The sequence below is a fragment of the Candidatus Woesearchaeota archaeon genome (assembly GCA_016187565.1).
Taxonomy (GTDB): domain Archaea; phylum Nanobdellota; class Nanobdellia; order Woesearchaeales; family JACPJR01; genus JACPJR01.
In genome coordinates, this window is record JACPJR010000028.1 from 1 (window position 1) to 44,351 (window position 44,351).

The 44,351-nt window shown below is 41.4% G+C and carries 23 protein-coding genes and 1 tRNA gene; 18 read left to right on the plus strand and 6 right to left on the minus strand.

The window, feature by feature from the left end:
- Positions 1-223 precede the first annotated feature (223 nt).
- The 6 genes from HYW21_07400 to HYW21_07425 all read left to right on the plus strand — a co-directional run bounded on the left by HYW21_07400 (position 224) and on the right by HYW21_07425 (position 6,130).
- Positions 224-1,210: a ribose-phosphate pyrophosphokinase gene (locus HYW21_07400; GenBank protein MBI2549148.1), complete on the plus strand. Its 987-nt coding sequence runs from the start codon at positions 224-226 to the stop codon at positions 1,208-1,210.
- Positions 1,210-1,611 (plus strand): prefoldin subunit alpha, encoded by a 402-nt coding sequence (pfdA, locus tag HYW21_07405; GenBank protein ID MBI2549149.1) that lies wholly within the window; start codon positions 1,210-1,212, stop codon positions 1,609-1,611. The genes HYW21_07400 and pfdA overlap by 1 nt, the downstream gene beginning before the upstream one ends.
- A gap of 22 nt (positions 1,612-1,633) precedes the next feature.
- On the plus strand, positions 1,634-2,740 hold the full coding sequence (ftsY, locus tag HYW21_07410; GenBank protein MBI2549150.1) for a signal recognition particle-docking protein FtsY: 1,107 nt from the start codon (positions 1,634-1,636) through the stop codon (positions 2,738-2,740).
- A 118-nt stretch (positions 2,741-2,858) separates the two neighbouring features.
- Positions 2,859-5,276: a hypothetical protein gene (locus tag HYW21_07415; protein ID MBI2549151.1), complete on the plus strand. Its 2,418-nt coding sequence runs from the start codon at positions 2,859-2,861 to the stop codon at positions 5,274-5,276.
- A 186-nt stretch (positions 5,277-5,462) separates the two neighbouring features.
- On the plus strand, positions 5,463-5,750 hold the full coding sequence (gene albA / locus HYW21_07420) for a DNA-binding protein Alba (protein MBI2549152.1): 288 nt from the start codon (positions 5,463-5,465) through the stop codon (positions 5,748-5,750).
- 5 nt (positions 5,751-5,755) lie between these two features.
- Positions 5,756-6,130 carry a hypothetical protein gene (locus HYW21_07425; GenBank protein MBI2549153.1) on the plus strand — a complete coding sequence of 125 codons (375 nt, stop codon included), beginning with the start codon at positions 5,756-5,758 and terminating at the stop codon, positions 6,128-6,130.
- An 84-nt stretch (positions 6,131-6,214) separates the two neighbouring features.
- Here HYW21_07425 and HYW21_07430 read toward each other — a convergent pair whose 3' ends face one another.
- Together HYW21_07430 and HYW21_07435 are read right to left on the minus strand one after the other, a co-directional pair.
- On the minus strand, positions 6,215-7,243 hold the full coding sequence (locus HYW21_07430) for a hypothetical protein (protein MBI2549154.1): 1,029 nt from the start codon (positions 7,241-7,243) through the stop codon (positions 6,215-6,217).
- A complete protein-coding gene (locus HYW21_07435; protein MBI2549155.1) occupies positions 7,236-8,531 on the minus strand; it encodes a B12-binding domain-containing radical SAM protein in 1,296 nt (431 codons plus the stop codon). The genes HYW21_07430 and HYW21_07435 overlap by 8 nt, the downstream gene beginning before the upstream one ends.
- A 67-nt stretch (positions 8,532-8,598) precedes the next feature.
- Here HYW21_07435 and HYW21_07440 point away from each other — a divergent pair, with 67 nt between their 5' ends.
- The 3 genes from HYW21_07440 to HYW21_07450 all read left to right on the plus strand — a co-directional run bounded on the left by HYW21_07440 (position 8,599) and on the right by HYW21_07450 (position 11,030).
- Positions 8,599-9,345, plus strand: a complete 747-nt coding sequence (locus HYW21_07440; protein MBI2549156.1) for a TrmB family transcriptional regulator — start codon at positions 8,599-8,601, stop codon at positions 9,343-9,345.
- Positions 9,346-9,426: 81 nt separating this feature from the next.
- Positions 9,427-9,539, plus strand: a tRNA-Arg gene (locus HYW21_07445).
- 174 nt (positions 9,540-9,713) lie between these two features.
- Positions 9,714-11,030, plus strand: coding sequence for a DNA helicase UvrD (locus HYW21_07450; GenBank protein MBI2549157.1), 1,317 nt, complete (start codon positions 9,714-9,716; stop codon positions 11,028-11,030).
- Between the two features lie 35 nt (positions 11,031-11,065).
- Here the strand turns inward: HYW21_07450 and HYW21_07455 are convergent, their stop codons facing one another.
- Both HYW21_07455 and HYW21_07460 read right to left on the minus strand, forming a co-directional pair.
- Positions 11,066-11,539, minus strand: coding sequence for a cupredoxin domain-containing protein (locus tag HYW21_07455; GenBank protein ID MBI2549158.1), 474 nt, complete (start codon positions 11,537-11,539; stop codon positions 11,066-11,068).
- Positions 11,540-11,566: 27 nt separating this feature from the next.
- On the minus strand, positions 11,567-12,859 hold the full coding sequence (locus HYW21_07460; GenBank protein ID MBI2549159.1) for a hypothetical protein: 1,293 nt from the start codon (positions 12,857-12,859) through the stop codon (positions 11,567-11,569).
- Positions 12,860-13,065: 206 nt separating this feature from the next.
- On the opposite strand from HYW21_07460, the gene HYW21_07465 reads away from it, so the two are divergent.
- From HYW21_07465 to HYW21_07500, 8 genes are all read left to right on the plus strand, one after another.
- The gene (locus HYW21_07465; protein MBI2549160.1) at positions 13,066-15,690 is read left to right on the plus strand and encodes an ATP-dependent helicase; all 2,625 of its coding nucleotides are present in this window, start codon (positions 13,066-13,068) and stop codon (positions 15,688-15,690) included.
- Between the two features lie 308 nt (positions 15,691-15,998).
- Positions 15,999-16,484, plus strand: a complete 486-nt coding sequence (locus HYW21_07470) for a hypothetical protein (GenBank protein ID MBI2549161.1) — start codon at positions 15,999-16,001, stop codon at positions 16,482-16,484.
- 67 nt (positions 16,485-16,551) lie between these two features.
- Positions 16,552-16,770 (plus strand): hypothetical protein, encoded by a 219-nt coding sequence (locus HYW21_07475; protein ID MBI2549162.1) that lies wholly within the window; start codon positions 16,552-16,554, stop codon positions 16,768-16,770.
- Positions 16,754-17,137: a PIN domain-containing protein gene (locus tag HYW21_07480; protein ID MBI2549163.1), complete on the plus strand. Its 384-nt coding sequence runs from the start codon at positions 16,754-16,756 to the stop codon at positions 17,135-17,137. The genes HYW21_07475 and HYW21_07480 overlap by 17 nt, the downstream gene beginning before the upstream one ends.
- Positions 17,138-17,189: 52 nt before the next feature.
- Positions 17,190-18,080, plus strand: coding sequence for a radical SAM protein (locus HYW21_07485; GenBank protein MBI2549164.1), 891 nt, complete (start codon positions 17,190-17,192; stop codon positions 18,078-18,080).
- A gap of 134 nt (positions 18,081-18,214) precedes the next feature.
- Positions 18,215-18,943 (plus strand): hypothetical protein, encoded by a 729-nt coding sequence (locus HYW21_07490; GenBank protein MBI2549165.1) that lies wholly within the window; start codon positions 18,215-18,217, stop codon positions 18,941-18,943.
- A 56-nt stretch (positions 18,944-18,999) separates the two neighbouring features.
- Positions 19,000-19,764, plus strand: a complete 765-nt coding sequence (locus HYW21_07495; GenBank protein MBI2549166.1) for a hypothetical protein — start codon at positions 19,000-19,002, stop codon at positions 19,762-19,764.
- A gap of 112 nt (positions 19,765-19,876) precedes the next feature.
- Positions 19,877-20,647 (plus strand): metallophosphoesterase, encoded by a 771-nt coding sequence (locus HYW21_07500; protein MBI2549167.1) that lies wholly within the window; start codon positions 19,877-19,879, stop codon positions 20,645-20,647.
- Between the two features lie 77 nt (positions 20,648-20,724).
- On the opposite strand, the gene HYW21_07505 is transcribed toward HYW21_07500, so the two are convergent.
- Positions 20,725-22,245, minus strand: a complete 1,521-nt coding sequence (locus HYW21_07505) for a hypothetical protein (GenBank protein MBI2549168.1) — start codon at positions 22,243-22,245, stop codon at positions 20,725-20,727.
- A 252-nt stretch (positions 22,246-22,497) separates the two neighbouring features.
- Here HYW21_07505 and HYW21_07510 point away from each other — a divergent pair, with 252 nt between their 5' ends.
- Positions 22,498-23,910, plus strand: coding sequence for an RtcB family protein (locus tag HYW21_07510; GenBank protein MBI2549169.1), 1,413 nt, complete (start codon positions 22,498-22,500; stop codon positions 23,908-23,910).
- A gap of 27 nt (positions 23,911-23,937) precedes the next feature.
- On the opposite strand, the gene HYW21_07515 is transcribed toward HYW21_07510, so the two are convergent.
- The coding region (locus HYW21_07515) for a VCBS repeat-containing protein (protein ID MBI2549170.1) at positions 23,938-44,351 on the minus strand (20,414 nt) is incomplete at its 5' end.

The window sequence follows — 44,351 nt, forward strand, 5'->3', positions numbered from 1 at the left end:
ATAGAAGTAGCACTTCTACCGCTTCTGTATTGCTGTACTACCCACTTTCTTTTTTTTCATTCAATTTTTCCATTTAAATCACCAAAAGTGCAGAAATCTCGGCTTATTATTAAAGTGTAAACTAATAATCAAATTAAACAAATATTTTCGTAAGAAGAAAGCTTTTTATAACAGCGAGGTTTTACCCAGAAAAGGTGATCATGTGACAGAAAAAACTGACTGTATGCTCTTCTGCGGCTGTGCAAACCCCGCATTGGCACAGGAGATCTCCTCATATCTTGGTGTCCCTCTGGGGAAGATAGAGATATCTCATTTTCAGGATGGTGAAGTCTATGTCAGGATTCTTGAACCGGTTCGGAAAAAGCAAGTCTTTGTTATTCAACCTACCTGTCGACCAGTGAATGAAAACCTGATGGAACTTCTTTTAATCATCGACGCATTGAAGCGAGCATCAGCAGGAGAGATCATTGCAGTTGTCCCTTACTTTGGGTATGCACGACAGGATAGAACTGCCCTTGCTCGCGAGCCCATCTCAGCAAAAGTAGTTGCTAATATGATTCAAACAGCTGGTGCTGATCGGGTAGTAACTATTGATCTCCACTCAGATCAGATTCAGGGGTTCTTTGATATTCCTTCAGATCACTTTACCGCAATACCAACGATTGCGATCTACCTCCTCGGTAAGCAGATGAAAAAAGGAATTGTTGTTGCCGCTGATACTGGTGGAGTAAAGAGAGCACGCCGTTTAGCGCAAACCATACAGTTTCCTCTCGCGATTATTGATAAGCGACGACCAAAGCCAAATGAGGCTGAAATCTGCAATGTTATTGGGGATGTTAAAGGAAAAACAGCCATCCTCTTTGATGATATGATTGATACCGGAGGCACGATTGTGGCTGGCTGTCATGCGCTCTCTGAGAGTGGTGCAAAGGACGTATATATCTGTGCAACCCACGCATTACTCTCGGGAGATGCGATCAATAAACTCCAGAAAGCAAAGGCAAAAGAGATCATTGTCACGAATACTATCCCTGTTCCTAAGGAAAAGCAACTGCCGAACATGAAGTTTCTTTCGATGGGCGTTCTTTTAGGAGAAGGAATCAGACGCATTACCGCTGGAGAATCAGTAAGTGTACTCTTTGATGCCATGGTGCGAGATTACTTGCGGCAGGCTAAGGGAACACGATTAGATCAGTTTAAGGAGGTATAATGGAAGCAGAACATCAGGAAAAGCATCTCCTGTATCAATTTCTCGAAGAGCAAGTGAAACAGATAAAAGAACAAATAGAGAAAGTAGATGAACAACTTGGAGAGGTTACTGAAATGAAGAATGCCCTTCAAGAATTTGCAGTGCTTCAACCGGGTTCATCACTCCTTGTTCCGCTTGCAAATGGTATCTTTTGTCAAGCAGTATTACAAAAAACAGATGCATTAACCATCAATGTGGGTAGTGATGTTTGTGTTGAGAAAGATTTGGCAACAACACAAGAACTGGTTCAAAAACAGCAGGAACAACTAAAGGAATATCGTGCAAAGCTTATCAAACAACTCGAGCTCATCCTGCATCATACTGAGCAACTCAAAGATGAGTTAGCTTCGCTCCATGAGTAAATACCTTTGGGAGTAATGTACCATGTTTGGATTTCTCAAAAAGAAACTAGGACAAGCATTAGCAACCTTTTCGCGTAAAGTAGATGACGCTACTTCTGAGACTCCATCATTACCTATACCACAAGAGGAACAAGAAAGCCTGGTTGAGAAAAAAAAAGAAGAGATTAGCATTGAAAAAGTGCCTCAATCGTCTGAAAAACAGGCTGAAGAAAAACGCGAGAAAATAAGCGAGCAGGAGAAGCCAAAACAGACGATCTTTCAGAAATTAAAAGAAACCGTAACGAAAACAGCCATCTCTGCATCCCAATTTGATGAACTCTTTTGGGAGTTAGAGCTTGTCCTGCTTGAGAATAACGTGGCTGTTGAGGTCATCGAGAAGATTAAAGAGGATCTCAAAAAAGAATTAGTTGATCAGAAAGTGCTCAGAGGAAAAACCGCAGAGGTCATCCGGAATACCCTTATCCATTCAGTAGAGGAGCTCTTTCAAGGAGAAACAATCAACCTCATTGAACGTATCAATGCAAAGAAAGAAGGGCCATACATCATGGTGTTTGTTGGCATTAATGGTTCGGGAAAAACAACAACCATTGCAAAGATTGCTGCCTTGTGTCAGGCCAATACATTAACCCCAGTTATTGCTGCAGCTGATACCTTTCGTGCTGCGGCTATCCAACAGCTTGAAGAACACGGAAGAAGATTAGGCGTTAAGGTTGTTAAGCACGATTATGGTGCAGATCCCGCAGCTGTTGCCTTTGATGCCATAGCCATGGCAAAGAGCAAGAAAGTGGATGTCGTGCTTATTGATACTGCCGGAAGGATTCACGCAAACATTAATCTCATGGATGAGATGAAAAAAATCATCAGAGTGACCAAGCCTGATCTCAAGATCTTTGTTGGTGAAAGTATAACCGGAAATGACTGCATTGATCAAGTACGAGAGTTTAATGATGCCATTACTATTGATGGCATTATCCTTGCAAAGGCAGATGTTGATGAAAAGGGCGGAACTGCACTCTCTGTTTCTTATGTTACCGGAAAGCCCATTGTTTTTCTCGGAACCGGTCAAGGATACGCTGATCTTAAGGTATTTGATAAGCATGCAATCATAGCCCAGTTAGGGTTGGCTTAGGGCATCGAGAATCATAATAGGTTTCGTGGCGATATAGATACTCTAGAACCAAAAACTTTATAAATGAATGATAACTACTGGGTAATAACACTTTTAAAAACTAGCTAGGTGGGGTTTCATGAAAGAAATGATAAGACCTATAAAACAGAGTGCTCGTGTACTTCTCTTAATAAGTTGTTTACTTCTATTCTCGGTAATGGTTATGGCTGTTCTTCAGCTTGATAGCTATACCAACACGCTTGCCGGTGATCAAGGAACAACGGTTTCAGGAAATTTCACCTTAAGCAACCCTAATGGCCCATTAAATTATACTACTATTACCTATGCAAGTACTGATTTGGTAGGTTCTCTTCGCACCCTTCCGAGCAGCATTGTTACCTTTAATCCTCAGAATCTCGATCTCATAGCAGTTAATGAAACAAGGGATGTTCTTTTCTTCGTTGCCATCCCTCAACATACCTTTGCTGACGTCTACCGAGCAACGATCAATGGGTCATCTCCTACAGAACCATTACGAAACATCTCCTTTGTCTATAATCTAACAGTTAATTCTGAACCTGGCCTTGACGTTGTTGTTCCTACCAGTCAGCTACTCCAAGGAGAACATCTCAGCCTTCGCATAATCCTAAACAACACCGGAAACACTGATCATGGTGATGTTACTTATAATCTGACAAACTTTACCAGAGCTGGAGAAATATTACCGGTAACTGGAGCCATGCAAGGATCAGTAGATATCCCATATGATGATGAAGAGACATTGATCTTAGGACTTGATGCATTACAGAACCAGACTACTGGAGTCTATACATCCACATTACAAGTTGCATATGTAGGTGGTACTCTTACACAAGAGATAAGCGTTACCGTGGTGACTTCAACAGAATCTATTGTCCTGCAGAAATATCCCACCAATCTTACCTTTATCCGGGGTCTGGTGAATACAGAAACCATGACACTCACATTTATCAATAATGGAACCGTTGATGTTCCTGTAATGAACGTCAGTGTAACCGACCTTGGCAAGGGAAATGATAAGATTGTTGTGTCTCCACGTACCTTTACCATCCAAAATCTTGATGCCGGTGAAAACCAGAGCAAAGTCATTAGTTTAACACTCCAAAGTGGCGTTGAAACAGGGACCTTTACCGGAAACATAACCTATACCACTGATACCAACACCTACCAGGACAGTCTGAATGCAACAGTTCGGAATCCAGTCGGAAGCGTAAGCTTCTCCTCACTTGACTTTGGAGAGGTTGATCGTGGAGAAAATGTCACTAAGACGGTTACCATTACCAACACCGGCGATCTGGATATGAGCAATCTCATCATGAGCAGCACGGCAGGAGGTAGCTATAAGGTAAATGTTGCTCCTACGACCATACCAAGTCTTCCAAAAGGTGCACAGGCTGACGTTAGTGTCAATCTCACGATTCCAACGAATGAAGACTCAGGCCAGCATACGATTGGCAAATTCAAGGTAACCTCGGATCAAGTTAATGCTTCTAGTGATATGAGCATAAATCCTATCAGCCGTCTTAAGATTAAGCGTGTTGATGTTGATGTTGAGGGCAATACAGAAAACAGTCTTGATGAGGGGGATGTCATTGATGAAGTCCTTCCTGAAGATACGGTACGTATTGAAGTAACCATTGAGAATGATTACAGCACAAGAGATGAAGAAGATTTTGATATTGATAATATTGAAGTAGAGCTCGTTGCTGAGAACATGGACGATGGGGATGACGATTACGAAAAAAACTTTGATGATATTAGCCTTGATGCAAAGGAAAAAGAAGGCGTTACCTTTAGCTTCGATGTTCCTAATGAAATTGATGATGGGGAACATGACGTTACCATTACGGTTACAGGTACTGATGACCGTGGTGCCGAGCATCAAGACACGTTAAGATTTACGCTTAATGTAGAGCGTGAAGATCATCAGATCATTATCAGGAGTGCTGAGCTCAGTGATGATGTTTTAAGTTGTGAAAGAACAGCAGAGTTATCAGTCCACATACAGAATGTAGGTACTAACGATGAGGATGAGGTTGTTGTTGAGATAAGCAATAATCTCTTAGGTATTCGCATGACTGATTATCTTGAGGATGAATTAATTAGCGATATTGATGATGAAGACAGTGAATATGAGAACACTTATACTATCGCCGTTGATGATGATGTTGCTGTTGGACAATACCACCTTCTAGTAGAAGTCTTCTATGACGAAGAGGAATACAGCGATTCAGAAGTCGTGTCTTTTACCGTAGCATCGTGCAGCGGAGAAGAAGAGAAAGAGCCAGAAGAACCTGAGGAACCAGTAAAACATAATGAGACGCAAATAGATGTCGTCTATCAGCCACGACAACCAATAACTCCGCCATCCGGTGTTACCGTTGCCGAGCCAACAACCACATTTATAACTGAATCATTCTTTGAGAGCAGTGCATACTATGCATTCCTCATTGTGATGAACACTGTTCTCCTTATTGTTGTTATTGTTCTCCTTGTTCGGGTAACAACAAGAAAGTAAATTTCTTTTTATTTTTAATTTCGTATTCTTTGGCAAAGCCCATAATAACATTTATATAGAAAAGAGTATTATGAAGGTTTAGGGGACGGTAAACAAGTAAGCAGAGATGTTGAGAAGTATAAACCACTGCTGGGAGTAATTCTTTCAACGAGCATTCGTGGTAACCACAACACGGAGGTCAGCAACATGGCAATGGACAACTCAATATTTATTGGTGGAAAACCCTTTATGAATTATGTTACCGGCGTCGTCATGCAATTCACCACCAAAAATGCAGATGAAGTGTTTATCAAGGCAAGGGGAAAGTTTATTTCACGCGCCGTTGATGTTGCTGAGGTTGCTGTCAAACGATTTCTCGAAGGCCAGATCGAGGTGAAAGAGATTAAGATTGATTCAGAAGGTTTCAAGAACAAAGAAGGAAGAGACGTCAGAGTATCAACCATTGAGATTACTCTGAAACGGAAGGGGGGTTAAGCAAGATGGAGAGAAACATAGTACTCTACACGAGGAGAGAAGGAATTGTAAATAAGGTACGTGAGAGGCTCGCTGGCACAGACATCGCTGTAATAGTGGACACCACCGATCGAGGAAGATTTAGAGACCCTAGTTTTGTTGATCACCGCGGAAGAGCGTTTGTTGGTTATGAACCGCTGATTGCATATCTTGATGCAGTTCGTCAAGGACAAGATGATCCTGATATTGAGAATCCTCTCGGACAAGTTCTTGCGGCAATCAAAGCACTACCCCAAAGAAGTGCAGCTTTAGATGATCCCTATCTGGTCGGAGATTTCTTTAGGAGTGAAGTTGTTGATGCTAGGCCGTACCTGCCTGATCTACACACTCGTCTCAACTGAAGCAATTATTTCATTATCAAAAATGAGCTTGGAGTGGAGGGGGACAAAGTCCATCTAACCACTAATGCAAAAATTAAAATTATTCTATTTGTATGCATCCAGATTTTCTAAGAGACAGCAATAGATACCATCTGAACCAAACCCAAGAAGAGCAATATATTTTGTTGTACTCTTTATTGTTCGATCTCTTATTGCACTATCTAGTGCTGCAAAAATAGAAGCTGCACCAAGATTTCCATTTTGACTAAGATTATTATAGACCTGATTAATATCAATACCAAGAGCTGAGCATGCTTGACAAATTTTTACCCAGTTAGCTTGATGAGGAATAATCAGATCAATCTGTTCTATTGAGTCCAAACAATCGTTAACCTTAACTAAACCCTCTAAACCATCACGTATTGCTTTTGGTATAAAGTCTCCTATTTTTTTTGCGGCATGTTCAATAACAAAATCACCAGATGACGATTGCACTAATGAAGCGACATCCCAGTATTCTGAAATTCCTTGACTATAAAAATTTAATATTCTTAAACCAAGAGGAGCTTGTGCGGTGCTATCCTGCATTTTCACCATTAAGCATGAACTTCCATCACCAAATATTACTGACTCTATTTTTTCTGGATCAGTGTATCTAGAATTATCTGCTGAAACAATAATTGAAATCAAGTCCTCATAACCTCCAGATATCCTTTTTTTGGCATTTTCTAACAATTTAATAGATCTGGCGCATGGCCCAACGTGATCCTCATAATTATATTCGTTTTCATTATGACCGTTTTCGCGAAATTGATGTTGCAGTCTTTGAGCCATGTCATAAAGATGTCCTTGTTTAAGACCTGGAACAATATTTGATAAATACCATATTTCTCCTATTTTTCTTTCTGACTCTGGTAATCGAGATAAAGCATTACTCATTGCTTCACAAGCCATGGTAAAAGTGTCCTCACTTTTTGTTGCAATGCACCTTTTTTCAATTCCGAGATTTCTCTTTGGAAAGTCAGTTCCATAACGTTGTAGAAATGGTGATTTTAAAAAAAAATCTTCATTACTCAATCTTTGAGGTAAATAAGACCCGGTTGCTATTATGCCCACAAATCTATGATTACTCATGTTTCAACCTCTCTGAGTGACGGTGTAAAGATTGAGAAAGTTGATTCATTTCACTTACCAAATCTTCTAATTCCCATGAAGTAATATCTGATTGCGATGGCATTAAATGAGTCATGTGCCTGAAATCATAATTATTCCAGTTATAGTTGAATATTCTTCCTTCTCTCAAAAGTTTTTTTTGTATGGGAGTTCCTGGAAATGGAGTTAATAAAGAAACTTGATAATAATCCAGACCTAATTCAGTTGCTCTTCTCGGAATACTCTCAATATATTCTCGGGTATCTGTATCATTGCCAGCAATAAATAAACCGGTAACATTAAATCCATAGGATTTTAAGATTGCAACTTTATTTTTTATTTGGGCAGGTGATATTCCTTTTCTTCTTTCTTTAAGTTGTGGTGTTTCCAAGGCTTCAATACCAATAAGAAATGTTTTGAAACCTACTTGTTTACACATTTCCAATAGTTTAGGATTATCAGCAATATTAAGTCGTGCTTGTGTTGTAATCTGTACGTCTTCTGTTAAATTCTTGGATAATAGGTATCTTAATACTTCTTCTTCTTCTTCTTGACCTGTACCGCCAAAATTATCATCAACAAGAAAAACATTCATTTGACCTTGTTCGTCTCTTCGGAAATAACCATCATCAAAGTCAATACGCATGCGTTTAAATTCTTCAGCTATTCTTTCCTCTGATTTTATTCTTGTTGTAGTGTGACCCGCAGCCTGTATAGCACAGAAATCACAGCGAGCATAGCTACATCCTCTTGACATCAGTATTGGATATCTTGAAAAAGGAAATTTTTTTAGATCTTTTACTAGACTATAATCCACAAACGGCAATCCATCAAGATCTGCAGTCGTTCCATAAATGATTCTCTCTAAATACGCATGGTTTTTAATCCCTTCCAAGATAGATTCTAATGCCTTTTCTCCTTCGCCAACTACAACATGATCAGCACCATTTTCTAATGCTTCACCAGGATTAAAACTCACATGCCATCCGCCCATGATGATTTTTTTATCTGGAAATCTCCTTTTTACCTCGATTGAAATTTGATACATCCTTCTTACATTGGGTGTGTGTGAACTCAGTGCAAGAACATCATACTTTTCAATATCTTCTAAAGTCAGGGATCGTATTGATTCTATATGCAAAGTAGCATCATAACCAACTTTCTTAGCAACTGCTCCTAAATAAGGAATTGCTAAGCCAGGAATAACATTTTCAAATTCATGACTACTTGGTTTTACTTCAACTAGACCAATTTTAGGTTGATATGCCATTTACATCGCTATTATTTAGTAGCAAATAACAAACTCTTAAATATATGTAACAACTACCGGTGGTTGTATGATGCAGCAAGAATTAATGGATGTTGGGCTAACAGAATACGAATCAAAGGTTTATGAAACCTTAGTAGTAGAAGGAGATCTCACCGGAGGTAAGATTAGCAGACTGAGTGGAGTTCCTCAAGGGAAGGTATATACTGTCTTAAACTCCTTAATAGAAAAGGGGTTTGTGTCGGTAACACCAATAAAGCCGAAGATTTTCAGAGCGAAAGATTCAAGTAACGCCATATCATCATTTTTAAACCAAAAAATAAAGGAATTAACGCTCCTTAAAGAGGAGATACCCCGAAAATTAAGAAATGTAAATATCTCTCAACAGAAAGAACTATCAGAACAAATTCATGTTCTTGGTTCTAAACAGTCTACGTATTCGACCATTGCTGAACTAACCATGTGTGCTAAAAAAGAGATCAAACATGTATTTACCTTTGAAACAAAAGTAGAGTCGTTAATCTACCTCGATCTGTTAAAGGCTGCCATCAAAAATGGAGTTCAGGTGAAAATTATCGCTGCTAAATCAGATAATGAAAGCAGGAAAATGATTAAGAGGTACGCAAAAGAAGGGATACAGGTAAAACACCTTCCGTTGGAAGAGATACGGTTTTTTATCAAAGACTCGGATGAATGTTTGATTAACTTCCTTGACCCAAATGATAAAAGAAAAAGACTAGCGCTCTATTTTTCACATAGTGGATTCTCTAAACATATGTCTCACTATTTTGATGAATTGTGGAGAAGAGCAACATAAGCAGTTTTGTACCTTTTTTGTCTTTTACAGCAATCCTTTTGCCAATATTTATAAAGCACTAACTTCTACCCCCTAATCTGAGGGCCTGTAGCATAACCTGGACAGGGCTAATCAGCTTGGCATTTATGCCACCACACCAGTGAGTGCGGCCGGCTTCGGACCGGCTGATCGGGGTTCAAATCCTCGCAGGCTCGCTTTTTTTACACTAAAAATCTCCTAACTCAATCTTCTCAAGTTATAACGCGTGGCGGGCGAATTATAAATAAAGCACTTCATTAAACACCTTGCTTTACATTTACATTATCACAAGTTTTATATTCCATTCTTCTTTAACGTAACTAAATAGGTAACTAAGTAAGGTGGATTTCATGAACATCATTGCTGACCTTCATATCCATGGACGATATTCTCGTGCCTGCTCGACGCAGTTAAGCATCAAAAACCTTGAGAAGTATGCACGGATTAAAGGAATCAATCTCTTAGGAACAGGAGATTTTACCCATCCTGAATGGTACAAAGAGCTGCAACAAGAACTACAGGAAGACGGAACAGGAATTCTCAGGACAACAGAAGGCTTTGCATTTATGCTGACAACCGAGATTTCTTTGATCTACACCCAAGCAGGAAGAGGAAGAAGAATTCATCTCGTTGTGTGGGCACCTTCCTTTGCTGTTGTTGACCAGATTACTAAAGAACTAAAAAAATATGGAAGAGTTGATTATGATGGACGACCCATCTTTAAGATTCCCTGTCCTCGGTTTGTGGAAATGTTTAAAGCAATTGATGATGCTATTGAGATCATCCCCGCACATATCTGGACGCCGTGGTTCAGCCTCTTTGGCGCAAATTCTGGTTTTGACTCGGTAAAGGAATGCTTTGATAATCAAGAAAAACATATCTTCGGACTTGAAACAGGATTGAGCAGCGATCCTGCGATGAATTGGCAACTGAGTCAATTAGATCGTTACAGTTTAGTGAGCTTTTCAGATTCACATGCACACTGGCCATGGCGCTTAGGGAGAGAGGCAACGGTCTTTAATGTCAATAAATTAACGTACAAGGCAATCATCAATGCACTGCGAACAAAAGAAGGCTTAGAGGAAACGATTGAAGTTGATCCAAATTTTGGAAAATATCACTTGACTGGACATCGATCATGTAAGATTGTTCTTGAGCCAGAAGAAGCTTTCCGTTATAAAAATATCTGCCCTGTCTGCCGAAAGCTGTTAACCGTAGGTGTACTTCAGCGTGTGAATGAACTTGCTGACCGTCCTTACGGATTTAAACCAAAAGGTGCAATACCATTCCGTTCTTTAATCCCCTTATCTGAACTTATTGCTGCTGCACTCGGGAAAGCAGTTGCAACGAAAACTGTTTGGCAGGAGTATTACAAGCTGGTAAGCAAAGAAACAAGCGAATTTGATATCTTACTTTTTTTCTCAGCTGAAGAACTCCTTAAGAAAACCTCAAAAGAGTTGGTTGATCTCATCAGCAAAAACAGGCGTGGAGAAATTCCGATTAAGCCGGGCTATGACGGGCTCTATGGTATCCCCCAAATAAAAGAAAAGATAAATACTCAAGAGAAGGTATCTGAAGAAAAAGAAAGAGACAAAAATAACGATCCCTCAATGAGAAAAAAATCCTTACGTAGTGTGCAGACCGGGTTGAACAAATTTTATTCGTAGTCTGCTTGGACACAATCACCTCACTCAACTAGCCTCTACTCAACGATCAGATAGCCGATGAAAGGAGTAGAGCGTTCATCAAAGAAAAATACGCCATTTCTCTCTGCGCTAAAGGTAATTTCCTCTACTTGGTTGGGAGCAAGATAAAGCTCTACATCCTCGGGTTCAAGGACAAAGAGCGTTGCATTATCACGCAAGTTATGGACGATAAAGGTAACGTCAGTACCTCGGTCAACTATAATTGTTTCAGGGGTAATTCTTCCCTGGAGAAACCGAATAAGGAAGGTGTTTGTTTCATCCTTGTCTCCATTGACGATGCTTTTTTCAGAAGAAGAAAACATATAGGTTTGGTAGACAATCTGCTCTTGTAGTTTTTCTTGCTGCTGTCCTTGCTGTATCTCTTCCTGCTCAGTAGAGAAGACCGGCTTAAGGTCAGAAAGGACACTCTCGCCATACAACATAAGAAGAAGAAGAAAAGCACCGATGAATAATAATTTAACGGTTGTCATGGTTGTCAAAGAAAATAAAAACGCCACTTACGTGAATTGTGGCGGTCTGTTCTTGTTGCGTACGGTAATAGTCACTTCTTGACTAACCTCTGCCTTTCCATCTGAGGCTGTTACGGTAACCGTGTACGTACCTGCATCATCATAGGTTGTGGTATAGGTGTCTTCAGTCATCCACCCACTATAACTAAGCTCAACATCATCGCCGTCCTCATCGCTAACCGTAGGATCTAAGACAACAGTATCGCCTTCGTCAACCGTAAGGTCAGCAAGAGACTCGAAGACCGGAGGATGATTTAATGCCTCAACCATAACAACGAGCTCTTCGGTATCATCAAGGTCACCATCTGAAGCAGTAACAAGAAGGGTATATTCTCCTGCATCGCCAACTTCAGTCTGCCACTCTCCTGTTTCGTCAAGCGGATCAGTATAGGTAACGATTACATTATCCCCATCTGGATCAGTAAAGCGGGGAACGACTTTGATCATGTCTCCTTCCTTCACTCTTACGGTTGTAAAGGAACTCAACTCAGGAGCCCGATTAATGTTTTTCACCGTGATAGCAACTGGTTTCTTGACCTCTGCCTTTCCGTCTGAGGCTGTTACGGTAACCGTGTACGTACCTGCATCATCATAGGTTGTGGTATAGGTGTCTTTAGTCATCCACCCACTATAACTAAGCTCAACATCATCGCCGTCTTCATCGCTAACCGTAGGATCTAAGACAACGGTATCGCCTTCGTCAACCGTAACATCTTGGAGTCCACTAATGACTGGTGCTTTATTGACACTATTGACGACAACCAACAAATTTTGCGTTGTTTCAAGCTCACCATCTGATGCAGTGATCGTGACTAAGTACTCACCAGCATCTCCAATGTTGGTTTGCCATTTTCCATTGGTATCAAGAGGTTTGCTGTAAGTATAAACAAGCGTATCACCATCAGGATCAATAGCCTCGAGGTTTGATAGATCAACAAGTTCTCCTTCATTGACAATTCGTTTTGGTGTTAAGGAAGGGGTTTTTGTTTGACTCGGTGAGGTTGGTTGTGGAAGAACCTCGGTTTTGTTTTCTTCCTCGTTCATCGTAGGTTCAGGGACGTCAGGAGTTTCTTCTCCATCCGCTGGAGGAGTGGTATTGGAACCAGAGAGTAATTCTTCAAGCTCTTTTATTTCTTGGTCTACATTACCCTGATTTCCTTGGTCATATAAAGAAACATTCGTAATGTTTTCTCCACTAATAGGCTCACGCTGACAACCAGCGATAGCAACTATGAGAATTCCTAAGAGTAAAACACTTATCGTGCGTGTTATAAATTTCATCAGATCACCTCATCCGTCTTTTTTGTTTATTTTGTTTAAATTCCCCAGTCACAATTAGGTGTTGCCATTTTCGAATGGACACATCTATTTAAACTTTTCGGTGAGAACAACGAGAGAAAAACACCATTCTCTAGTAGCAGCACTTCAAAACTCCACGGATAAAACACAATAGAGAACTATTTAAGGCTGCAGGTATTACCCCTCTGATGGCTCCAAAACCAGAAGAAGATAGCTCTGCTATTGCTTTCCAAACCCAGAAGTACGGTGATGAGGAAATCTATCATATACTTAATCCCTTAGTAAAACAGTGGTTTGAAAAGAAATTCACCAGCTTTGCTCTGCCTCAGCAGTACGGGATTATACCCATTCACTCGCGCAAAAATATTCTGGTTTCAGCTCCAACCGGTAGTGGAAAGACATTAACCGCCTTTCTTGCTATTTTGAATGAGTTAGTGGACTCAGCGCAGAAAGGAATTCTAACGAATAAAGTGTACTGTGTGTACTGTTCTCCGTTAAAGGCCTTGAACTACGATATCCAGGTGAACCTTATCGAGCCACTCAAGGAAATGGAAGCCATCTATGGGGACTCGTTAGGCGTAAGAGTTGGGGTAAGAACAGGAGATACGAGCCTTAAAGAACGGGCTGCCATGGCCAAAAAACCACCACACATCTTAATTACCACACCTGAGTCACTAGCTATTCTGCTGACATCAAGAAAATTTAGTCTCTATCTCCATGATGTTGCTTGGTGTATTATTGATGAAGTACATGCATTAGCAGAGAACAAACGAGGTGTCCATCTTTCGCTGAGTCTCGAAATGCTCCAGCAACTGAGTAGTCATATGACCCGCATCGGTTTAAGTGCAACTGTCCATCCTTTGGAGGAGATTGCAAAATGTGTTGTTGGACTTGCAGATCCTGAACAAAAGATCTACCGACCATGCAATATCATTGATGTCCAATTTCTGAAAAAACTTGAAATGAAAGTTATTGCGCCAACCAAGAGCTTAATTGATGTGGAGCATTGGACTTTGCATAACAAGATGTATGAGATCATGGATGCGTTGATTCAACAACATAAAACAACCCTCATTTTTACGAATACTCGTTCAGCAACAGAACGAGTTGTTCATCACCTGAAAGAGAAATTTCCCCAACAATATACGGAAAATATCGGTGCTCATCATGGAAGCTTGTCTGCCGAGCATCGGAGAAGAATAGAGCAACATCTCCGTGAAGGAAAATTAAAGGTTGTGGTATCCAGTACGTCACTTGAACTGGGCATTGATATTGGTTCTATTGATCTGGTCATCCTCCTAGGAAGCCCGAAAACTGTTGCACGAGCGCTTCAACGCATCGGAAGAAGTGGGCATAGACTGCATGACCTTACCAAGGGAAGGATAATCGTCCTTGACCGTGATGACCTGGTTGAATGTAGTGTCTTGCTTAAATCAGCAATAGAACGAAAAATTGATACTATCCATATTCCTGCGAACTGTCTTGATGTGCTTGCCCAACAGATATATGGTATTGTCATCACGCAATGGATTAAGCACGAGGATCTCTATCTTTTAATCAAACGATCATACCATTATCGCAATCTTTCTCGTGAAGATTTTCAGGACGTCATTGATTATCTTGCAGGGAAGTATGTCTCTCTTGAACAGCGACATATCTATGCCAAGATATTTGTTGACGAAGAAACAAGGATGATCAGAAAACGGGGAAAACTTGCCAGAATGCTGTATATGACCAATGTAGGAACCATTCCTGATGAAATAGCAGTTACGGTTAAGGTTGGAGAACAGGTTGTTGGAAGCATCGAAGAGGCATTTCTTGAACGTCTGCATCGTGGAGATATCTTTGTGCTTGGTGGTGATACCTACCAATTTTTGTTTGCCCGTGGTATGGTCGCTCAGGTCGCAACATCAGCAGGCAGGCCTCCTACGGTTCCTTCCTGGTTCTCTGAAATGCTACCCCTTTCCTTTGACCTTGCCATGGATATCGGAAGGTTCAGAAGATTAATGGATGAGCATTTTCGAAAAAAGGAATCATCAACAGAAATACTGGAATTCATCAAAGACTATCTCTATGCTGAAGGAAATGCTGCTGAAGCCATCTATGAGTACTTCTTGGACCAATTTCAATACGCCATTCTCCCTCATGACAAACGTCTGGTCATTGAACAATATAAGGATGAGCAACAAAAAACCTATGTTGTTTTCCACGCATTATGGGGCAGACGCGTTAATGACTGCTTAAGTCGGGCAATTGCCTATATTCTCTCACGGCTCCATCACTTTGATGTTGAAGTAGGTATTAGTGATAATGGATTCTACCTTACTGCAAAAAAACCGCTCAAGATAAAAGAAGCCCTTAAGATCTTACGATCATCAAAACTGGACATGCTCATGGAGCTTGCCATTGAACATACCGAAGTTCTTAAACGTAGATTCCGTCATTGTGCAACACGCTCTCTGATGATTTTACGAACCTACAAAGGTCATACCAAACGAGTGGGGAGACAACAGGTAAGTTCTATGATCCTGATGAGCGCAGTAAAGCGCATCAGCCCACAGTTTTCAGTCTTAAAAGAGGCACGACGTGAGGTAGTAGAGGATCTCATGGACATTGCCAATGCACGAAAGGTAGTAGAGGCAATAGAGAAAGGCGAGATCACGATACATGAAATTTCTACAAATGTTCCCTCTCCCTTTGCCTTTATGCTGGTGTTGCAGGGCTACTTGGATATGGTACGTATCGAAGACAAACAAGCATTTCTCCGAAGAATGCACCAATTTGTCAAGGCAAAGATAGCACTTAAAGGATAAAAGAAATTCAAGAGAAAGTCATCTTCATGACAATTCCAACCGATGTACAATGTAGCTTTGCTACAATGCAATCAGTTTTCTGCAGTAATGGCAGGTGATAGCTTGCATTCCTTTGAAATACTCAAGTCTAAGTTCAAACTTACAACAGGGACAAACCACCTTTTTCTCGATCATGCCTGACATTGTGCCGGACATTGCAGTAACCACCCGTGAAAGCTCTGTTTTTATTTTATAAGGAATATTTAAAGTTTGCGAAAGCCTTAAAAGGAAGTAATTGAAAGAGATAGCATCAACCGTGAGGTGAGGCCATGGCAACCTGTGACTGTTCCAAAGTCAAGATTAACGATGCTGCATGGGAGATGAAAGAGCATCACTGGAATAACCTTTTTTTCTATCGGAAAACAATGCCCTTGTTTTTACATATTCCCTTTACTATCGGAGAAACAATTGATACTACGATTGGCGAGCTCCAACAAAAAAAATACACCCTCATTCAACCGCCCATGATCATCCAAAAAGACGGATGGTTCAAAGGAGAAATTCTCGTAGGCATCAAACAACCCAAACAAAGAAATGATCCAAATGTTGTTGTGTTCAAGAATAAGACCATTATTTCGCAAGTGTGTACAGAACCCTGGAAAAAGCTAGGAAAGGCCACAAAGACAGTCATTGACAGCCTTGAAGATAAAAAAGCAAGAGCTGTCTACTTCTGGTACCTGACTTGCCCTATATGTGTTAAGGAAAAAGGCTACAAAACCGTTATTCTGGTTGACGTTGAGAACGTGAAGGGATAGAACAAACGTTTCACAGATACAGAAAAGTTTATATATAATTAGATTATACATACCTTGATGATAGAAAATGCACGTATTTGAAGCAGTTCCGAAACAATGGGGTAATTCAGTAGGCATAACTATACCTCGAGAAATAATAGAGAAGGAAAATATCACGTTAAAAAAAAGAACAACATTTTTAGTAGTAGGTCCAGAGATGGAAACGCTAAAGAAGGCTTTTGGATCTCTCAAACTAAAAAAGCCAACCCAGAAAGTGATGGATGAGATAGATGCAGGATACGACTGAGATTAAGATCTTTTTTGCGGATACCTACGCACTTATCGAGCTATTGGGTGGCAATCCAAACTATAAGACTTATTTGAATCACACACTTCTAACGACAAAGTTTAATCTCCTAGAGTTATATTATCACTTTTTACATGATTATGGCAAAGAAACAGCAGATAAGTATCTGGACATTTATTTAAAATTTGTTATCCCAATAACGGATAACAGCATACGAAATGGTATGGAGTTCAAACTACGACACAAGAAAGAAAAGCTCAGTTATGTAGATTGTATTGGGTACGCACTTGCTTTGGAATTTGGTATCAAGTTCTTGACTGGAGATCAAAAATTCGAGAATAAAGAGAATGTTGTATTTGTCAAGTAGTCTTTGTGCAAATATTTTAAGGATTGTTAAATGATATTAACGATGAGATTGAATGAAACGCGAAGAACCCCAAATAAAAGTATTAATCAGAATGTTAACTGGGTGTAACATTGCATGTAGGAACTGTTACGTCGGACAGGATTCTTCTGAATTATCACAAAATGACCTTACAAAAATTGTTGATGAATTATCTAGATTTGGAGTGGAAAATATTGTGTTCACCGGTGGCCAGCCAACATTACGAAGAGAAGGCTTAATTAATATAATAAGATATGCAGCACAAAGAAGAGCAGTAGAAGGATTCCCTCAATTTTTAGAAGTTACGAGTAACTCTTCTATTGGCAAATCAGTAGAAGAGGCAGAATATTGGGCACAACATTTTGTTCAGGCTGGCCTAGACCGAGTTAGGTTGAGTTGTGATGAGTGGCATAGGGAGTTTCTACCAAAAGAGTATGAAGACCGTTTCATTGAAGTAGCTGGTCGATATGGACTATCGGTTAAACAATTATGTGTAGTAAAACCAGAAAGTAAGATAGAAGATAATATAGATGGCACTGGGAAAAAATTATTTGCACTAAGGCCAGGTGGTAGAGGAGCGCAGGAACAATATTCTTGTGGTTGGAGTAACATACCTCAATGTAGATTGTATGCAAGCAGGCATAATCCTACTAAAATCTCAATTTTTATACATACAACAAAAGAAGTGTATATCTGTAATGTTGGCACACCTCCAGAATTGAGTATGGGTACCATTTTAGAAGATGATCTTGGAGGAATGTTATCGGATCCAATGTCAGGTATAGTAGCTGCTCTTTGTGGGGGAGATTTAATCGGCTTAGCAGAATATGTAGGAGCTGATTTAGGTCAAGTAAATACAAGGATAAAAGAGATTGGACGATGTGGGACTTGTGTAGAGTTAAGAAAAACGTATCATATTAGGTAGATAACTCTACCCCTTTCCAGTTTTAAGCCTTTATTTCGATTTTTTCTTAAATAATTTATGAAAAATATCGACTGAGTTTAACCTCTTTTTTCACGAAATCTTTTTAAAGGATCGAGTCATTCTTTACCACTAAGATGTCATTAGTAAGGGGGAAAGGAACGAGAGCTATTCTGTCAATCGTGGGAGTTACGCTTGCTGCGCAGTTTGTAAGCGATTATCATCATAACCATAGGCCTATTTTTACTGATATTACACAGACAAGAGATCCAATCCACATAGAAACGGTCATTGCAGAGGCAACGTACTATGCACCAGCAGACAGGTACCATCCTCTTGATCCTAGTCTTACTGAACTCTATGGCGTTGCTCATCTTTTGGCTGAACGACCACTTTTTTCAGATACCTTCGAGCAGTATCATCCAGACACACTCGTGGAGGCAGCAGAACGTGTACTCCAACCCTTTTGGGCATACGCTGATACTGCATTGGCAAGTTCTATAATCTATAATAACCAAATTGAGCCTTGGATTGTTCGGGTAAAATGGTATCCTCCTGAAGGAGAGGAAGGTCAAGATATTCCTTTTGCCTTCAATTCCATTGATGATCTCTTGTTTCGTAATCTTGCTGATCTGCAACAACAGATCCACGAAGGAAAAGCCCATAAAGGCAGGTGGATTGTTCTCGAAAACAGATTAGGATATTATTTCAGGACGCTAATAGTTGGTGACGACCCACAAGCGTTAGTCTGTTCACATATCAATGATCTCAGCGAATCATTTGGCGGGTATCTAAGCAATTGGGCAGATCACCTGCTAAAACCTGAAGAACCTAGATACGTCATTCGAGAAGAAAAGAGAAAGTAAAAACTATCCTTTTTATAAAATTCATACCCTCAAACAATCAAAACAAAGTGATGATCATGAAACGTCCTGTGTTGTACGCATCTCTTATGAGTATAGGAACCGTATTGTTTTCTTATGACAAAGCAAAACCAGAGGTATATGCAAGCGATAATGCAATGCTCCATTCATTATCTATTGCTCGACATCCAACTGAACGGTATCTCGGTAGGATTACCTTTGTTGATCAAAATGCAGAAGCCATTTTTCCTTTTTCTCATGCAATCAATGCCGCATACCTTGATGTTTTATTGAACCCTTTCAATGATGATGGACCTGACAATCCTATCCATGATCTTGAACGATTAGCAGATCTTGCCTCCAACCGAGTGCTCATGGGCTATGAACTTTTCCCTCTGTATGCCGATGTAGTGTATCCATTACCACGTGAAGCAGTCATGCTCCGAAGGAATGCCTTTGGATTACTCACTACACGGGCACAGACTGCGTTAGCATATCTTTCATTCCAAGGCTTGATCGATCCTGAAGCTGCATCAGAATACAGCAGACTCTTAGACAACCTCATACATGAGGCTAACGTTGCCGAGCAGGATATTGACCATGTGCTCGATACAGAAACTCCACCAGGAGATCTGTCCTGTGATGATTGGCATGTCTATCTTATGGTCCGTACTGCCTATGTTTTTGAGAATCTTCTCGCACAACAGGTTCGTATCTTGAATGAAGTTCGTTCTTCCATAGAACCCTGCTCTGGTGTGGAGTCTCAGGAAAAAGATTATCAAGCAAATCCTCCAAAGATACACTCGGAATTACCCATTACTTAGATTGAATTTGAACTCTCAATAACGAATGATTCAAGAGAAACCCGACACCCCTCATCACAGATGGGGGGATGGAATACTCACATTTAAGAGTAAGAAGAACTTCTGGTCATGGATGAGCATTAATCAAAAAGCATGCAAACTTATTGACCTCAGTGTTTATCTCCCTCATCCAAAGGCGCTTATTATAAGCGACCTCCATATTGGGTTTGAAGAAGCCATGAATAAACAAGGGGTGTTTATTCCTCGATTTCAACTTGAGGAGACAATGAAAAGGCTTGAGAGCATCTTGCAACAGGTTCGACCGAAAACCATCATTATCAATGGAGATCTAAAGGATGAGTTTGGTGTTATTTCTAAACAAGAATGGCGTGACACCTTCAAACTCCTTGAATTCTTAGAAAAAAGATGCAAACAAGTGATTCTTGTCAAGGGAAACCATGATATGATCCTCGGCCCTATTGCAGAAAAAAAAGGGATGAGTATTGTTGATTACCTTCTTCTCGACGGGTATATCATCTGCCATGGTCATCAGCTGATCGAAGAGCTTATTAAAAAAAACAACCAATCTAACCAATCTCAGGACGAGGCACGGGTAAAAAAAGCACATACTATCATCATTGGCCATGAACATCCCTGCATCAGTTTAAAAGAAGGTAATCGTGTTGAACGGTACAAGTGTTTTCTCGTCGGAAGATACAAGAACAAAAATCTCATTGTCTTGCCATCATTTAACTTAGTTACTGAAGGATCGGATATTTTTCAAGAACAACGATTAAGTCCGTATTGCCAAAAGAACCTGAGATCTTTTGAGGTGTATGTGGTTGACCCTGAAGGTCATAGTGTACTGGACTTTGGTATACTAAAAGATCTGATAAAGCATTAGGAAAAAAGTTTGTACAAGCCGTATAAAAAATGACACGATCGTAAACCGGGTTAACTGCATTTGTGCAGATTAATGATTTACTGGCTTGCCAATCGATCAACTGAAGAGGTATATGCTTCATGAACAAGCATGGCTCCAAAATTTCTTAGTCCATCACCGCGGACAGGTGAGGTCGAATTAAACCCTCCATAGTTAACCGTTATTGATCCGTTATTAGTTACTTGGACCACAAAGTTATTTTGTCCATTATGACCACTGAACTGAAGAACAGGATGTCCATCAACATAGTGGTGATCCATGGCTACTGGACCAAACCCAAAAAGATCAGTAAAATAAGTAGGACCAGAGTTTGATCGGGCAATATCACTGAGGAAAGCTCCTTGGCTAGCAACTTCACCATCGCTCAAAAGATTAGACAATCCTGCAGGAGGCAAAAATTGACGGGTAACTACATCAGAGGATTGCGCAACAATATCCCGAGCAATGCCATATAAGTCTTCTTTTAGTTCCCTCGATACAGCAGGTTCTGTTGAAAATTTTCCATACGCAACTGAAACTCTGTCTGAAGGTGTCTTTCCGGGCTTATAAAGAATGCTGAAAGGAACACCATCACTATTACCAGAGAGGGTAAAACCACCTTCTTCAGTAATACTCATCCGAACAGGTCCATAGTCTCGTGTGTCTAAGGAAGATGATGGTCTCTTATCGTTTGGCTTGCATACGTTATTGTATCCTCTGGCAAACTCTGCCAGCAAGCTCGTATCAAGAGACGCTGGACCTGAAACTGAGTAAGGAGTGTCAAAACCATGCGTTGCTCGTAGCGCTTCTGCCAGATCATGCGTTCTGTCTGAAAGCCCCTTAAGCACATAGCTTATTCCTTCATTACTTCTCGTAGTCGATAGACTTAAACCATGTATTCTTCCCGAAGACAGTTCGAATTGACCACCATTTCTTCGAGCATACTTCACCGAATGAAAACCATCTGAGGAGGTGGCACCAATTGTTGTCAATAAAACTTCCTCAATTTGCCCGTTATGCAAAACCTCTCCTGTATAACCATGCAGAGGATTGGGTTTTCCAAACAACTCTCTTCTTTGTGCATACAGCGTAGTCACCATCCCGTTGGCGTCAGTATTCCCTGAACTTACAATATAATCTCGAAGAAGAGATGTATCATCAGCATGGCCAGGACTTAATGCAAAGGCATTTGGATTATCCGTCGAAGGCATCTGTCGGAGAACTGCAGAGATACCTAAAGAATCTGCTGGATTAGGCGAACTAATGTGACCATGATCTGAAACGACTGCGTTAAGCCTTCTGCCTCCTGGTGAATTAATTTGGACGAGTGTATGACTATCATCTACTTCTCTGAGGGCAAATTCAGGAGGAAATTCTATTCCAGCTGAAGAAAGATATACTGGTGTTCCAGCAATCGTATCGATAAGTCCTTCACTTGCAGCAATAGTTTTAATATGCTCAACAAGAGACGATCCGTTTCCAGGAATTTGGCTGGAAGGGCCCAGATCATAACGATTTGATTGCACTGGAGCACACGCAGCAAGAGTAGTCATTACTATACTGAGTCCTTTTCTGTTCATGGTAATCCTCCGATTTTACTTATTATTAGTATATGATAATTTAACCAAAATATAACTAAGGGTAGCTGGAAAACGCTTTCCATTTATAAACTTTGTGTTTTGACACCACTGTCAAGGAGTAAACTGCCCGTTGACATTTCCTTTTAGGTGTAATGGCAAGCCACGTTATCAAAATTTCTTACCACCACCTAGACTCCTTGCCCATACTTTTTTAAAGGATGGATACTCTCCTCCAATTTGGAGAATAATACTATGACCTATAAAGAAAAACTTATCCAAAAAAGTGATTTTGAATGGGAGCTTCCCAAGGAAGCAAGAAAAGATATGCGCGTTAATGGACTGATCATTGCGAATAAGGAGATTATTGACACCATGGAAGATGATACCATTGGCCAGCTTGCAAATGTCTGCTGTTTACCCGGCGTTCTTGAGCCTGTGCTGGCGCTTCCTGATGCTCATTTTGGGTATGGCTTACCGATGGGAGCTGTAGCAGCATTTGATGCAGAAAACGGCGTTATTTCTGCAGGATTATGTGGGTTTGATATTAACTGTGGAATAAATTCTATCCGAACAAATTTACGCCATCAGGAAATCAAAGAAAAACTCCCTGAGCTAGTGCCAAAACTGTTCAAGGCCATTCCGTGCGGCGTTGGTGCAAAAGGACGTTTACGTCTTGACGCTCAAGATCTGGATGCAGTCATGGTACAGGGAGTAGATTGGGCAATTGCCAAGGGATACGGATGTCAGGAAGACAAAGAACATTTGGAAGAGTTAGGAAGGATGGAGGGTGCTGATCCTCAAAAAGTATCAGACCTTGCACGTCAGCGAGGGAGAGCACAACTCGGTACACTCGGAGCGGGAAATCATTTTTTAGAGATTCAAAAGGTTGGCGATATCTACGATAAAGAAACAGCAAAAAAATGGGGTATCCATGATACAGACCAAGTGCTTATCATGATTCACTGTGGAAGCAGGGGCTTTGGTCATCAGGTTGCTACTGATTATTTAAAAATTCAAGAACAAGCAGTCAAGAAGTATAATATTATCCTGCCTGACAGGCAATTAGCATGTGCACCAGCAAACTCTCCTGAAGGAAAGGATTACTGGAAAGCGATGATTTGTGCGGTTAACTACTCATTTACCAACCGTCTGATCATGACGCACTGGATACGAGAAGTCTTCGAGGATGTCTTCAAAAAATCGTGGCGAGCAATGGACATCCATACTATCTATGGGCTATGCCACAATGTGGTAAAGCTCGAAGAACATATGGTTCATGGAGAAAAAAAGAAGGTCTTTGTCCATAGAAAAGGAGCAACCAGGGCATTCCCTGACGTCCCGGTGTTAATTGCTGGTTCTATGGGAACCTCTTCTTACCTTTTAAAAGGGTCAGCAGATTCACTTACAAAGACCTTTGGATCGAGTGCTCATGGCGCTGGAAGAGCAATGTCCAGACATCAAGCCATTAAGACCTTTCGTGGAGAACAAATCAAAAAAGAACTCGAAAGTAAGGGTGCGGTGGTAAAGGCAACAGGTGCACAGAGCTTGGCAGAGGAAGCTCCGTTAGCGTATAAAAACATTGATGCAGTTGTCAACAGTATCCAAGGAGCGGGTATTAGCATTCCTGTAGTACGCGTCGATCCTATTGGCGTCGTGAAGGGATAAAAGACATTGATTTTCAATTACGGGAAACTACTCAGAACTGAGGTTTTCTGGCGGTGTTTGTTTTCCTCGTGGCGTTTTGTTGAGAGCTGATGATCCTTCTTCTTTGACATCCTTGATAGTTACCATAGCCATGGCAGGCTCCCCTCTCTCTTTTCCATCAAAAGGGGTCATACGACAGGCCAGAACCTCTCCACGAACCAAAGTAACATTCGAGAGATATGTCGTACAATTATATTTCCCAGGTACATCTAAGAGTGTACAGTCCGCAGGTTGATCTGGAGATTCACCAAAACGGAGAAGCTGTCCATTCACTACACGACCAGAGAAGATTGAATAGTTAACAGAAACATTATCACCATCACTATCTTCAGTAAGACCTGAACAATGGAGCAATGCTTCTGGTTCTGGATTCTTGGGATACATGGTTACGTTTATTAACGGTCGTCTATTGAACATCTTTACGAGTAATGTATATGACTGACTATCCTGGCTCTGTTCCCGATCACTTACCACAATACGCACCGGGTGTTCTCCAATCTGTTCTTCACTAGGAACCCAGGTGATTGTTCCAAGCAAGGGGTCAATAACCATTCCTTGAGGAGCTAAGGGTAAGCTATAATTAACTAAGTCACCATAGCTTAGATCAGGGTCAAGAGCTTCGACAGCATACTGATAAGCCTGCTTACTTATTGCTTGAGTAACTGGTGGAGAAACAATAAGGGGTTGCCGATTTCTATTGGCAACATGAACAATAGTTTGCTTAGTATCATTCAGCAAACCATCGGTTACCGTAAAGGTAAGTGTATAGGTTCCAGAATCATTAAACGTAGGTATCCAGAAGAACATACCCGTAGATTCATTAAAGACAAAACTGCTTGGCAAAACTTCAGCTGCATTCGTAGAGAATCGTAAGATACTATCGTCAAGATCAGTCGCGTTAAGCGTCAATGAGAAATCCTCATTTTCGGTAAGATTCATGTTCTCAAGGGGGTAGAGGACGGGTTTATGCTTAATATAACGAGGGGATTCATAGCTAATAACCAGTCGAGGAGCAAGACTGAGATTTCTTCGAGCACGAGCTCCCTCTTTAGCATAATAAATCACCCATCCATTTTCCGATTCATCATCATCATCAGGCTTAATGATCCATCCAAAGAAGGAATTATTTTTGAGATCTTTCGTAACATTCCAACGTGCTTCAGTGGTGACATTATAGGGATGAAGCACTCCTGGAGTTGTTGCTGGTCCAAAGGTTCCTCCGTTCCATGGGGTGTCACAATCAATCCGATGATTAGCGATATCTTCATCAACTGCACAATGCCACGTTACTCCAGAACCATTACCGATTATGGGAGGAGAATGACCAACTCCCCAACCATTTCCTTCTGCCCAGTCCTCCAAGATAGGATAAGCTGCAACAAACTTTCCAGATGGACCCCAATTCTGACGGATGTCAGCAACACTCAAGATCAACCATGCTTCTTGTATCTTCTCTGTCATCACCCCTGATACATTAAAGACAACAAGAACTTCTTCTGCCCCTGCCTTTTGAAGATACAACTGTTCATTTGCACCTTCATTAGCATCACAGACATCTCCATCACCATCATCATCACATTCTTCATCAGTGGTAACTCCATCAGCATCATCGTCACCATTACGCAGGAAACTATCTTTCATTGCAACGAGTGTTGTTATGCGATTGAGAACCGTAATAACTGCTATTTTCTCATCAGAAAGATTGCCGTCGGTAACATTAAAGGTTACGGTATAGACACCGGTGTTATTTTCGCTAGGGATCCAACTGAAAAATCCTGTGCTATTATTAAACACAAAGGGGCTTGGCAAGACTTCAGCTGCATTCGTACCAAACAGTAAGGTATCGTTGTCAGGATCAGTGGCATGTGCCTCAATAATAAGTGTTTGTCCCGCAAAGATGGTTTGAGGAGGAATAGCAAAGAGTACGGGTGCCCTATTAACATTCTCAACAACAAGCGTAATAATCTCCTCGTCGCTGAATTCACCATCAGTGACATTAAAGAGAAGAAGATAGTCGCCTGAATCATCAAATGTAGGAGTCCAGTTCAATACGCCTGAGTTTTCATTAAAGCTAACATTCTCAGGGAGAACCATTTCTGCATTGGTACTAAAGAGTAAGGTATCATTATCAGGATCAGAAGCATGCAGCTGGATAAGAAGCGTTGCATTCTCCTTAATAGACTGGTTACCAATGTCTTCTAATACCGGAGCATGATTACTGATAAAGACAGTAATACGCACTGTTTCGGCATCCCAGAAGAATCCATCAGTGACATTAAACACGACATCATACCAACCAACATCCTCAAATAATGGTGTCCAACTGAAGAATCCTGTACTCGCATTGAAGGTGAAATTACTGGACAAGACTTCAGCAGCATTCGTGGAAAATGTTAAGGTATCATTATTAGGATCAGAGGCATTTAGCTGGATGATGAGGGTCTGATTAACACTGATATTTCTATCGCCAATCGGAAGGAGAAGTGGCGTGCCTGGTTCAACAACCTTTACCGTAATATTCTCTGAGACATTAAGAAGACCATCTGAGACAATAACCATAACAATATACTCTCCCGCCTGGGTTTCGTTCGTTACATAATAGGCCCGATAACCAGAGAGAGGATCTCCTGAAAGGTTAAATTCTTCCGAGACAAAGATATAGGTAAGATTTGCTGACTGACTTAAGAACTTCTCATAAGAAACAACAGTAACCGCAAAAGTATCTTCACTTGATGCAAAACCATCAAAGACCTGGACTGTAATTTCACTGGTTCCTGTTTGATTTTCAACAGGATAGCATGAGAGATAATAACCTTCTTCCACCAAGCAACCAATAAGGGAAGTATTTGATTGATTCAGGATGCTGTAGGTGAGGTTCTCAATGTTCTGTTCATTGTCCGTCGTGTAATCTAAGAGGCTCATAGCTGGTTGAAGATTGCGATTTTCAAAGGTGAATTGATCCGGGAGATTGGTCATATTTGGCGCGCTATTAAAGAGCACGATGGTAAAATTATACAACGCAGTTATGGCTCTTCCATCCCTATTTATCAACGTCATGTTGTTTTCATCAACTGCGGTAAAGATAACTCTAAAGAGCCCTTCGGTATGGTTTGCCAAAGAAGAATTCCAATGAAAGATTCTACTCAAATCAAGTTGGTTACTAGCATCAGGCAACATTTTAATTGATTCTGTTAACAACACTAACTCATCGCTCCATTCTTCAACGGTCGTGTTATAATACTCAATCTCTATGAAAAGCCGCACGGTTGTGTTCTGTAATTCGTTGTTTTTAAGTTTAGATTCCTCACCATTTTCAACAAAAAGATCAACACAGGAAGGATTGCTGCTGGCAAGCCCATCATGAACAGTAAAGCAAACAGTTGATTTGCCAGTATCATTTGAAGATTGGTTTGAAGACCGTACACTCAGGTTCGTACCTTCAAGAGTTGCAACAACGATTTCTTCATTCGTTTGATTCAGGAGCGTGTACACCAAGGCATCAGATTCAAGATCTGTGCCAAAAAATCCTATATCAAGGCTTATTTCCTCATTGTGTTCAAGACTTATATCTGGTATGTTCCTTATGAATGGTGCCTGATTCGGGAGAGTATGCAACTGCTCAGGTGTTGAAACCTCGACAAATCCATCAGTACAGGTAACTGTTGTGGTAAGTAACTGACCAGCATCGCCATGAAGCGTGGAGGTTGCAAATCCCTGCTCCATCACCATTTCATAAGTGATGTTTCCTTCTGCAAGGGTACAATGTAATTCCTGATTATCAACATCAGTAATGGTTACCCAGACATCAGTGGCATGTTCGCTTACAGAGTCATAAAAGATTTGATTGCCAAGGACTGGCTCGGAGTTAACAAGGACAAGAATATCTCTCACGCTCTGATTCGCATCAAGATAGCGTAAGTGCTTGACACCAGATGTTGTAAATGGTATCGACCCATAAGCAATTTTTTGGTCAGGGAGACACCGTCCGCTATCATCAACACAGTATTTTGTTGTTCCCTGGAGGGTAATCGTAGATCCAGGTGCAATAATCTCTCCTTGGTAGTCATCATAAATCTGCGTGGCTGGTTCAACACCAAATAGAATGTCAAGATTCTCCGTATTCCTTTGATCGTTCCCTAAAGCATCAGTACAACTTATATAGGCCATGGTAAGATTGGTAATCTTGTCTCGAGACGTATCTTCCCGGGTAAGGTTGCCAAGATTGCAATTCGCAAACGCTCCTGATACTGAACACTCATTTCGTAAGTGAGTATAACTCCTGTCCTTATGGAAACGATAAACACTATCCTTTCCGAATCGACATTTCATTCCTGGTTCTCCTTCAACAGTAATCATAGTCTTAGCATCATCAAGGGTATCAATGAACGTACCAGTATGATTGTCTTGTTCACCGGCAAATGAAGATAGTCTCGTCAGTGGTGGTGTTGAGTCTGTTTGATAGGTGTCAGATTGAATCATACTTACCGATCCCTTTTCATCAACAACAGCAGCAAACCATGTATGGAGAAGATCATCCTGCTCAGTGAGGAATGAACACGTGGGGCTAAGATAAGCTGAGGACTGGCAGTAGGTCTGGCCAGTACAACCAGTAGCGGTTATAGTATGTGTTCCGCAAACATAGAGGGTGAGAAGATCACCATCAGGATCAAAAGAGCGTGATTGGACTGTTAAGCGTGCACCTCCTTTGATTGCTTCAGTACCATCAAATGCGTCGAGCAATTGTGGCTGAGTATTTACAATGATTCTTCTGAGATTCGTCAATTTTGGCGGTTGGAGCGTAACTGTTTGCCCTGCATAATACTGATCCTTTGTGGTCTTAACATTGAGGTACAATGAATCAAAGATATCAACATAGCGAGAAGCACGTGCATTTTTGCCAAGCCCATCATATACATTGGTTGTTATGAAATAACGACCAGAAGTTGAGCTATTATAAGAGATGAAAGTAAACGTGAAAGTACTATTGGTACTGTTTTGAACAGGTAGCTCTTTGGTTGCATTCACTGGTGTCAAAACGGATACATTTATCTCTTCAAGATTATTATCCTTATCTTCGATGCTAGCGTGGATAGTAACCGGTTCCTGATATCCCTTGAGTTCCTCTGCAGCAAGGTAGTGGATGACTGGCGCTGCATTCACATATATCCGCCTGGTCGCTTCATTATTGCGTTCAAAGGTTTCTATAATAACATCCTCTCCATCTACCCCTACAATAAAGTCATAGAAGCCCGCCAATTCCTTGGTGTCCCATGAAACCATCCATTCTTCTGAAGAGAAGGGATGCATGGTGATTGTCTCTCGCTTAAACTCAGTGGTTTTATTGGTGAGAAGATTCCTGGCATACACTCTAAGATCGAAGTTTTTCGAGAAAAGTTCTCCGGTATTACGCAAGGTTACATTGAGGAATACGGGTTCTCCTTGTCCAAGAGTGTACGTACATATCCCTCTGCTCTGATTCGTACAATCGCACAACTCTTGATTTTCAAAACAGGAAAGATCTCCCTGTGAGAGAGGTATCATGGAAGAATAACTATGATTGGTAAATTCAAGATCAGTTGAACGGACTGGAACAAAATGATCCAAGGTAATGGTCGCATCAATGTCATAATTATTTGCTTTGAGCGCGATCATATTTGTCTCGCTTTTGGTAAATTCATTACGCAATTCATTACCCATAACTGGCAGTCCATTAATCCAGGTGTTTGCAACTCCCTGAGTAGTGAGCGTAATCTTATTAACCGTTGCATCAACCCAGAAATGCTTTCTGAAGTAGATTGCTCGTTCATTCGCAGGACCAACAGCAACAACACCCCATTGGGAATCATCAAGGAATTTGTTCTTTGCCTGATCATCGTTAAAGTTTGATCCCCGTAACCAATTTTTATCAGCTAATTCATCTTTCCAGACACTTGAAAGCTGCAAACGAGTTTGATTACTGAACGTCAAGGGGATACGGAGATCAACCTCAAGATCCTTTGTCTGCTTTGGCCCAACGGTTAAGGTATTCTGAGATAAGGTCATTTCACTCAGGGTTTCAAAGTCAACTGCAGAAATAATCAGGTCAAATACTAAGGTTTTATTGTACTTATTTTCTAAACGAATTCGAGCAGTTATATCTTCGCCAGGTGAAACAAAAAATGGTTCTCGCTCAGATGAATACTGTTGTTCCCTCATGCCAAAGACCGTGAAGAAAACATCCTCCTCTGGCTCTACAACCTCTCCTCCCTCTTGGCTGACACCTGCATACAGCATGTTTTGGGTGTCAGGAATTGCACCTGCAACTGAAATGAGGTTATCCTGTCCTTGTCGCAAACTTGACGTAACCGAGATAGGTGACCAACCCGGATATCCTGACCCTTGAAACTCTCCATTGAGGTAAACATCGGTTTCAAAAGATTCGTCGCCCAAAAGCATCTCAGAACGGGTAATATCCGTTGGCGCAAAGAAATGTTTGCGATAGTTGCTTTCTTCAGTTGTTGGAAGTGTGTCGCCCCAATGATAATCACGAGTATCTTGAGCAATAAGTTCGGAGAGTGTTATTTCTTTATTCCTGTTCCAGAGAAGATCAGGGAAGGTAAAGATCCGCTCAACTTGGACACGAAGCCGTGCATGGAGGGGTACATCGATTGGAATCTGAATGAGCTTAGTCAGATTAAGCATTGACAGCGGTGGAATAGTCATCGGTGTTGTGTCAGTACCAAGATGGATTTCCCGTCCCTGCGGTGTGATGAGATCATACGAGATAACGCGAACGGTGATGGGATCATCATCATTGTTTATAATAGTCATATTAATCAGTTCCTCATGCTGACGCTGTAAAAACCCTTCAGATCCTATATTCGTAATTTCGAGATCAAATGCCTTATGTCGCGGAGGAACTGTTGCAGCTGCAACATAATCCATGGTAAGCGCATCATAAAAGGTAATGTCAAAGGATCTATGGGGGCCCATGGAGTAAAGATCAAACTGGTTGTTCTGCCCTAGGGACAGCTCATCAAAGTTTGGTGCCCAGCCGTAGATAAAGTTCCCACATTCAGTGACCTTGCCAAACTGTAAATCTCCATTAATCCAGAGTGAGAGTGCTGATGGAGCTTCTTTGGTTGGTTCTCCAAATGGTTCTGCTGGAGGACAGTAACAGTTCTGGGTAAGGGTATTTTTTTGTTCTGCTTTTATCAATGATCGTGGTAACCAGAGGTTCTTGCGCAAAAAAGACTCATCAGGGTCAGCAACAACAATGGGAAAACCTTCCTCCCTCGGACATATTATTGTATTTACTCCATAGCTAAACGGCTGATGACCCCACGGATCTGGATTGGTAAGCCATAACGGATTTGTGGTGTTGTAAAGACTCGTTACTGATAGATTCCTGCGATAATAGAAGCCATCACCTAAAAACCCTACCCCTGCAGGTTCAGGCCAAAGCTCCTCAATGTTCGAACGATCGTACTGATCATCTCGAAAGTTATACCGCTCAATAGCCTTAACGAGTAACATTGCATCCAGCGGAACGCCCTCAGGGATATAGATCTTGTAGCTCTTTTGTGTTGTTGTTCCTGGAGAAAGACTGACCCCTGAAACATCAGTGAACAAGGAGATGATAGTTGCATTTGCATAGACAGGGACGGTGATATTGTTGGTTCCATTACCCAATTCCTGTGTACCCGTCTGATTTCCCTGGTTAAATAGCTCAAATGCAAGACGATTAATGGTAAAGGTTCGCCGATTATTATTCCGCATGCTCAGATTAATGTCCTCTACGTACCCGGGCTTAAGCTCCATCTCTAGTTTATTATCAACCAGCAGTACCAGCGGAGGTTCTTCTGGAGTAACAAGTGCATACCCTTGGTCGCGATGAAGCAATCTGTGTAATTCACCTGAACCAACAATAGTATTCACCATTCCTGGCGTGAGATTATAGAGGGGACACCATCCCTCTGTCCCTGATAAAGCTGCGCACGTAAATTCTCCGGACATTGATCCATTCACAAAGATTCTATATGATCCCTGATACTCATAAGTCTCCTCAGGACGAACAAAGATATCAAAGGTATTTCCCCCAAGCTCTGGTCGATAGATAAAAACAGGCGATCCCTTGGTTCCTCCGTAATAGGGGTTATACATATACGGATAAATCTCATCTTTACACTCTCCCGGACCAAGGGAGATATAGTAGGAGGGATTGATATTCTCCTGCTTACTTGCCCTGACACGTATGCTAGTATTCACCGGAAGATCTTGAGCAATATCAAGATCATACTCACGTTCAAGAGCAGATTCTGCAGGAAGACGATAGCCACTGAGGAGAGTGCCAACCTTCCCACACTGTTGATTAATAGTTTGCTTCATGGTGATAGTGGACGGTCCATCGGTAAAGAGATCAGTAACAAACATACCGGTATTGCTATTGACCGCAGAGATTTTAATACGACTGATGTCCATTTCTCGTTTGGCAAAATTAACCACTTGCACATTGACAGGCTCAAAATATCCTCTTCTGAGCTTCAGGGGAGTTTCGTTGTTTGCACCAACAACAAGATCAAGGTTTTGATCTGCATCAAGATGCGCCAAAACAGGACGATAATTCGTTTTTCCCTCTTCACGAATAATGAGATTATCCTGCTCCCAAAGAGGTGTTGTTGTATTTCCGCGGTTCATGAAGAACAAGATACCATCACGGTGCCCCAAAACAAGGTCATCATCATCATCACCATCAAGATCAACAAAATAAGGGGCAGCATCGCTCGCTCCCGAGATATTATCAAGCATAAAGGAAGAAACGACCCATTGTGGATTGGTTTGATTGCCGGTGTTCATATAGCCGGTTAATTTTCCCTGTTGGTTTCCCATGACGAGATCATTGTCAGAATCGCCATCTAAATCAGCAAAGACAGGAACTGCACGAGGAGTTTGTGGAAGTAAGGAGAGATTACCGGTTTCATCAAAATCGTACACGATCAACGTCTTCTTGGTGATCCATTCATATTCTCCTTGTTCTGGGTTATAGACCTGTTTGGAAACAATAACTCGTTTGTAGGTGTGGAGTTTCCCATAGGTATCACCAACAATAAGTTCAGGCAAAGAATCACCATCAAGATCAACAAAGAAGGGTGCAGACCGAGCACTAACATCAAGCATTGCCAGACTTACGGCTGGATATATTTTACCATCTATTTGTACCGAGGGAACTTCATCCTGTCGCCAATCGATACTATACCAATCTGTTTCTTCCCATTGTGGATCAGGATTAGACCCAGTATTATTGAAACTACGAAGTCCTCCATCGCGTGAACCAATGATGAGATCAAGGTCGCCATCACTATCATAATCAACAAATCTCGGGGTTGCATCATATTCCATGGCAATACCATCAAGGTTCAGCATAGTGAGCCCAAAGGTATCATTCTCCTGTTCATATGATGAAAGGAAATTAATCTCATGCTCTCTGGACAAAAGATTCAACTCAAAGGAAGCAGAGAGAGGAATAAAACCACTTGCATCATTGTTAGATTCATCCTCGTGGGTAATGGTGTTCTCAGGATCAAGTACAACAAGAATGTCCAAGCCAAGGGACTCTGTTTCTGGGATGCGATACGTAAATTGAAGTGGCTTTGTCTCGTGAGCGAGCAGTGAGAGCGTCTTTGTTTCTTCTGGCTCACCATTGACATAGAGTGTGGCATTGAAGAGCCCTGTTCTTATATCTCCTTTGTTCTCTACGCTCGAAGAGATCATCACCATATCTCCAGCTAAGGGAAAGTCAGGAAGAATAACGAGATTTCCCATAACCAATTCTTTCCATTGGAATACCGTGCTCTTTTCATGGTAGAAATCAGAACGCTCATGCGGTAAGCTACCAGGAATAACCAGCTGCACACTACCAACCATTGGCCTCTCGGTGAGATTACCATTCTCGGCAGACGCAAAAATAAGTGTAGAAGGTGTGAAGGTTCCATTCAAGGTAAATCCTCCTGAAGTAATGACCTCAACAACGTCCGCACGTATTTGGATATCCGTCATATTATCTGCTAATTTATCATAAACATACTCCTCAACATCACGGTGGATTGTCAGATCAAAGGCAGTTTGGGTAACAACTTCTGTGCTCTTTTTGATGATCACTCTGAAGAGATCATCGTGCACAAGGAAAAGATCAGTCCCTTGCTCAAGAGTTTTGGTCAATCCGGGGGTAATGTTCAGCGTATTCATGGATTCATTGATGTCCGTAATTTGATGCCGTGTTTCTTTATCGAGACGAATGGTATCTCCTACAGCAAGACCTGCAACCGATGTCACTGAAATAAGCGTTGATCCACCATCATGTCGAGAGCGAAGCTCGGTCATTGCTGTTTCCCGTTGTTCAATACTTACCGTAATGTTATTTCCGGTTATTCCTGCAATACGTGAACGATAGGTAAGATTGTCAGGAGTCATTGCCCTTGCTGTTGATTCCTCTGGTGTTGTTCCGTAATCGAGGTACGCATAGACGTTATGATCACCTGGCGGAACATTACTCCAATTGATGGTTGCTGCACGTGATGACTCTGAATGGTTCTGGATGGTATTATTAGCAGCCTCTGCAAGAATCATAGAATCATTATTATCAAGATAAATAACTACATCATAACCCGTAAGGTCATAACCACCGATGTTTACCTCTTCATAGTTCAGTTGCATAACCTCCTCGGTAGGATTGGTAAGTTTGATTCCTTTGGTAGCTAAGATATCACATTGATTATAACTAAATTGGATATCTGGCTGGCTGGGAAGGACGACATAGGTTCCATACTGGGCATTATTCTCGGGGTTTGTTTCATTAACAACAACATTTGCAATAACCGTGGAAAAGTTATAGATTCCCTGAGAGCGTTGTTTATAATCTCCCAAGGTATAGGCATACGACGTCGTTGCAGTCACATTTGGTTGAAGATCTCCAAGGAAAGTGCAAGGTTTGCCATAGCAGTCGACAGAGCCACCACAGAAATCACGGTTATACAGGGGGCTGGTCAGGGTGCAATTCAATGCAATGTTCCTAGGGATAACACGACCACATTGGGGTGGTGGTACATCCATGAATCCAAGGAATGCGATATTCTCATCACGTGACTGGTTCAAGCCAATATTAGTAACGTTCGTGTACACGGTAAGAACATCACCCTCAGTGAATGAGCTCGTGATATTCATACCATTGGCAAAGAGGATGTTATCATTACTGAGGTCTGTTACCAGTACTACCGGGGGTTCAGGCGGTGTATAATTGACCAGAAGCATATTGGTGAAGTTATTATTCTCGTAATTGGTTTCAACATCATCAAAAAAGGGATTTACCACAACCGTAAAATTACTATCATTTTCGTATGAGGCAAACCAATGAGCGGTAGCAGATACGCGTGCAGTTCCGTAAGGTCCTATACTGAAGGTCGTATCATTCTTACATTGGGGACATCCAAAACGGAGAGTTTCATTCTCGCCAAAGAACATGACGTTGACATCATCGATAGCAATATTATTCAGGTTTTGGATCGTTGCAGTCACGGTAAGAGGATCACCGTCTTCAAGTGGTGGAGTAAAACCCGAGTAGGTAAGATCAACAGGTATAAAATCAGGTGCAATAACAAGATTATCAACAGAGCCTCGGTCAGACTTCCATCTGCTAGGGTTGATGTTCTTGGTGTTTGCAATGGCATTATTCATATTTGATACATCATCACTCAAGAGATAATCAGTCATGGGTGTATTAAAGGACCCTTTAAGGGTATAGTTCAGGATACTTGTCGTTGAAAGATCAGTTACCTCATTAGGCAATAGTTTATAGCGGAAACTAAATCCCTCTCGAAGGAATAACTCTTGAAGCCCATCAAAGATCGCAAGCGGATCATTCACCACAAACGAACGATTGAAGAGCTGCATTCCATCAATCGTGGTAATATAATCACAGGAATCCATACTCTCACGACAAATGCGGTTGGGGAAATCAAGGTAGTACTTGTACTGCAATGACTGGTGATCTTGTGGCGTTGCAAAGAAATATAAATCTCCGTAGAAATATTGCACACATCGACCATATTCGTCCCTTTTTATACAGACAGGATAGGCAGATTCAACAAAACGTACTTGGTCATACCACTCCTCAATTAAGGTGAGGTTTATCATCTCCCTTGCCCAAGGATTTTCAATACGTGACTCTACCTCAACAATTCTGCGTGGAGGAGTTGGCAATGGCTCTATGGATTTCTCAATGATGAGGCTATTCATCAACATCGTCAGACTGCCATTTTCACTTCCAACGATAAGGTCAATATCATTATCTGCATCGTAATCTCCGGCAGTCAGTCCAAACGAATTGGGCACGGTTCCAATGATTAACGGATCTGCAACCAGGCCACCCTCTCTGCTGAAATATAAGCGAACATTGCCATCAAAGCCAAGGGCAAAGAGATCCAGTTTATCAGAATAATCAATATCTGCTGTTGTTAATCCATGGGCAAATGATCCGAGATCGGCAAAGATGAATCCATTATAGGACCCATCTTCAAAAACAATCCGCTCAATTTGACCAAGCATGTCACCAACCATAATATCAACATGGCCATCAAGATCATAATCACCAGTGGTCATGCCAAATGGCATATCACGGTTCGTTATGGTTTTATTGAACACAAACGTCGTATTAGTAAGGCTGGTATCATTAATACCAGTATCCTGCATCGTATTGATATAGAAATCAACATGCCCTATTTTATGGCCAACAACGAGGTCAAAAAGGTTATCATTGTTGACATCTGTTGCAGCAAGTCCATACGCCCAGGTTCCCGCATCAAATAAGGTAAGGTTATCAGTAAAAGTGCCCTCGGAATTATTATAAAAAATGACACGGCCACTTTCAGTACCAACAATAGCATCAGGATAGCCATCTCCAAGAACATCGGCAGAGGTCATTCCCCATGCCTTTTCTCCAAGATCAGCAATGAGCACCGGAGTGAAAAGAACATTCTTGGTTTTATTATTGTCGGTTAAAAAAACGCCATCATTTCGATACCAGAAAACTTTTCCTGTATTTGTTCCTGCGATAAAATCAGTCTTATTATCTTGGTTAAAGTCATTGCTTGCTAATCCCCTGACTTGTTCTCCAGGAATACTTGGTAATGATTTTTTGGGGAACGTCAGAAGGTCAGGAATATTCTCAGGAACATATCGCTCGGTGGTAATGCTTTCATTGAGGATATTATTTGACCGATCTGGTTCTGCAGGAAGATTAAAGGTATTTACTTCAACAATCATATATTGGACACCAAATAACCCCGCAGTTTGCCATGGAGTGGATACATTGACTATTCCATACGCAGGAACGTCAATATTCGTAAAGTCAATGCGATGCTCAAGGTCAAGGACATTCTCATAAAACGTCAAACGGACATCACGAACAGAAATGTTCTTAAGATTCATAATACTAACCGTGGCATTAACGACTTCTCCCTCAAAGACTGGTGATGATGGACGGAAACTAAGAGCACCAATGGCTAAATCAGGACCATCAATAAAGAACTCTGTCGAAGCGTTGTTATTCGTACGATTAGATTCATATACTCCAGGAGTTTCTTCAATAACAACATGGATAGGCACTGTTCCTGCAAATCCCGTTGTTGTCCACTCAATTTCTGCAAGAGCCTGCTGCATTGGTGAGGTAACATTCACAACATCAATACCAATAGTTTGATTATATGCCATAAACACAACAGGAACATTCAACGCAAATTTACCGCCAATATTACGGATGGTAGCACGAAGAGTAATGGGATCACCGGTCATTAGTTCCGAAGGCTTCGTTGTAATGTTTGATGCATCAAGCGTAAGATCAACACCAGACACCACATCAAGGTTTATGTCTTGCGTGAAGTTATTATCTGCGTAATCAAAAACGCTCATTTGTGTCGGATAGGTACCATTAAAAGGAGGGGCCTTAAAGGTTCCACTAAAGGTTCCGTTATTCACTTCCGGTGGCGTACGTTGCGTAAGTTCAAGAATCTGTGTGGCATTCGTAAAATTATCAGTCGCATTAAAAGGAAGCAATGCAAGAACCTTTTTAACGCCAATATCATCTGAAACATTGACTACCAGTGTAATGAGATCATTGGTAAACGCATTCTCAAAAGTTGCATTCAATATCTGAGGTAATACCGCATCGATGTACATGGTCGCGTTGATCTCTCCAGTGTTCCCAGCAAGATCAGAGGCATTAATCGTTACTGAGAATGGTTCGCTTATTTGCTCCTGAGCCAGGAAACTAAAGTTCGCCTTTCTTTTACCTCGCGGATCAAGCGTAAGCGTAAATCGTGAATCATTAATGGCAATGGTCGCTAGGTCACTCAAGTAGGCATTAATCTCACCAGTAATTTGAGCCTCTGGTCTTGTAAGATAAGAATCATTGGCACGAACGTTGGTAATGACAAGGCTTACATTAACATTATTTACCGTAAATACTGCAGAGGCATTGCTTACGGTATAAACACCATCATTTGTTGTAATGTTTATGCGCGTATACCCACTAAAGCCATTGGTCTGCCACTCGTAGAATGAGGCATTCCCAATATGAGCTATCGTTGTCCACTCCCCTTGAAGGAAATACTGGTCAGGATCTTCTTCGTACGAAGGAGCCCATACAAAGGGTTCCCAGTAAAAGAGTGTTGAATTCACCGGCCCTTCCTCATCATTATTAACACTGAAAGAGATAGTATTAATACGTCCCCACTGTGAACGGTTATCTGGCTCAATAATAGTAAGAATAGGAATATCATTGATAGGAGTAATAAATAATGAGCCTGTATCAGAAATCCCTGGATTATTATTGAAGTCGCGCGCCACTGCAAAAAAGGTGAGGTTTTTTCCCTGATAATTATCAAAATCAATTTCCCCAGCACTCAGATTTGTTCGATAAATGTCTCCCGATATATGGGTCAATAGCTTCGTAGCAGATATATCATCAATGGTATAATTGAGCAACACTGTGGAAGGATCAACACCAACACCCTGATCAGTAACCTGCACTGAAAAGATTATCTGAGTGGTGTGCTCAGTGACGGTAAGTGGACTTTGTTCAATCACTGAAAAAGATGGGGAAAACGTATCTGGCGTGATAGTAAACAAACGGCTTGCAAGATCATTGGAACGGTTGCTATCAAACACCAGAAGCTCAGGATCAAGGTACGCAAAAATTTCATGAGTACCGCTCTCTGCTGTCCACAGTATAGAAGCATTAGCTGAACCATTTGCAGGCACAGAAACAATAACCGTCCCGATAAGATTCGACAGATTTTCAAGATAGAATGAAACAGCTACCCTATCAACAGCAACTGAGCCGAGGTTCCTTACTCCCGCAAGTAACGTCGTACGTTCTCCTTCCAAGGGATAGGGAGGGATCATCAGCATCTGCTCTGAAGTGAGTGAGAGATCAGTGAAGACATTGAAGAACTGTTCATTGCTGGTGCTGAACCCAGCATCATCATAACAACGGATAAACCACGATTTTCTTCCTTCAGTGAGGTTTCTCGCAGTAAGATTAGTGGGAACATGAGCGTACGCTACAATTTCATCAACCATCTTTCCGTTGATTAATAATTGGCAGTTATTCGTTGATTGTTCGATATCCTCAACAGTAAATGCAACGCTTTGGAGTGGCTCTGTGGTATTAAACTCACCAAGTGGTGAGAGAACAGTAATGTTCGGGAGATCATTGACACTCAACACCGTAACCGTCAACATTTTTTCGTCAGTAAGCCCTCCAAGGTCCCGAACTTCAAGATGGAGTGTCGAACTACCAAATTGGTTTACGGCAGGCCTGTCACAAGTTACATACTGATTCTCACGAAGCGTGCATCGAATAAGTGATTCATTGCTCTGATTCAAGAGCGTAAACACAAGATCAGTGGTATTATCGTCAATATCAACGGTATAATTATAGAGGTCAAGCCACGGTTGGGGAGGAAGCTCATCCTCATTGATGCTCAGGTTGGGCAATGGTAAGATCACCGGAGGATCATTTATTGGTAAGACGGTTACGCTAAAATTACCATATCCCTTGCTTGATCCATCATGTGCAGAAACCACTATTTCAGATAGGCCAGAAGCATTTGGCTCTGGATTATTACACGTGACAAAATGATTTCCAATAATAGAACACCTAATGACATCTGATCGTGTCTGGGACTCAATCACAAACACCAGATCAGAAAGATTCTGCTCAAGGTCAGAGGTGTAATTAAAGAGATCAAGGTATATTGTTGACGGAGTATCCTCTTGTATCGTTTGATTGGGGATTCCGATAATGACTGGAGGATTGTTGTACGTCACGGTAAGAGGCTGCTCGAGGTTAGCGATAAGTGTAAGATAAGAAGTATTCACCTTAACACTATACGTTCCAAGCTCAACAGGAGCTGGTAAGATCAAATGGTATTGGCCTGATTCATCGGTTATAAATCCGCCTCTTTCATACCATTCCAAAAGCGGTTGTGTTTCATTAATAAACACCTTAAACTCTTGGTTAACCAGGGGACTACCATTTACAAGGCTCAGATTACCATCAATGGTAACAGGGTATAAGGGATAAACTGTTGAGGGATCGATCGTCTGGTCAATGTAGATCTGGTCGACAAAAAAAGTGTTCTCTTGAGTAACCACATTCTGGTCTGCATCAATCGCAAGAACTGTATAATTCCAAACACCAAGGAGATCTACAAAAACAGTTGGTGAGGTAAAGAGGTCACCATCCCTCTGTCCAGCAACATTATCAAGAATAACCTGTCCAAAAGGATCATACAGACTAAAGTTTACGCCAACGAGATTATCATCAACATCAGTAATATTTGCAAGGAGGTAGAGCGTAAAGCTCCGATTGCTAAAGAGCGGTGGAACCGTGGTAAGCTGGTTAATGATAGGAGCAGTTGTGGTGAGGTATGAAAAGACTGAACTTTGTGAAACTTGCGCAGAACGATCAATTGCCTCTATACGATAAGTTACATTCAGGGGAATATTTGTTGGAGGAATCGTTCCCATAAATCGTCCTGCAAAGAGGTCTCCTTCTGTTTGGTTCATCAAAATAGCCAGGGGAGAACTGTTCTCAAAGGTGTACCATAAATGAACCTCTCGCATACCGCCTGCATCAGCAACAAACGTTTCAATGGTAACATTCTCAAGCGGAGTTATTCGGTCAATGTCAGAGCTTACATTCAGAATAACCGGAGGCTCACCATCGGCAAAATACCCATAGGGAGCAGAGGTTATTCCATTGCTCGCATAATCAGAAACAGCAATAAAGAAACTGACATTGACCGAGTGGTTTGAGGGTAAAATAGTTCCTACCCAACCCATTACCCTGTTTATTACCCTACGTGAAATATCCCAGTTATGAATAGCAGCTAATTCACTTCCAGAGAGAAATTCATTGTACTCATTCAGCTCGTTTTCAAATCCCTCGTTAATCTCATCAGCAAGAGCACGAGCAATGCTTTGATCAGGAACTTTTATGGCAAAGGTGACAAATGCAAGAGATTCGTTTGCTGGAATACTTACCACCTGTGAAATAGTGAGACCATCACTTACTCGACTAACTGTTGCATCATTACCATACACATGAGCAAGTGTCGGATCTCCTGTTGCATTATAATCATCAGTGCCCAACCATCGTTCCTCAGTAGCCCAGGTAATAGTTGCACCATCTGATCCGAGATTTCCGTAAATATCAAGAGTGACGGTACGGGTAGCATTGCTCGGATTACTGATAACATCAAGATACCTAGCCCAGTAGCCCGACTGAGGAGCGTAGAATTTTCGTTGTACCATGAGACCATCAAGGTCTTGGGGTGCAAAAACAATCTCTCTCCCATTTGCCTCCCACAGAGAGGCGTATGCAGAGTACATACGGTCATTAAGACGTAAGTAATACATCCCGTCATAGGCATCCTGCCCACCATCGTTAATGTATGCTCCGTTATAGGTGTCCCAATACAGATAATCTGCTGGAAGATTAGTCTGGCCAGAACTATTCTGGATCTCTTCCAGCGGATGTACGGGACTCATGGGTTCTTCAAAGGTCATATTATTATCCAGATAATGATAGAAAAGTGTTGCATTCGCAATGCCGACATTATCATCCAGTTTCGCTCGCGCTATTACCGTTGTCGTTGCATTGGGAAATTCTGGATCAAGAGTAACATATTGAATCGTAGGACTCTCTCCATCAATGATAAAAGCATACTGCTGACTTTGACTGGTAAAGTTATCATCGTCCGTTGCTGTCATCACAAATTGGACCTCTGTTGTCTCATTAACAGAGGGAAGGAGTGCAGAATACTGCGGTGAGACATTCGTCGGAATAAGAGTCAGATTTGCTGTTTCTCCCGAGCTCAGATTGTAGGAAAGGATTGCCTCAACTACTTGACGATCATCAGTAATGATCGCGCTGAGAGTAATCGGCTCATTGACATTCGGATACGCTGGATTCCAGCTGACATTGGTAATAACAGGAGAGGTCGTTGTTCGATAGGTGATGTTCGACGAGGAAATAACAAAGGAGCCAAGATCCTCAGCCATAACCGCATAGGTAACATTCATAGGAACTACTGTTGCAGGGATAATCCCTCGATAGGTTCCATTCCGCAATGTTCCTGAAACATGATCCATGGTGATATACTGGAATGGGCCTTCTCCTTGACTAAAGAGAAGCGTCCTGTTTTTGATGCCACTATTATCATGAATTGTTGTCTCAATGGTAACATTGTCCATGACATAGAGTGGCTGAGTGATGGTTGTTATGGTCTCCAGAATAGGAGGATCATCATCTCGAACATCGAGCGTGAAGGGAAGAGCAACGAATTGTTGTCGTGGATCATTGCTTCGTACAACAAGAGAATCATTGTAGCCGCCTGGTAATTGGGTAGAGACTTTCAAGGGTATGATTGCCTGGCTATTCGCATCAACAGTGATCAGCATACCATTATCAGAGTACGGTGTTGCAATTCCCCATCGATAACTTCCAGAAACATAGCCAAGTTGGACGGGTGCTCCAAAGCTGCCATTTCCTTTTCCCTCTAAGAGATAAACACGCCCTTGCCAATCAGCATTACTAACAATAAGATCAAGATTACCATCACGATTAAGATCAATGGCATCTCCTCCTCGGATGTAATTATTAAGATCAACATCTATCGGTTGATATGCTGCAAAACTCCCATTTCCATAACCCTTAAGGAAATTGAGTGTATCATAATACCAATAGGTAGATGAAATTATATCAAGGTGATGATCATTATCAAAGTCTCCAAGAATGACGGTATAAGTATCGTAAAAAGGATAAGGGATTTTCTCTCTTGATGAAAATGACCCATTCCCCTGACCACGGTAAAACTCGAGATCCTGTCCTGAGGTTCCAACAACAAGATCATTGTTTCCATCATGATCCACATCCCCAGCATCTTTCCCCCTTCCGTATCCCTGCAGAGCAAGGAATGTAGGTTCACCAAAAGATCCGTTTCCAAGGCCCAAGAATAGAAGCAATACATCATCATTGCCGGAAAGAGCCACGTCCATATTTCTATCATTATTAAAATCAGCAACAGCCATGTCCATTCCATAGTCATTTGCAGTGAAATTTCCAATGAGTTGAGGGTTACTCAAGGTCCAGTTGCTTACTTGAGGATAAAGCTGGAGAGTGCCAGAGCCATCGGCAACAACAAGATCACAGTTGCGGTTACCATCAAAATCACCGATGCCAATACCCCTTACCAGGGGATTTTGCTGTCCAATGAATGTTTCCTGTCCCACACTACCATTAGGATAGATCGGAAGCAGATAGATCCGTCCATCATCATCGCCGGTTGCAATAAAGGGACTCGTGCAAAGATCTCCTGATGAACCATTCACTTCACTAACAAAGGAAGGCACGAAAAGAGTTGCGGAAAGGGAAGAACTCCCCTTATTCGTGAAGGTAATATTTTGATCAACAATTTCTCCAATAGCTACAGGACCTATGGCCACATTTTCGGGTTCAATATTCATGATAGGAGAAAAGATCTCACGAACATACCAGTCTGATACATTCGTGTTATTATCAAGATCAATTGCAATAATCTGGAAGGTAAGATTTCCTGTAGCCCGAGAGGGATCAATGACCTGTTCATAGGTATCATTTCCTTGTGCATACATCTCGAGGACAGAGAAATTCTCTCCAAGCGAATAATTAAGAAGAACCGAGGCAATACCTGAATCATCAGTTGCCTGTGCGGTAATGAGAATACTATCATCAACCGTTGGCTGTTCTGGCTGTACCGTAATATTAAAGAGGCTGGGATAGACGATGTCCTTAACCATACCTGAAAGGGGAACATCCACTCGCC

Bases quoted from the DNA above. Each gene is read 5' to 3' on its own strand.
- HYW21_07400 (MBI2549148.1), top strand. From the start codon at position 224: ATGCTCTTCTGCGGCTGTGCAAACCCCGCATTGGCACAGGAGATCTCC.
- pfdA (MBI2549149.1), top strand. From the start codon at position 1,210: ATGGAAGCAGAACATCAGGAAAAGCATCTCCTGTATCAATTTCTCGAA.
- ftsY (MBI2549150.1), top strand. From the start codon at position 1,634: ATGTTTGGATTTCTCAAAAAGAAACTAGGACAAGCATTAGCAACCTTT.
- HYW21_07415 (MBI2549151.1), top strand. From the start codon at position 2,859: ATGAAAGAAATGATAAGACCTATAAAACAGAGTGCTCGTGTACTTCTC.
- albA (MBI2549152.1), top strand. From the start codon at position 5,463: ATGGCAATGGACAACTCAATATTTATTGGTGGAAAACCCTTTATGAAT.
- HYW21_07425 (MBI2549153.1), top strand. From the start codon at position 5,756: ATGGAGAGAAACATAGTACTCTACACGAGGAGAGAAGGAATTGTAAAT.
- HYW21_07430 (MBI2549154.1), bottom strand. From the start codon at position 7,243: ATGAGTAATCATAGATTTGTGGGCATAATAGCAACCGGGTCTTATTTA.
- HYW21_07435 (MBI2549155.1), bottom strand. From the start codon at position 8,531: ATGGCATATCAACCTAAAATTGGTCTAGTTGAAGTAAAACCAAGTAGT.
- HYW21_07440 (MBI2549156.1), top strand. From the start codon at position 8,599: ATGATGCAGCAAGAATTAATGGATGTTGGGCTAACAGAATACGAATCA.
- HYW21_07450 (MBI2549157.1), top strand. From the start codon at position 9,714: ATGAACATCATTGCTGACCTTCATATCCATGGACGATATTCTCGTGCC.
- HYW21_07455 (MBI2549158.1), bottom strand. From the start codon at position 11,539: ATGACAACCGTTAAATTATTATTCATCGGTGCTTTTCTTCTTCTTCTT.
- HYW21_07460 (MBI2549159.1), bottom strand. From the start codon at position 12,859: ATGAAATTTATAACACGCACGATAAGTGTTTTACTCTTAGGAATTCTC.
- HYW21_07465 (MBI2549160.1), top strand. From the start codon at position 13,066: ATGGCTCCAAAACCAGAAGAAGATAGCTCTGCTATTGCTTTCCAAACC.
- HYW21_07470 (MBI2549161.1), top strand. From the start codon at position 15,999: ATGGCAACCTGTGACTGTTCCAAAGTCAAGATTAACGATGCTGCATGG.
- HYW21_07475 (MBI2549162.1), top strand. From the start codon at position 16,552: ATGCACGTATTTGAAGCAGTTCCGAAACAATGGGGTAATTCAGTAGGC.
- HYW21_07480 (MBI2549163.1), top strand. From the start codon at position 16,754: ATGCAGGATACGACTGAGATTAAGATCTTTTTTGCGGATACCTACGCA.
- HYW21_07485 (MBI2549164.1), top strand. From the start codon at position 17,190: ATGAAACGCGAAGAACCCCAAATAAAAGTATTAATCAGAATGTTAACT.
- HYW21_07490 (MBI2549165.1), top strand. From the start codon at position 18,215: ATGTCATTAGTAAGGGGGAAAGGAACGAGAGCTATTCTGTCAATCGTG.
- HYW21_07495 (MBI2549166.1), top strand. From the start codon at position 19,000: ATGAAACGTCCTGTGTTGTACGCATCTCTTATGAGTATAGGAACCGTA.
- HYW21_07500 (MBI2549167.1), top strand. From the start codon at position 19,877: ATGAGCATTAATCAAAAAGCATGCAAACTTATTGACCTCAGTGTTTAT.
- HYW21_07505 (MBI2549168.1), bottom strand. From the start codon at position 22,245: ATGAACAGAAAAGGACTCAGTATAGTAATGACTACTCTTGCTGCGTGT.
- HYW21_07510 (MBI2549169.1), top strand. From the start codon at position 22,498: ATGACCTATAAAGAAAAACTTATCCAAAAAAGTGATTTTGAATGGGAG.